The sequence below is a fragment of the uncultured Jatrophihabitans sp. genome (assembly GCF_964244045.1).
Taxonomy (GTDB): Bacteria; Actinomycetota; Actinomycetes; order Mycobacteriales; family Jatrophihabitantaceae; genus Jatrophihabitans.
The window spans coordinates 1-52,370 of the sequence record NZ_CAXTHK010000027.1; the positions used below are offsets into that span (position 1 = coordinate 1).

General features: G+C 68.8%; 53 protein-coding genes and 4 pseudogenes. 21 read left to right on the top strand and 36 right to left on the bottom strand.

Annotated elements, in window-relative coordinates; translation table 11 throughout:
- From ACFFC4_RS17175 to ACFFC4_RS17195, 5 genes and pseudogenes are all read right to left on the bottom strand, one after another.
- A pseudogene (locus ACFFC4_RS17175) lies at positions 1-173 on the bottom strand (acetamidase); the annotation flags it as partial.
- 190 nt (positions 174-363) lie between these two features.
- Complete coding sequence (locus ACFFC4_RS17180; RefSeq protein WP_375503085.1) at positions 364-1,383, bottom strand: delta-60 repeat domain-containing protein; 1,020 nt, start codon at positions 1,381-1,383, stop codon at positions 364-366.
- Between the two features lie 440 nt (positions 1,384-1,823).
- A complete protein-coding gene (locus ACFFC4_RS17185) occupies positions 1,824-2,459 on the bottom strand; it encodes a LuxR C-terminal-related transcriptional regulator (RefSeq protein WP_375503087.1) in 636 nt (211 codons plus the stop codon).
- A 52-nt stretch (positions 2,460-2,511) separates the two neighbouring features.
- Positions 2,512-3,750, bottom strand: coding sequence for a hypothetical protein (locus ACFFC4_RS17190; RefSeq protein ID WP_375503089.1), 1,239 nt, complete (start codon positions 3,748-3,750; stop codon positions 2,512-2,514).
- 124 nt (positions 3,751-3,874) lie between these two features.
- The gene (locus ACFFC4_RS17195) at positions 3,875-4,567 is read right to left on the bottom strand and encodes a hypothetical protein (RefSeq protein WP_375503091.1); all 693 of its coding nucleotides are present in this window, start codon (positions 4,565-4,567) and stop codon (positions 3,875-3,877) included.
- Positions 4,568-5,200: 633 nt separating this feature from the next.
- Here ACFFC4_RS17195 and ACFFC4_RS17200 point away from each other — a divergent pair.
- Positions 5,201-5,835 (top strand): annotated as a pseudogene (locus ACFFC4_RS17200) (molybdopterin-dependent oxidoreductase).
- A gap of 10 nt (positions 5,836-5,845) precedes the next feature.
- Positions 5,846-6,460 (top strand): cytochrome b/b6 domain-containing protein, encoded by a 615-nt coding sequence (locus ACFFC4_RS17205; RefSeq protein WP_375503093.1) that lies wholly within the window; start codon positions 5,846-5,848, stop codon positions 6,458-6,460.
- On the opposite strand, the gene ACFFC4_RS17210 is transcribed toward ACFFC4_RS17205, so the two are convergent.
- Positions 6,457-7,677: a PucR family transcriptional regulator gene (locus ACFFC4_RS17210; RefSeq protein ID WP_375503095.1), complete on the bottom strand. Its 1,221-nt coding sequence runs from the start codon at positions 7,675-7,677 to the stop codon at positions 6,457-6,459. The genes ACFFC4_RS17205 and ACFFC4_RS17210 overlap by 4 nt on opposite strands.
- 221 nt (positions 7,678-7,898) lie before the next feature.
- Here ACFFC4_RS17210 and ACFFC4_RS17215 point away from each other — a divergent pair, with 221 nt between their 5' ends.
- Positions 7,899-10,004 (top strand): ArnT family glycosyltransferase, encoded by a 2,106-nt coding sequence (locus ACFFC4_RS17215; protein WP_375503097.1) that lies wholly within the window; start codon positions 7,899-7,901, stop codon positions 10,002-10,004.
- Positions 10,005-10,098: 94 nt separating this feature from the next.
- On the opposite strand, the gene ACFFC4_RS17220 is transcribed toward ACFFC4_RS17215, so the two are convergent.
- From ACFFC4_RS17220 to ACFFC4_RS17245, 6 genes are all read right to left on the bottom strand, one after another.
- The gene (locus ACFFC4_RS17220) at positions 10,099-10,743 is read right to left on the bottom strand and encodes a nitroreductase family protein (protein WP_375503099.1); all 645 of its coding nucleotides are present in this window, start codon (positions 10,741-10,743) and stop codon (positions 10,099-10,101) included.
- Between the two features lie 22 nt (positions 10,744-10,765).
- Positions 10,766-11,794 carry a TIGR03842 family LLM class F420-dependent oxidoreductase gene (locus tag ACFFC4_RS17225; RefSeq protein WP_375503101.1) on the bottom strand — a complete coding sequence of 343 codons (1,029 nt, stop codon included), beginning with the start codon at positions 11,792-11,794 and terminating at the stop codon, positions 10,766-10,768.
- The gene (gene hydA, locus ACFFC4_RS17230) at positions 11,794-13,221 is read right to left on the bottom strand and encodes a dihydropyrimidinase (protein WP_375503103.1); all 1,428 of its coding nucleotides are present in this window, start codon (positions 13,219-13,221) and stop codon (positions 11,794-11,796) included. Before hydA ends, ACFFC4_RS17225 begins: the two co-directional genes overlap by 1 nt.
- Complete coding sequence (locus ACFFC4_RS17235) at positions 13,221-14,069, bottom strand: nitrilase-related carbon-nitrogen hydrolase (protein ID WP_375503105.1); 849 nt, start codon at positions 14,067-14,069, stop codon at positions 13,221-13,223. The genes hydA and ACFFC4_RS17235 overlap by 1 nt, the downstream gene beginning before the upstream one ends.
- 71 nt (positions 14,070-14,140) lie before the next feature.
- Positions 14,141-14,845 carry an MOSC domain-containing protein gene (locus tag ACFFC4_RS17240; RefSeq protein ID WP_375503107.1) on the bottom strand — a complete coding sequence of 235 codons (705 nt, stop codon included), beginning with the start codon at positions 14,843-14,845 and terminating at the stop codon, positions 14,141-14,143.
- Positions 14,845-16,386 (bottom strand): PucR family transcriptional regulator, encoded by a 1,542-nt coding sequence (locus tag ACFFC4_RS17245; protein ID WP_375503109.1) that lies wholly within the window; start codon positions 16,384-16,386, stop codon positions 14,845-14,847. The genes ACFFC4_RS17240 and ACFFC4_RS17245 overlap by 1 nt, the downstream gene beginning before the upstream one ends.
- A gap of 41 nt (positions 16,387-16,427) precedes the next feature.
- Here ACFFC4_RS17245 and ACFFC4_RS17250 point away from each other — a divergent pair, with 41 nt between their 5' ends.
- A complete protein-coding gene (locus tag ACFFC4_RS17250) occupies positions 16,428-17,453 on the top strand; it encodes an isopenicillin N synthase family dioxygenase (RefSeq protein ID WP_375503111.1) in 1,026 nt (341 codons plus the stop codon).
- Between the two features lie 16 nt (positions 17,454-17,469).
- On the opposite strand, the gene ACFFC4_RS17255 is transcribed toward ACFFC4_RS17250, so the two are convergent.
- The 6 genes from ACFFC4_RS17255 to ACFFC4_RS17280 all read right to left on the bottom strand — a co-directional run bounded on the left by ACFFC4_RS17255 (position 17,470) and on the right by ACFFC4_RS17280 (position 23,082).
- A complete protein-coding gene (locus ACFFC4_RS17255; RefSeq protein WP_375503113.1) occupies positions 17,470-17,886 on the bottom strand; it encodes a VOC family protein in 417 nt (138 codons plus the stop codon).
- Between the two features lie 11 nt (positions 17,887-17,897).
- A complete protein-coding gene (locus ACFFC4_RS17260) occupies positions 17,898-18,998 on the bottom strand; it encodes a sugar ABC transporter substrate-binding protein (RefSeq protein ID WP_375503115.1) in 1,101 nt (366 codons plus the stop codon).
- 86 nt (positions 18,999-19,084) lie between these two features.
- Positions 19,085-20,209, bottom strand: a complete 1,125-nt coding sequence (locus ACFFC4_RS17265; RefSeq protein ID WP_375503117.1) for an ABC transporter permease — start codon at positions 20,207-20,209, stop codon at positions 19,085-19,087.
- A complete protein-coding gene (locus ACFFC4_RS17270; RefSeq protein ID WP_375503119.1) occupies positions 20,206-21,720 on the bottom strand; it encodes a sugar ABC transporter ATP-binding protein in 1,515 nt (504 codons plus the stop codon). Before ACFFC4_RS17270 ends, ACFFC4_RS17265 begins: the two co-directional genes overlap by 4 nt.
- Entirely contained in the window at positions 21,717-22,007 is a 291-nt protein-coding gene (locus tag ACFFC4_RS17275) for a 2Fe-2S iron-sulfur cluster-binding protein (RefSeq protein WP_375503121.1), read from the bottom strand. The genes ACFFC4_RS17270 and ACFFC4_RS17275 overlap by 4 nt, the downstream gene beginning before the upstream one ends.
- Positions 22,000-23,082: an isopenicillin N synthase family dioxygenase gene (locus ACFFC4_RS17280; protein ID WP_375503123.1), complete on the bottom strand. Its 1,083-nt coding sequence runs from the start codon at positions 23,080-23,082 to the stop codon at positions 22,000-22,002. Before ACFFC4_RS17280 ends, ACFFC4_RS17275 begins: the two co-directional genes overlap by 8 nt.
- Before the next feature lie 169 nt (positions 23,083-23,251).
- Between ACFFC4_RS17280 and ACFFC4_RS17285 the strand changes: the two genes are divergently transcribed.
- Both ACFFC4_RS17285 and ACFFC4_RS17290 read left to right on the top strand, forming a co-directional pair.
- Positions 23,252-23,863, top strand: coding sequence for a hypothetical protein (locus tag ACFFC4_RS17285; protein ID WP_375503125.1), 612 nt, complete (start codon positions 23,252-23,254; stop codon positions 23,861-23,863).
- Complete coding sequence (locus tag ACFFC4_RS17290) at positions 23,860-25,446, top strand: long-chain-fatty-acid--CoA ligase (protein ID WP_375503127.1); 1,587 nt, start codon at positions 23,860-23,862, stop codon at positions 25,444-25,446. The genes ACFFC4_RS17285 and ACFFC4_RS17290 overlap by 4 nt, the downstream gene beginning before the upstream one ends.
- On the opposite strand, the gene ACFFC4_RS17295 is transcribed toward ACFFC4_RS17290, so the two are convergent.
- From ACFFC4_RS17295 to ACFFC4_RS17335, 9 genes are all read right to left on the bottom strand, one after another.
- Positions 25,433-26,641, bottom strand: a complete 1,209-nt coding sequence (locus ACFFC4_RS17295; protein ID WP_375503129.1) for a C40 family peptidase — start codon at positions 26,639-26,641, stop codon at positions 25,433-25,435. The two genes, ACFFC4_RS17290 and ACFFC4_RS17295, sit on opposite strands and share 14 nt — an antisense overlap.
- Positions 26,642-26,877: 236 nt before the next feature.
- Positions 26,878-27,945, bottom strand: coding sequence for a quinone-dependent dihydroorotate dehydrogenase (locus ACFFC4_RS17300; protein WP_375503131.1), 1,068 nt, complete (start codon positions 27,943-27,945; stop codon positions 26,878-26,880).
- Between the two features lie 36 nt (positions 27,946-27,981).
- Positions 27,982-28,149: a hypothetical protein gene (locus ACFFC4_RS17305; RefSeq protein WP_375503133.1), complete on the bottom strand. Its 168-nt coding sequence runs from the start codon at positions 28,147-28,149 to the stop codon at positions 27,982-27,984.
- An 86-nt stretch (positions 28,150-28,235) separates the two neighbouring features.
- The gene (gene ppk2 / locus ACFFC4_RS17310; RefSeq protein ID WP_375503135.1) at positions 28,236-29,126 is read right to left on the bottom strand and encodes a polyphosphate kinase 2; all 891 of its coding nucleotides are present in this window, start codon (positions 29,124-29,126) and stop codon (positions 28,236-28,238) included.
- Positions 29,126-29,425, bottom strand: a complete 300-nt coding sequence (locus ACFFC4_RS17315) for a DUF3349 domain-containing protein (RefSeq protein ID WP_375503137.1) — start codon at positions 29,423-29,425, stop codon at positions 29,126-29,128. Before ACFFC4_RS17315 ends, ppk2 begins: the two co-directional genes overlap by 1 nt.
- A 14-nt stretch (positions 29,426-29,439) precedes the next feature.
- Positions 29,440-29,688 (bottom strand): hypothetical protein, encoded by a 249-nt coding sequence (locus ACFFC4_RS17320; RefSeq protein ID WP_375503139.1) that lies wholly within the window; start codon positions 29,686-29,688, stop codon positions 29,440-29,442.
- Between the two features lie 100 nt (positions 29,689-29,788).
- Positions 29,789-30,955 (bottom strand): anion permease, encoded by a 1,167-nt coding sequence (locus tag ACFFC4_RS17325; RefSeq protein WP_375503141.1) that lies wholly within the window; start codon positions 30,953-30,955, stop codon positions 29,789-29,791.
- Between the two features lie 66 nt (positions 30,956-31,021).
- Positions 31,022-31,384 carry a fluoride efflux transporter FluC gene (locus ACFFC4_RS17330; RefSeq protein ID WP_375503143.1) on the bottom strand — a complete coding sequence of 121 codons (363 nt, stop codon included), beginning with the start codon at positions 31,382-31,384 and terminating at the stop codon, positions 31,022-31,024.
- Positions 31,381-31,833, bottom strand: a complete 453-nt coding sequence (locus ACFFC4_RS17335) for a fluoride efflux transporter FluC (protein WP_375503145.1) — start codon at positions 31,831-31,833, stop codon at positions 31,381-31,383. Before ACFFC4_RS17335 ends, ACFFC4_RS17330 begins: the two co-directional genes overlap by 4 nt.
- Before the next feature lie 342 nt (positions 31,834-32,175).
- Here ACFFC4_RS17335 and ACFFC4_RS17340 point away from each other — a divergent pair, with 342 nt between their 5' ends.
- Genes ACFFC4_RS17340 through ACFFC4_RS17355 form a run of 4 tightly spaced genes read left to right on the top strand, consistent with a single transcriptional unit; the run spans position 32,176 to position 35,687 of the window.
- Positions 32,176-32,847 (top strand): HAD-IA family hydrolase, encoded by a 672-nt coding sequence (locus ACFFC4_RS17340; protein WP_375503147.1) that lies wholly within the window; start codon positions 32,176-32,178, stop codon positions 32,845-32,847.
- Positions 32,844-34,088, top strand: a complete 1,245-nt coding sequence (locus ACFFC4_RS17345; protein WP_375503149.1) for a sedoheptulose 7-phosphate cyclase — start codon at positions 32,844-32,846, stop codon at positions 34,086-34,088. The genes ACFFC4_RS17340 and ACFFC4_RS17345 overlap by 4 nt, the downstream gene beginning before the upstream one ends.
- The gene (locus ACFFC4_RS17350; protein ID WP_375503151.1) at positions 34,078-34,884 is read left to right on the top strand and encodes an O-methyltransferase; all 807 of its coding nucleotides are present in this window, start codon (positions 34,078-34,080) and stop codon (positions 34,882-34,884) included. The genes ACFFC4_RS17345 and ACFFC4_RS17350 overlap by 11 nt, the downstream gene beginning before the upstream one ends.
- A gap of 20 nt (positions 34,885-34,904) precedes the next feature.
- On the top strand, positions 34,905-35,687 hold the full coding sequence (locus tag ACFFC4_RS17355) for a TauD/TfdA dioxygenase family protein (protein ID WP_375503153.1): 783 nt from the start codon (positions 34,905-34,907) through the stop codon (positions 35,685-35,687).
- Here the strand turns inward: ACFFC4_RS17355 and ACFFC4_RS17360 are convergent.
- The gene (locus ACFFC4_RS17360; RefSeq protein ID WP_375503155.1) at positions 35,666-36,706 is read right to left on the bottom strand and encodes a D-alanine--D-alanine ligase; all 1,041 of its coding nucleotides are present in this window, start codon (positions 36,704-36,706) and stop codon (positions 35,666-35,668) included. The genes ACFFC4_RS17355 and ACFFC4_RS17360 overlap by 22 nt on opposite strands.
- Positions 36,707-36,709: 3 nt before the next feature.
- Entirely contained in the window at positions 36,710-38,041 is a 1,332-nt protein-coding gene (locus ACFFC4_RS17365) for an ATP-grasp enzyme (RefSeq protein WP_375503157.1), read from the bottom strand.
- Between the two features lie 142 nt (positions 38,042-38,183).
- Here ACFFC4_RS17365 and ACFFC4_RS17370 point away from each other — a divergent pair, with 142 nt between their 5' ends.
- Positions 38,184-39,299: a spore photoproduct lyase family protein gene (locus ACFFC4_RS17370; protein ID WP_375503159.1), complete on the top strand. Its 1,116-nt coding sequence runs from the start codon at positions 38,184-38,186 to the stop codon at positions 39,297-39,299.
- Here the strand turns inward: ACFFC4_RS17370 and ACFFC4_RS17375 are convergent.
- The gene (locus tag ACFFC4_RS17375) at positions 39,287-40,432 is read right to left on the bottom strand and encodes a glycerate kinase (protein ID WP_375503161.1); all 1,146 of its coding nucleotides are present in this window, start codon (positions 40,430-40,432) and stop codon (positions 39,287-39,289) included. The genes ACFFC4_RS17370 and ACFFC4_RS17375 overlap by 13 nt on opposite strands.
- Positions 40,433-40,478: 46 nt before the next feature.
- On the opposite strand from ACFFC4_RS17375, the gene ACFFC4_RS17380 reads away from it, so the two are divergent.
- Positions 40,479-41,252: a CoA transferase subunit A gene (locus tag ACFFC4_RS17380; protein ID WP_375503163.1), complete on the top strand. Its 774-nt coding sequence runs from the start codon at positions 40,479-40,481 to the stop codon at positions 41,250-41,252.
- Positions 41,249-41,881, top strand: coding sequence for a CoA transferase subunit B (locus tag ACFFC4_RS17385; protein WP_375503165.1), 633 nt, complete (start codon positions 41,249-41,251; stop codon positions 41,879-41,881). Before ACFFC4_RS17380 ends, ACFFC4_RS17385 begins: the two co-directional genes overlap by 4 nt.
- A gap of 21 nt (positions 41,882-41,902) precedes the next feature.
- Here ACFFC4_RS17385 and ACFFC4_RS17390 read toward each other — a convergent pair whose 3' ends face one another.
- Positions 41,903-42,790, bottom strand: a complete 888-nt coding sequence (locus ACFFC4_RS17390; RefSeq protein ID WP_375503167.1) for a LysR substrate-binding domain-containing protein — start codon at positions 42,788-42,790, stop codon at positions 41,903-41,905.
- A gap of 64 nt (positions 42,791-42,854) precedes the next feature.
- Here ACFFC4_RS17390 and ACFFC4_RS17395 point away from each other — a divergent pair, with 64 nt between their 5' ends.
- The 3 genes and pseudogenes from ACFFC4_RS17395 to ACFFC4_RS17405 form a co-directional block, all read left to right on the top strand.
- Entirely contained in the window at positions 42,855-43,700 is an 846-nt protein-coding gene (locus ACFFC4_RS17395) for an EamA family transporter (protein WP_375503169.1), read from the top strand.
- Positions 43,701-43,720: 20 nt separating this feature from the next.
- Positions 43,721-43,947: pseudogene (locus ACFFC4_RS17400) on the top strand (flavodoxin); the annotation flags it as partial.
- Positions 43,928-44,128 (top strand): annotated as a pseudogene (locus ACFFC4_RS17405) (GMC oxidoreductase); the annotation flags it as partial. The pseudogenes ACFFC4_RS17400 and ACFFC4_RS17405, both read left to right, overlap by 20 nt.
- A gap of 289 nt (positions 44,129-44,417) precedes the next feature.
- On the opposite strand, the gene ACFFC4_RS17410 reads toward ACFFC4_RS17405, so the two are convergent.
- The 5 genes from ACFFC4_RS17410 to ACFFC4_RS17430 form a co-directional block, all read right to left on the bottom strand.
- Positions 44,418-44,594, bottom strand: coding sequence for a methyltransferase domain-containing protein (locus ACFFC4_RS17410; protein WP_375503189.1), 177 nt, complete (start codon positions 44,592-44,594; stop codon positions 44,418-44,420).
- A 154-nt stretch (positions 44,595-44,748) separates the two neighbouring features.
- Positions 44,749-45,981, bottom strand: coding sequence for a PQQ-binding-like beta-propeller repeat protein (locus tag ACFFC4_RS17415; protein ID WP_375503171.1), 1,233 nt, complete (start codon positions 45,979-45,981; stop codon positions 44,749-44,751).
- 4 nt (positions 45,982-45,985) lie between these two features.
- On the bottom strand, positions 45,986-46,747 hold the full coding sequence (locus ACFFC4_RS17420) for a hypothetical protein (RefSeq protein ID WP_375503173.1): 762 nt from the start codon (positions 46,745-46,747) through the stop codon (positions 45,986-45,988).
- 16 nt (positions 46,748-46,763) lie between these two features.
- Positions 46,764-47,255, bottom strand: coding sequence for a redoxin domain-containing protein (locus ACFFC4_RS17425; protein ID WP_375503175.1), 492 nt, complete (start codon positions 47,253-47,255; stop codon positions 46,764-46,766).
- Positions 47,256-47,311: 56 nt separating this feature from the next.
- Positions 47,312-47,926 carry a methyltransferase domain-containing protein gene (locus ACFFC4_RS17430; protein ID WP_375503177.1) on the bottom strand — a complete coding sequence of 205 codons (615 nt, stop codon included), beginning with the start codon at positions 47,924-47,926 and terminating at the stop codon, positions 47,312-47,314.
- 214 nt (positions 47,927-48,140) lie between these two features.
- Between ACFFC4_RS17430 and ACFFC4_RS17435 the strand changes: the two genes are divergently transcribed.
- From ACFFC4_RS17435 to ACFFC4_RS17455, 5 genes are all read left to right on the top strand, one after another.
- Entirely contained in the window at positions 48,141-49,040 is a 900-nt protein-coding gene (locus ACFFC4_RS17435; protein ID WP_375503179.1) for an RNA polymerase sigma factor, read from the top strand.
- A 30-nt stretch (positions 49,041-49,070) separates the two neighbouring features.
- Positions 49,071-50,273 (top strand): molybdopterin-dependent oxidoreductase, encoded by a 1,203-nt coding sequence (locus ACFFC4_RS17440; RefSeq protein ID WP_375503181.1) that lies wholly within the window; start codon positions 49,071-49,073, stop codon positions 50,271-50,273.
- A complete protein-coding gene (locus ACFFC4_RS17445; protein ID WP_375503183.1) occupies positions 50,273-50,743 on the top strand; it encodes a hypothetical protein in 471 nt (156 codons plus the stop codon). The genes ACFFC4_RS17440 and ACFFC4_RS17445 overlap by 1 nt, the downstream gene beginning before the upstream one ends.
- Positions 50,730-52,079: a hypothetical protein gene (locus ACFFC4_RS17450; RefSeq protein ID WP_375503185.1), complete on the top strand. Its 1,350-nt coding sequence runs from the start codon at positions 50,730-50,732 to the stop codon at positions 52,077-52,079. Before ACFFC4_RS17445 ends, ACFFC4_RS17450 begins: the two co-directional genes overlap by 14 nt.
- A 65-nt stretch (positions 52,080-52,144) precedes the next feature.
- A partial coding sequence (locus ACFFC4_RS17455; protein ID WP_375503187.1) for a hypothetical protein occupies positions 52,145-52,370 on the top strand: 226 nt, incomplete at its 3' end.

Below are 52,370 nucleotides of genomic sequence, written 5' to 3' on the forward strand. Positions count from 1 at the left end.
AACTCACACACCTCGCTGACCAGGTCGCTGGTTGAGCGCACCCGTCCGGCGAAGCAGTCCTCGGTATAGACCTGCAGAATCGTGCCCGGTTTGATTCGCGCCACCGGCGCAGCACCGCCGAACGTCCAGGCGTAGTCGCCCTCGCCGGGGGTGTATGTCAGCACATCGGTCATGCCACAGTCTCTCGCGACTTGTCTTCCGTGTGCAGTTGCTTGCCGACGATCTCAGCGGCCCGTCGGCTCGTTCCCTTCTGGCGCGGATGTCTCGCTCGCTCCTGAGCAGAGGCCACCGTGGGTATCGCGGCGACCCTGCTCGCTCTGGGTGGATTCTGTCTCGAGCTGGGCGCTTGTCGCAGGGGAGCGCCTATTTACTCCGACATGCGATGACGAAGCCTCGGCCGGCGAAGGTCTGACCGCTCACGTAGATCGTGCCAGCGCCGACGGCGGAGAGGGATACAAGGCCACGTCCCCAGTTCTGCTCTCCGACAGCCAGCGAATTTGACCGGAAGCTATGGTCGACCGACCCGTCTGCGTGAAGGCGGGCAAGTCCAAATTGCGAGGCTTTGCCTCGCGAGAAGTTGCCGAGGACAACGATCCTATTATGCGCCGTAAGCGCGATCTGTGTCGCAAACCCAGGCGCGTGGCGACCACCCGCAAACATGAAACGTTGGGCTGTTCCATGGGAGCCGAAGGTGGTGTCGACCGAGCCGTTGAGGTGCAGCTTTGTCACCGCCGCGGTGGTACAGGCGAACGATTTGGGATGAGTCGGCGCGCTCCCGGCTAGGAACAGCGCATTCTTGGTGACTAGGCTCAACTGGGCATTGCCAAGGCTGATTGATCCGTGCTTGCCGAACGACCGGTCAAAGGCAAGGTTCGTGGTGTATCGGAAGAGTCGCTGGGTGCCGCCGCCGTTATCAGCGGTCACGTACCACGCGCCGCCGTTGGGGCTTGCCATCAACCCGTAGACGTTGAGATATGCCGCGCCGGCGAGGGTTACGGACGCCGCGGGGTGCCCGGAGGGTGAGTATTCGGTGATCCTCGAGGCCGTCAGGCTGGTGCCCGGCGAGCCGTTATCAAGTTGGGCAATCGCCCCGTTGCCCGCCACCGCGACACTCGTACCATTTGGGCCCTGCGTGATCTGGACGGATCCGCGCTTGCCGTAGCTTGCGTCGAGTCTGCCGGCGGCGCTGAAACGGGTCACCTGCAGTGAGGTCTCTGACGTTGAGGCGACGGTAACGAACTTTCCGCTAGCGAGTCGTACGAAATCCTCCAGATCGTCCGACGGAAGACGAATGCTGCCGCGGTAACCGAACCGCTTGTCAACTGCGCCGGCCGCGGTCAGCCTGTTGATAGTGACGGTTGTCGTGGTTCGGGCAACTAACACGTGAGAGCCATCGGCCAGTGCGGTGTAAGCGCCGTAACCGTGCGGCTGTACGTACCTGCCGTGATTGGCGAAACCCTTGACGAGACCCCCGGCCGGGCCCGAGCCATTCTTCGGCCCGCCGGTCGCACACGTTGCCGATAGCGGCTCATGTGATGCGGGTGGCGTGGCTGTGGCAGTAGAAGGCGCCGCGCACACAAGCAGCCCGCACGCTGCAGCGAGAGCCAGGCTTCGACGAACGGCGGGGACCCAAGAGCTTGCCTGGTGACTCGGTGTGGTTGCACTGCAGGTCATGGCGCATTCCCCGTATCTTTGTAGTGAAAAGTCCGCTTCGAAATAGCGGCGGATCTGCGGGTCAAACGAGACTTCAACACCCCGGTGAATGATTGCGGTACGCCACGTCGGGCAAAACTGTGGTTTCTACGGTGTTTGCCAGCCTAGGTCTAGTCGAGCAGATCGCCAGGACCGATCCCAAGGCGACGTTCGAGGTCAGCAGGCGAATGGGTGCGCAAGTACTCTGCGAAGCGGGAGGTGGCTTTGGCCATGTGGTCCTCTGCGGTGCGTTTGGAGATGTAGAGGCGTTCGGCGATGGCTGCGAACGATTCACCTCGCGCTCGGGCAGAGAGCACCTCGCGTTGCCGGGGGGTAAGGGCTTCGGTAGCACCGCGGCGGTCAAGGAGCTCAATGAGGCCGGTCAAGGAGTGGGGAATGACCAAGCCACCGGCGGCGACCTTGTCGATCGCGTCCGCAAGCGCCTGGATCGAGTCGGTCTTGTGGGTGATGCCGTGGGCGCCGGCGGCGATGCAACCAGCGAGGACTTCGCGACGGCGCTCGTTCGTGTAGAGCAGGACACGGTGGCCTGCTGCCGCAACTCGCGCAACCGCTCTGGCGCCTTGCGCACGGTCGTCCTCATCCGACGACAGGTGCAGGTCGAGAAGAACAACATCTACGTTAGGTGACACGATGAGGAACTTTTCGGTTGACTGGTAGGTACCGAGGACCTCTATGTGGGGCAGCAACAGCGGTAGGGCAAGTCGTATGACGGTGTCGTCGTCGATGCTTGCGATCCGGATACTCAATTGAACAGCTCCACAGTTCGGTGGGACCGATCTGCGCTCCCTGCTGTCGCCGTCAACCACGCCGGGCCGCCTCCTTAACGACGGGGCCGCGGAGTGTGAGGCAGGTTCCCTGGCCGTTCGCAGTCTCAAGTTCGGTGGAGATGTTGACGTCATCAAGGGCCTGTTTCACTTGAACGGCGAGACCAAAACCCGTCAAGGTGTGCGCAGCGTCGAAACCCGTCCCATCATCGCGGATTGTCATGACCCAGTGGCCGACATCGTCGGCGTCCCGTTTCCCACATGCTTGGTCCACGTGGATAGTGACGTTCTGCGCATCGGCGTGCACCCGGATGTTGTGCAGGATGGCGGTGATCGCTCCCTCCAGCGCTTCGGCGGCAGGCTCGTCAAGGCAGGTGTCGCCTGCGAGGTCAAGCGCTAAGTCAATCGGAAGGTCGTCGAAGCCGTAGACAGAGGCATGAACAACATCGCGGATGTGTCGGGCATCGTTCCCGGTTCGGGGTTCAGCACCGGGTGGGCGTTCCAAAAAGGTGCGGATCTTGGTTGCGCCCGCGCCGGCCTGGTGACGCAGAAGTACTTCGAGTTCGGGGTTCGTGCTGGGTTGAGCGAGGAGGGCAAGCACGGTGGCCTGATCGTGCAGGAGCCTGCGGTGCCGGTTGTATTCGTAGTAGCGGGCTGCCACCACAGCGTCGTCGCGCGCTTGATCGGCATCGCGGCCCAAGCGTCGAAGGTAAGTTGCTAGAGCGCGGGTAAAGAGTGCAAAGCCAAAATACGCCACGGTGTTGGACAGAACGGTGGACCTAGCGCCGCTGCTGGCGCCCGGCAAGCTGACTGCGACGTAGCCGACGGCAAGCGCGGCCGATGCAGTCATTGTTTGCCAGCGTTCCGGGAATCCAATACCCGCACCCAGCGCGGCCGCCACGCTGATCGCAAAACCCCAGGCAACCCAAGTCCCGACGCGGTCGTGAGTCGTGGTGAAGAACGGCTCACATAGCAATACGAGTAGGCCCGTAGCGGTGTCCAGGGCTGCCCATGTCGCGCTGCGGTACTGCCTGGCTCGGATGACAGCTGTCGAGATTGCGATGGTCTCGAGGACATAAAGGGCGATGAGCGCAAAGAACAGCCACCTGTTGGTGGTCTGTTCGGTGCTTCCGGGCAGCGCGAAGAGGAGTTGAACGGCGTCTGTTGCCCGTAGCCCCAGGAACGCAATGAGGGCACAGAGCTCTGTGCCGGCTGCGGTCGTCGGAAGGGACGGGCGGCCGAGGCTCCATTGAGTGATGATTCGCAGCAGCAAGAATTGGCTCCGTCCCTCCTGAGCCCTCAGCAGTGCACGGTGCTTACCCAGGCCGGCGGCGAAAACGGCAATGTTGTCAGTACCCGGACCTCAGAGTATCTGACGAAATGACCCTTTGGCCTGCTCAGGCTCGTCGCAGGAAGGTGGTGACTTGGACGATCCCGGCGGGTTGCGCGTCCACGATCTTGGCGACGCGCCGCGTCATGGTCGGCAGCGTCAGCACGGTGCACATCTGCCCGTCCGGCGCGAAGTCGTAACCGAAACCAACGGCTTCAACCTGGGTCAGGGGTGCGTGCACGGGCTGTTCCTCGATGAGCGGCAGCAGACGTGACGCGGTTCGGTTGATCTCGGACCGGGTGTAGCGGGATCTCACGACGCACAGTGCCCGCGGATAGGACGGCGCAAGCGCAGCACGCACAGCACGCACGTTCGCGGTGGTGACGATGACCGCGACGGCCTGGGTCTTCGACGCCGCGAGACTGGCGATGCGCAGCGTGCTGGCGGTGTGCGCGTGCTTGTACCGGCCCATGGCCGCGAGGTTCACCCACGGCGTGACGATTCCGGGCGGCGAAGGCTTGGCTTTGGCCCAACCGCCTGCGGGTGCGCTGCAGGGAACGCGTGGCCCGCCGACCTGGCCCAACGATGCCGGCCCTTGCGCCTTGACCCGCAGGCGGCCCTTGTCGAATACGCCGATCAGCTCGGCTTGCCCGTAGGTGATGTGGTTCTGGGTGAAGCGGTGGCTGAGCCGCGAGACGTCGACACCGTACGCGTCGACACCGATACACGACGGTGCATGCTTCGTGTCCGTGGCGTACACCTGATTAGGGTCGCAGAAACGCGTGGGCCGTCCCGGCACGACCTGAACCTCGCCGACGCCCGCGACGCGGTCGCCATTGTGGAAAACGAGGTTTCTGGTTCGTCCCGACGGAGTCGGTGCTGACAGGGCCTGCGCCGTTGGCGTCAGTCGCGTCAAGGGGGCTGAGTTGGCGGCGAGCAGCTCGGCTGGTCCGGACGCACTCAGGCCCATCGCGACCGCCGACGCGATCATGACTATGGCGACCGCGCGCCACCGACGTGTGAACGGCAGACCCAACAAGCGACCCCGTGAGCAGTTCACTACATCCGTCATGGCGCTCTCCCCGCACGTCCCGCCGCAACCATAAGACAAGACGCTGCGCCGGCCTGCCGATCCGGCAGACGGCGCGGTGGCCGAGCCCGATACCAAGCGCGCGCTTCTGCGCGCGCGGCGGCACACTGGTGGCAGGCCCACCCGCAGCGGACGGCCCCGACCTGAACACCCGGGAGTGCCCCTCATGCAGAGCCCCGACTTCGGCGTCAGGCGACGAGCGCGCTGAACGTTCACCTACGCCGGCGCGGGACTCCGTCAGATGCGGCAACAGACGTGGCGACCGAGGACGGTGCGCCCGTCGGCCGGCGCGTCGTGCTCGGCCTGCTCGGGCTCGGGGCGTTGGGCACGGTATTCGGCCATCGGATCCAGGACGAAATGGCCAGCACGCTGGGCCCGATCGCGCAACGCGATCCGACAGGCTTGCTCCAGCTCATTCCGCTGGGCGACACCTTCCGCTACTACTCGGTCACCGGGTCGGTCCCGACGCGCACCGCTGCCACCTACCGGCTGCGCGTGTCAGGGCTCGTCGCCCATCCCGTGACCTACTCGCTGCCCCAACTGCATGCGCTGCCACGCAGCAGCCTGGTCCAGGGCTTCCAGTGCGTCACCGGATGGCACGTGCCCGACGTCCACTGGGCGGGTGTGCGGCTGTCGCACCTGCTCGTCTCGCCGAGCCGACCGCGAAGGCACGCGCCGTGCTGTTCCGGTCCTTCGACGGCACGTACACCGAGTCACTGACGATCGCTGAAGCGCGTCGCGCGGACGTGCTCGTGGCGACGGAGATGCTCGGCGGCCCGGTGACCCACGACCACGGCGGGCCGGTGCGGATCTACGCCGGTGGGATGTACGGCTACAAGAGCATCAAGTGGCTGTCGGGCATTCAGCTCACCGACACCGAAATTCCCGGCTACTGGGAGACGCGAGGCTATGACATCGACGGACGCATCCGGAGCTGAGGAATTAGTGGTGTCGACCGCAGTGTCTCGGTTCAGCCGGGCCGAGCGACTGGTGCACCGCACGACCGCGGTGCTGATGACGGTCTGCATCGTCACCGCGGCCGTGCTCTACAACGGTTCGATCTCGGTGCACGTCGGCTACCGCCACGTCGTCGAGCTGGTCCATGTCTACTGCGGCTTCGCACTGCCGGTGCCGATGGTGCTCGGTCTGGCCTCGCGCGCCTACCGTGCCGACCTGCGGCGGCTGAGCCGCGTCACGCCCGGCGACCGTCGCTGGCTGCGCTCGAAGACCCGACGCGATGGCCGCATCCGGGTCGGCAAGTTCAACGGCGGTCAGAAGCTGAACGCATCATTGGCCTGCGGGTCGATCCTCGTCCTGCTGGGGACGGGTGTACTCATGTACTTCGTCGGGCTCGCACCGCTGGCGATTCGGACGGGCGCAACCTTCGTGCATGACTGGTTCGCGCTCGCCGTCGGCCTGCTGGTTGTCGGACACGTCTACTTCGCAATGAAGGACGCGGAGGCGCGGCGCGGAATGCGCACCGGCCGGGTGTCGCGAGAGTGGGCCGCTCAGGAGCACGCGGACTGGCTGGCCGAGGTCGACGACTTGGGGACCACCCGCTAGTCAGGCCAGGAAAGCAGCTGGGCACCGAGGGCGGCAAGCTGCAGCGGGAAGCGATCGGCCGGCAACGCGGGGTCGAGGCCGGTGAGGTCGCGGATCCTGTCGAGGCGGTAAGTGACCGCCCGTACCGACAGGTGCAGGGCCCGCGCGGTAGCGGTGTTGTTGCCGCCTGCTGCTGTGTGCGCGGCCAACGTCTCGACCAGTGGTTGCGGACCGCCGCGGGCGGCGCGCAACGGGCCGAAGGTGGACTCCACCAGATCGCGTAGCGCGCCCCGGTCCCGCAGCAGCACGCTGTAGGCCAGCACGTCGCGAGCATCGACGACCCGGCCGGGCAACCCGAGCCGGCCTCCGAGCTCCAACGCATCGAGTGCTTCGCGGTAGGACGAGACCACGCCGTCCGCGCCCGGTCCCGAACGCCCGATGCCGAGCCGCCACCCGCCGACCGACGCCCGGCCGTCACGCTGTCGGTCGAGCACCTCGCCGATGCGTTCGACGACATAGTTGACGGCCGCGCGGTCGGGCGCGGCGAAGACGACTGCGAGGCGGCCCTCCTTGCTGGCGAGCAGGGTTTGCGTGTCGCCCTTCACGCCGGAGATCGACCGCTCCAGGGTGCCGATCAGCGGCAATCCGTCGTCGAAGGCCCGCTCGGCCTCGACGGTGACAACGGCGTGCGGGCCCGACAGATCGAGACCGAACCCGTCCGCGCGGTGCAGTAGCCCGACGACGTCGGCCGTGCCGCCGAGCAGGTCGTCGATGAACTCGCGGCGGGCGGATTCCTGCGTGCGCACCAGGGCTCGACGCGCGAGCTGGTAGCCCTCGGTCAGTGCCGCGACCACGTCGTCGGCGGCATGCAGCATGACCTCGCCGGCCATGACCACACCCTGCGGACGCTCGGGTGCGTGACGGACGGGTGGCAGGTGCGTCCACAACCGCCAGGCGGCCGACAAATAAAGATCGAGGACGGCGCGCAGGGCCACGCCTTGCCGGGCGGCGCGGTCGCCCAGGCTTCGGTAGCCGCGGACGTCCGCCGGGGCGAGCGGGTGGCCGGCGACCACGGCGGCGACGACAACGGACAGGAAATCCCCGAGCAGGTCGGCGGGGACTCCCCCGGCATCCGCGGCGGCCGCGCTCGCGAGCTCGGCGAGTACGTCGGCGGGCACATCGCCGGCCACACCGCTCGCCACACCGCCGGCCACGTCATGGTCCCCGGGCTCGGTCACCGGCTCATCATGCCGCCCCCTCCGTGATCAACAGCGCCGAAACGTCGGCTGCCGACGTTTCGGCGCTGTTGATCACGAGTGGGTCACGAGTGGGGGGTCCACAGGATGTTGACATCCGCTCCTGGGCTGCTCTTGACGTTGCCGTGAGGCGGCCATGAGGCCCACTCGCGCAGGCTCGTACGTACTGATCGTGCTCCGCCCCTGCCACCGAGGATGCCGCCGTGACAACAACTCTCGACCGTCCGGATGCGCAACTGCGCGTCGTCGATCCACCCAGCCCCACACCGCCGCGCAAGGGACGGGTGCGTCGCCTCGTGCGCGGGCCGGCCGACGAGCCGGGCTGGGCGCGTCCGGCACTGCTGGTGCTGCTGGGCCTGACTGCGGTGCTCTACCTCTGGAACCTCTCGGCCTCCGGTAACGCCAACAGCTTCTACGCCGCAGCGGTCGAGCAGGGCACGCACAGCTGGAAGGCGTGGTTCTTCGGCTCGCTGGACTCCGGCAACTCGATCACCGTCGACAAGCCGCCGGCCGCACTGTGGGTGATGGGCCTGTCCACGAGGATCTTTGGCTTCAATTCGTGGAGCCTGCTCGTGCCGCAGGCCCTCGAAGGCGTGGCCGCCGTCGGGCTGCTCTACGGCGCAGTACGTCGGGTGGCGGGTGTCCCGGCCGGGCTGTTCGCCGGCGCCGCGCTGGCCCTCACTCCGGCCGCCGTGCTGATGTTCCGCTTCGACAACCCCGACGCTCTGCTCACCCTGCTGCTGGTCGCCGGCGCGTACGCCGTGACCCGCGCGCTCGAGTCCGCGTCCTGGCGTTGGCTGGCCTTGGCCGGCTCGGCGCTCGGTTTCGCGTTCCTGACCAAGATGCTGCAGGGCCTGCTCGTACTGCCCGCGTTCGCGCTCGTCTACCTGGTGTGTGCACCGACGTCCCTGCGCAAGCGGATCGGGCACACCCTGCTCGCCGGTCTGTCACTACTGGCCTCGGCGGGTTGGTACGTGCTGGTCGTCGGCCTGTGGCCGGCGTCGGCACGCCCCTACATCGGCGGCTCGACCGACAACTCGATCCTCGACCTGGTCTTCGGCTACAACGGCCTGGGCCGGCTGTTCGGCTCCGAGGGCAACGGCGGGGGTGGCGGTGGCGGCACGACCGGCTCCTCCTTCGGAGGCGCTACCGGCCTGACCCGGCTGTTCGGCTCCGAGATGGGTAACGAGATCTCCTGGTTGCTACCCGCTGCGCTGGTCGCGTTCGTCGCCGGTCTGGTCGTCACGACCCGGGCGGCCCGCACTGACCGGACGCGCGCCGCGCTGATCCTCTGGGGCGGCTGGGCCCTGGTGACCGCGCTGGTCTTCAGCTACATGCAAGGCACCATCCACCCGTACTACACGGTGGCGCTGGCCCCGGCGCTGGCTGCGCTGGTCGCGGTGGGCGGCGCGGCGCTGTGGCGGGTGCGCTCGACGGTGCTCACCCGCGCTGGGCTGGGCGCGATCGTGGTCGCGGCCGGCGGGTGGTCGTCCGTGCTGCTCGGCCGCACGTCGTCGTGGCATCCCGAGTTGCGCTGGGTCGTGCTCGCTGCGACGGTGCTGGCGGTGCTGGCCCTGGCCGTCCCCGGCCGCCTGGCCGCACGAGGCGTGGTTGTCGTCGGACTGGTCGCCGCGTTGCTCGGTACCGGCGCCTTCGGCGTCGCCACCGCCGCCAGTCCGCACACCGGTTCCATCCCCAGCGTCGGCCCGGCCGCGGCGCAGACCAGCGGCATGGGCGGTGGCGGCGCGAGCGGCGGCCGCATGCGCTCGGGCACGGCGCCGACCGGCACGCGGCCGTCCGGTGCGGCGTCGACCGGCACCCGCCCGAGCGGCACGGGCTCGAGCGCCACGGGCTCGAGCGGCACGGGCTCGAGCGGCACGGGCTCGGGTGGCACGGGCTCGAGCGGCACGGGCTCGGGTGGCGCACCGTCCGGCTCTTCGTCGGCCGCCGCGATCGGTGGCGGGTCGAGCACCAGTTCCGCACTCGTGGCCAAGCTCAAGGCGACGACGTCCACCTGGGCGGCAGCCGTCGTCGGTGACCAGACCGCGGCCGAGCTCGAGCTGGCCAGCGGCAAGGCCGTGATCGCGATCGGCGGGTGGAGCGGCACGGACAACTCGCCGACGCCGGCCCAGTTCGAGGCCTACGTCAAGGCCGGCAAGATCCGGTACTTCATCGGCAGCGCGAGCTCCGGCGGCCAGGGTGGCAGCAGCGGCGTCGGCAGCCAGATCGCGGCGTGGGTGGCAAAGCATTACACCGCCACCACCGTCGGCGGCCAGACCGTCTACGACCTAAGCGCTGCCGCCTCCTGACCCTGCCGGGGGCGCGCTTGTCCGTCAGGGTGGTCGTGATTTCCGCCCAAATCACGACCATCTCGGCGGACAAGCGCCCAGATACGTGCGGCGCTTACCAGCGGTCGAGGTGCAGGACGTCGTCGACGGGTTGGCGCGCGGCCGGCTTGAACGTCTCGCCGGTGTAGTACGCGGTCGGCAGCAGGACTCCGTGCCGCACGTTGTCCGGCAGACCGAGGATCTCGGCCAGTTGCGGCTCGCGGGCCAGGGTGAACGACGTCCAGGCGGTGCCCAGCCCGCGGGCCCGGGCAGCCAGGCAGTAGCTCCAGGCGGCCGGCAGCAGCGAGCCCCACAGCCCGGCCTGATTACCCGCAGGCAGGCTCGCGGCCTCGATGCACGGGATCACCAGCACCGGCACCTCGGCGATGTGCTCGGCGAGCCAGCGCGCGCTGTCCCCGACCCGCTGCTGCACCTTCGCCCGCGCGGGGTCGTCGGTGAACTGGCCGGCAGCCGAACCTCCGGAGGCGAAATAGAGCTCCCCGACCTCCTGGTAGAGATGCCCGATCGCCGCCCGCTGGGCGGGATCGGTGACGATCAGCCAGTGCCAGCCCTGCTTGTTCGAGCCCGACGGCGCCTGCAACGCGACCTCGATCGACTCGCGCACCAGATCGATCGGCACCGGACGCGTCAGATCGAGGCGTTTGCGGACGGTGCGGGTCGTGGTGAGCAGTTCGTCGGGCGAGAGCGGAAGTGTCGTCATACCCCGATCATGCCGCTCCCCGTCAGGACTTCGCGTCGACCCTGGTGTTCACCGCCGGCATGACCTTCTCGCCGTACGCGGCGAGCGTGGCGTCCTTCGCGTCGTGCTGCAGGTAGAGCGCGAATTGGTCGACGCCGAGCTCTCGCAGTTCCTCGAGCCGCTCGACCTGCGCCTCGGGTGGCCCGATGAGGCAGAACCGGTCGATCACCTCGTCGGGGACGAAGTCGGTGTGCTCGTTGCCGGCCTTGCCGTGCGAGTTGTAGTCGTAGCCCTGCCGCCCAGCGATGTAGTCGCTCAACGCTTTGGGCACGGCGGCGTCTGTCCCGTAGCGCGCGACGATGTCGGCGACGTGGTTGCCCACCATGCCACCGAACCAACGGCACTGGTCACGGCCGCGCGCCAGCCCGGCGTCGGTGCCGTCGGTGACATAGGCCGGCGCAGCGACGCAGATGGTGATCGATGCCGGGTCGCGGCCCGCGTCAGCGGCGGCCCTGCGGACGGCGGCGATCGACCACTCGGTGATGGCCGGATCCGCCAGCTGCAGGATGAAACCGTCGGCGACCTCGCCGGTGAGGGCGAGCGCCTTCGGCCCGTACGCCGCCACCCACACCGGCAGCTTCGACCCGCGCGACCACGGGAAGCGCAGCTGGTTGCCCTTGTAGTCGACGGCCTCGCCGTTGGCCAGACCACGGATCACCGCGATGGATTCACGTAGCGTCTTCAACGTCACCGGCGCGCCATTGATGACGCGCACCGCCGAGTCGCCGCGGCCGATGCCGCATACGGTCCGGTTGCCGAACATGTCGTTCAGCGTCGCGAACAGCGACGCGGTGACAGTCCAGTCACGAGTGGCCGGATTGGTCACCATCGGACCGACCGTCATGCGGTGCGTCGCCGACAGGATCTGGCTGTAGACGACGTAGGGCTCCTGCCAGAGCAGGTGCGAGTCGAACGTCCAGGCGTGCGTAAAGCCGTACGACTCGGCCTTGACGGCAAGGTCAACGACCCGCCACGCCGGCGGGTCGTTCTGCAGTACTACTCCGAAATCCATCAGATCAAATTCTGCGACAGGGAGCGCTTCACGAACTGACCGTGCGATTTCGACCCGACATACCCAGAGGTATTTTTGATCACGGAGCCACGGGACAGCACGACGTCAACATGCCCGTCGATCTCGTAACCCTCCCAGGCCGAATAGTCCATGTTCATGTGGTGCGTCTTTCCCACGCCGATCGACGTGTGGCCGTTCGGGTCGTAGATGACGATGTCGGCGTCCGCGCCAGGAGCCAGCACGCCCTTGCGGCCGTACAGCCCGAACATCCGCGCCGGCGTCGTGCAGCAAACGTCGACCCACTTCTCGAGGCTGATCCGCCCGTCGACCACACCCTGGAACAGCAGGTCCATGCGGTGCTCGACCGAGCCAATGCCGTTCGGGATCTTGGCGAAGTTGCCGATGCCCATGTCCTTCTGGTCCTTCATGCAGAACGGGCAATGGTCGGTGGACACCGTGGTGACGTCGCCCGTCCGGATGTAGCGCCACAGCTCGTCCTGGTGACCCTCCTCGCGTGAGCGCAGTGGCGTCGAGCAGACCCACTTCGCGCCCTCGAACGCACCCCACTCGTCGCCCCGCGCGCCGAGGTTGTCCTCGAGTGAGAGGTACAGGTACTGCGGGCAGGTCTCGGCGAACGCGTTCTGCCCTGCGTTGCGCGCCTCGGCGATTCGGGCCAGTGCCTGCTTGGCCGACACGTGCACGACGTACAGCGGCGCGCCCGTCATGTCGGCCAGCATCACCGCCCGGTGCGTCGCCTCCTGCTCGGTCTGCCAGGGGCGGGTGACGCCGTGGAAGTACGGGTCGGTGTCGCCGCGCGCGATGGCCTGCTGCACCAGCACGTCGATGGCCGACCCGTTCTCGGCGTGCATCATGATCAACCCGCCGTTGCCGGCCGCGGTCTGCATGGCTCGCACGATCTGGCCGTCGGAGGACAGGAATACCCCGGGGTATGCCATGAACAGCTTGAAGCTGGTGATGCCCTCGTCGATGAGCTCGTCCATCGCCTTGAGCGACTCGTCGGTGACCTCGCCGATGATCTGGTGGAAGGCGTAGTCGACGGCGCAGTTGCCGGCCGCCTTCTCGTGCCACAGCGCCACCTGGTCCTGCACGCGTTGCCCGTGCGCCTGCACCACGAAGTCGACAATCGTGGTGGTTCCGCCCCATGCTGCGGCCCGCGACCCGGTCTCGAACGTGTCGGATGCCTGGGTGCCGCCGAACGGCATCTCCATGTGCGTATGCGCGTCAATACCCCCAGGTATGACGTACTTGCCGGTGGCATCGACGATCGTGTCGGCCGTGATCGAACCGAGCACCGCCGAGCCCGGTTCCAGCATCGCCACGATCCGCTCACCGTCGACGAGCACGTCCTGCAGGGACGAACCGGTGGACGAGACGACGGTGCCGCCCTTGACCAGCGTGGTCGCCACTACGGCATCACGGTCCGGGTGTAGGACTCGGGCCGCCGGTCGCGGTAGAACTGCCAGTCGTTGCGCACGGTGGTGATGAGGTCGAGGTCGAGGTCACGGGTGACGATCTCTTCTTTGTCCTGCGAGCCGACCTCGCCGACGTAGTTGCCGCGCGGGTCGACGAAGTAGGACCTGCCGTAGAAGTGCGGGGCGTCGTCGCCGAACTCGCCGATCTCCTGACCGATGCGGTTGTTGGCCGCGACGAAGTACTGGTTGGCCGCGGCGGCCGCGGGCTGCTCGAGCTCCCAGAGCCGGTTCGACAGACCGGGCTTGGTCGCCGAGGGGTTGAAGACCAGTTGCGCGTTGTTCAGCCCCAACTCGCGCCAGCCCTCGGGGAAGTGCCGGTCGTAGCAGATGTAGACGCCGACCCGGCCGACCGCGGTTTGGAACACCGGGTAGCCGAGGTTGCCGGGACGGAAGTAGAACTTCTCCCAGAAGTTCGGCAGGTGCGGGATGTGGTGCTTGCGGTACTTGCCGAGCAGGGTGCCGTCCGCGTCGATCACCGCGGCAGTGTTGTAGTACTCGCCGTCGTTCTCGACCTCGTAGATCGGCAGCACGATGACGAGGTTCAGCTCCTTGGCCAGCGCCTGGAACCGCTCGGTGGTCGGGCCGGGAATCGGTTCGACGTACTGGTAGTACTTCTGGTCCTGCACGGCACCGAAATAGGGGCCGTAGAACAGCTCCTGGTAGCCGATGATCTGCACGCCGTCGGCCGCGGCCTCACGCGTGAGTTCCTCGTGCCTGGCGATCATCGACTCCTTGTCGCCGGTCCAGGCGACCTGCGTGACAGCGGCTCTGATCGTGCTCATGGTGTGTCTCCCTGCATTGATGGTGACTGTTGATGATCCTGCTACGACGACGTTTCGACCAGATCTCGCACTCACCCGGGCGGATCGTCGCCGTACATGCGGGCGTGGTCGGCGGGTTCGCCGTGCCGCTCGATCCGCTTGCGCAACCCGGGGACCAAGGACTCGGGCAGCTCGACGGAGTCGAGGAGTCGCAGCGCTCCGGCGACGTCGTGCTTGTCGTGGTTGAGGATGCGGTTGGCCTCGCTCACGCTGATTCCGTGGCTCGCGCGTGACACCAGGCGCAACAGGTCGCCGGCCCGGACAAAGCCATGTTGCAAGACACGCAGGTGGAACCCCGTCATGCCCTGCTGCTGCACGTAGAGCGCCATCTTCGGCAGCCCGTACCGGGCAGCGATCTTGTAGCAGGGCGCCCGCGGCTGGGTCACCTGGACGTGGGCCTCCCCGACCTCGAACTCGTCGCCCAGTTGCACCTCGCTCTCGAGCAACCCGGTGACGGTGAAGTTCTCGCCGAACGCAGCCTGGGGCGGCAGGTCGAGGTCCAGGCGCTGCGTCCAGTACTCGTAGTGTTCGAACGGGTACACGCAGACCGCCTTGTCCGGGCCGCCGTGGTGTTCGTACACATGCTCGTCGCCCGGCAAGCCGTCGATCGACAGCAGCATCGGCCCGTCGACCGGTTGCTTGTGGTACGCCGAGACGATGCGGCGCTCGCCCTGCACGATGGCCGACACGGTGCCGATGTTGAGGGCCCGCAGCGTCCCGCACAACTGCGCCGGCATCAGGTGGGCTCCTCGTCCAGGCGGTGCAGTTCGACGGCGACGAACACGGCCAGGCGCAGGTCCGGATCGTCGAGGAACGGCCCGAGGACCGACTGCAACCGAACCACCCGCTGCCGCACGGTGTTGCGATGGACGAACAGCAGCCGCGCGGTCTCGGCCAGGTTGCCGTGCGTGGCGCGCAGCGCGTGCAGGAAATGGCGCAGGTCGGCCGCCTCGTCGTCGGGCCCGGCGACCGGCCCCAGCACCTCCTCGACGTAGGCGCGCCGCTCGTGTTCCGGCAATTGATACAGCAGGCGCCGAACGCCCAGCTCGGCGTACGCCGTCATCTGGTTGGCGACGCCCAGGCGCCGGGCGATCGTCGCTGCCCGCGCCGCTTCGCGGTGCGATCCCGGCAGGCTGCGGACGTCGTCGACCGTGCGACCTACACCGACCGCAAGCGGGATGGACGTGACCCGCCGGAAGCTGCGCACCAGCACGTCGAGGTCGCTGCGGGCATCGATCAGCAACACCAGACCGCCCTCGTGCACGATCATGGTCCCGCGCGGGTCGGCGGCCCGCAGCGCATGGTCCAGCTGGTCGGCGAGCCGGCCGAGACCGGCGTGGCTGAGCGGCTGGGCGAACGGCTCGACGACCACCACGGTCATCCGCAACGCGGTGAACAGGCGCTGCCGTCGGGCGCGACGGAAGGCGGCCTCGCGTGCCTGCAGGTCATGGCCGAGCATGAGGGTCAGGAGGTTCTGGGCCGGACCCGATCGCGTCTGGTCCGCGCTGTGCACGAGGACGGCCAGGGCGAGCAGGCCGGACGAGGCGTCGAGCAGCCGGCGCTCGACCGCGTCGAGCGGCGCGGCGCGGTGGACGGCGAGCGAGCCCACGAGCCCGCCGGTGCGGCGCAGCTCGGCCAGCCCCACCTCGTCGTCGAGGGCGTCCAGCGCATCGAAACCGGCGTCCTCGTCCTCGCCACCGCTGGGCCCCGGTCGGCCCTGCGCGACGACGCGTCGGTCGACGTCGCGCACCACCAGAGCGGCGTCGAGCAGCTGCGCGAGCCGGTCGACGAGCGGGTGCAGGCTGACGTCGCCGTGCAGCAACCGGGCCAGCGGCTCGTCACCGGCCGGGATGCTGTCCGGGGTGTCGCCGCCGTCGCTGCGGGTGAGGCCACGCACCAGGGCCACCACCCCGCGAGCCGTGCCGTCGACGCCCCACAGCAGGCCCTCGCGGGCCTCGGCCGCCGCCGCGACCACGGAACGTCCCGGCCGGCCGGCGGCCGCGGCGGCGACCACTGCGACGGAGCCTGGCCGGTAGAGATGACGCAGCCGGCCCAGCACCAGTTCGAGCGGCTGGGCGAGGACGGCTCCGTCGTCCGCGCCCCACTCCAGGACCGCGAGGTCGGAGGAGCGCACGTCCTCGTCAGCCTCGCCGTCCGGCCGCCGGCCGGTGGGCTCGACGAGGTAGGCCCCGGTGATCTGCGGGTCCGCCGGCTCGGCGAGCAGCAACAGCCCGGTGTGTTCGGCCACCTGTGTCACGTCGGCACTCACCTCGCGCACTCGGTGGCCGTACGCGTGCCGCTCACGATCGCCACCGCACAATGGGCAGTGTGCAGAACCTGCCGGTGATCGATCTGGCCGCGACCGCGACCGACGAGGGCGTTGTCGGCGCCGGCGCGGAGCTCGACGCTGCGTGCCGCCGGCTCGGGTTGTTCGAGGTGGTCGGGCACGGCGTGCCCCCCGCGCTGTTCACCGAGCTGTTCGCAGTCACCCGGCAATTCTTCGCCCTGCCGGACAGCGTCAAGTCGCGGGTCGCCCAACCTGCGCCCGATCAGGTCCGCGGCTGGTCGGCGGTGGGCAGCGAGGGCGTCGCCTACTCCCTGGACGAGGAGTCGCCCGCCGACCTGCGCGAGAAGCTCGACATCGGCCCGCCCGTCCGCGCCTCCGACGCGGACACCCGCGACGGCTACTACTTCGACCCGGCCCGTGCCGGGCCGCACCTCGCACCCAACCTGTGGCCGCGCGAACCGGCCGGTCTGCGAGCGGTGTGGGAGACCTACTACGCGCACCTGGATCGGGTGTGCGCCACCTTGATGCGGCTGTGCGCGACACGTTGGGGTCTGCCGGTGCACTGGTTCGACAGCCAGATCGACCGCTCCGTGAGCATGTTGCGGGCGCTGTACTACCCGGCCCAGATCGAACCGCCGCTCAGCGGCCAGCTGCGCACCGGCGTGCATACCGATTACGGCGCATTCACCGTGCTGACGGGTGAAGACGCACCTGGCGGCCTGGAGGTGCTCGACCGCGTCGGCCAGTGGACGCCGGTGACCACGACACCTGGTCGGCTGCTGGTGGCGGTCGGTGACCTGCTCGCCGAATGGACGGCGGACGAATGGCCGGCCACCTTGCACCGGGTGGCCAACCCGCCCGCGGGCGGGGCGCGCAACAGCACGCGGCTGGCCTTCGCGTTCTACCAGGAGCCGAACTACGACATGCACGTCGACATCCTGCCGCCCTTTCGCCGTCCGGACTGGATCGCGCAGTCCCCGGTGCTCACCGCCGGTGAACACCTGCGGCAGAAATACCTGCGGCAGACGACGTTCGGACGGCGCCCACCGCAGCGTTGAGATGTGCGGTGAGACGTCACCCGTGCATCTCGGGCAGGTGGTTGATCCGGAACGCGTTGCCTTCGGGATCGAGGACCACGGCCTGCCAGGCGCCGTAGTAGGTGCGGTGCGGCGCCTGGACCTGGGTGCCGCCACCCGCGAGGGCGCGCTCGAGGCGCACCTGGACCAACGGCTCCTCGGATACCTCGAAGGTGACGAACGAGCGAACGCCGGAATCTGCACCGAGCGGACGGGGCAGTTCGAGCAGCTCGTACGCGGTCGCGGCCGCGCTGAAGCCGAGCACCGTGTCCCCAAGGTACAGCCCGCGGAAATGCGGCGAGCGCAGTGATTCCACCTCGGCCAGGTCGAACACGGCCTGGTAGTAGTCGGCGAGCTCGAGGCGGTCGGCGAAGACGCTGACGAACGACAGCGTCACCGCGGCGGACTCGTGCACTGCATGCGTGCTCAGAACTTCACCTTGCCGGCGAACTCCTTGTAGCGGTAAGGGTTCTTGGTGATCTCGGCCTGTGCCGTGCTCTTGACGATCATGGCCTGCGAGATGGGGTTGTCGAAGATCGGTGAGCCACCCTCGAGCTTGGCCCGCACCGCCTTGGCCACGACCAGGCCGGTCTGGGCGTCGGAGTAGAACCGGTCGGCGGCAAGGTAGGGCGTCCCCAGCCAGGTGAACATCTCGTCGTCACCGTCGCTCGAGACGTGCGTGATGTTGGTGATCTTCTTCGACTTCAGGTAGGAGGCAATGCCGTCACTCATCGACGCCGAATAGGCGACGATGGCCGTGGTGTCGGAGTGGGCCTGCAGCCCCGACTCGACGATGGTGGTCGCCTTGCTGCGGTCGAAGAAGCCCTGTTGGCGCACGGCGACGGTGAAGCCGCTGCCCGACAACGAGGCGTTCAGGCCTTGGTCGATCTTCTCGGAGAAACCCTGGCCGAGGATGCCCTGCACCACGATGACCTTGCCCGGCTTGGCGTTCTTCTTCAGGTACTCGCCGATCAGGCGGCCACCCTCCACCGAGTCGAGGTTGGCGACACCGGTGTAGTACTTGTCGGCTGAGGACTTGCCCGGCCAGAGTGCGTTGCCGACCGCGACGTTCTGCTGGCTGCACAGCTGCGCTGCCTTGCCGATCGCGTTGGCGTCGGCCGGCAGGACGATGAGTCCCTTGATGCCCTGCGTCAGCAGGTTCTGCACGTTGCTGAGCTCGTTCTTGCTGTCGAAGTTGTTCTGCACACCGACGACCTTGTAGGAGGTGCCCTCGAGCGCCTTGAGGACGCCCTCGGCAACGTAACCGGAGTAGGCGTTGATGCCGTTCAGCGAGATGCCGACGGTCTTGCCGGAACCGATGGACGCACTGCTGCTGCCGCCGGAGCCTGCGGCCGTCTTCGAGCTGCCGCTGCTGCTGCTACTGCTGCTGCAGGCCGCGACGACGCCGCCGGCGGCGAAGAGGCCGGCCAGCGAGAGCGTGCCGCGCAGGAAGTCACGCCGGGCGAGGTCGGGAAGGGGAACGGGGCCGGTCGGGATGGCGGAACCGTACGGGGTGGGACGCGACATCTGTACTCCTGTGATGGTGTTGGAATAGCCGGAGCACGGACCGCGTCGATGGGGTCCGCTGGAGAGCTGGCGGGTGCAGGCGAAGGTCAGGGGCCGCTGCCGCCTGGTGGGGCGGGTTGCGCCTCGGCGGGCGGCCGGCGGGAGACGAACCTGGAAACCTGCGAGCGCAGGGCCGCTGCGAAGCCCGCCCGGGTGCGCACCTGGGCCGAGCGCAGGTCGGCAGCAGCCGTCGCGACCACGGCAAAGATCAGGATGCCGCCGGAGACGAGACTCTGGTAAGCGCCGGCAACCTGCAGGAAGGTCAGCGACGCGTTGACCGTGCCGAACACCATCGCCCCGAGGAACGTGCCGATCATGGTGCCGCGACCGCCGGCCAGCGCCGCGCCGCCGAGCACGGTGACGGCGATGGTCGACAGCTCGAGGCCCTGCCCGGAGTTCGGGTCACCGGAGGCGAGCCGAGCCATCATGACCAGTCCGGCCAGCCCGGTCAGCAGGCCGTTCAGCGCGAACAGCTCCACCGTCAACCGTTTCGTCGGCAGCCCGGCCAGGAACGAGGCCTGGGGTGACGAGCCGAGCGCGTAGACGTTGCGGCCGAACCGGGTGAAGTGCAGCAGCAGACCCATGACGATCAGCACGACGATGAGGGTGACCGCCGGCGCACGAAGGCCGAGGAACTGTCCGAAGCCCAGCGTCTCGAGCCCGCTCGCCACGCTGACCGGGCTGTTGTTCGACAGCACGAGCGCGAGCGACGCGAACACGCTCAGACCGCCGAGGGTGAGGATGAACGGCGGCACCCGCAGGAATGCGACGATCACGCCGAACACCAGGCCGACCCCGGTACCGAGACCCAGGCAGATCACCACCACCTCGGGGGTGCTCCACGAGGCGCCGAACAGCTTGGCCGCAACGACGGCGACGAACGAGACCATGCTGCCGACGGACAGGTCGAGCTGCCCGCCGATGATCAGGAACGTCTGGCCGGCCGCCAGGATTCCGAGCACCGCGATCTGCGACAGGATGTTGTCGAAGTTGGTCGTGGTGAGGAATGCCGAGTTGCGCGAGTTCGAGTACAGGGTCAGCGCGACGATGGCGAGGACCAGCGGGATCGCGGTGCGGAAGAACGTCGTGGTGGGCGACTGTCGGCGCGCGGTCGGGCGCGGGGCGCGTTCCGGCGGGGTCTCGGTCTGCTTCTTGGTCAACTCCATGCTCATGCGGGTACCTCGTCGCCCATCTCGAGTTGGTAGAGCCGCTCGGGGGTCGCCGCGTCCCCGTCGAGTTCGGCGACCACCACGCCGTCCCGCATAACGATCACGCGATCGGCGAGGCAGGAGATCTCCTCGTAGTCGCTGGACACCATGGCGACGGCCAGCCCCTCGGCGGTGAGATCGAGCAGCTGTTGATAGATCTCGAACTTGGCGGCGATGTCGACTCCCGCGGTCGGTTGATCGAGGACGAGGACGGTGCTTTCGGCGAGCAACCACCGCGCGAAGATGACGCGCTGCTGGTTCCCGCCGCTCAGCGTCGAGACGGCCCGCCGCGGATCACCGGCCTTCACCTGGCCCCGAACCAATGCTCGCCGGGCCAGCGCGACGGCCGCGCTCGGCCAGTACAACCAGCCACGCCAGCCCCGGCGTGAAATCAACAGGTTTTCCACGATGGGACGCTCGAGCAGCAGACCCGCAGCCTTGCGATCGGCGGGCACGAAACCGATGCCCCGGGCCGCGGCCCGTGTACGTCCGGAGAGCTTCCCGCCGCTCATCGAGACCACCCCCGTCGGCGAGGAGCTGGCCCCGGACAGCACCTCGGCCAGCTCCGACGTCCCGGAACCGGCCGCGCCGCAGAGGACCAGGATCTCGCCGGCCCGGACATCGACGTCAACGGGCAGCAGCACGGGTGGGCTGCTGACCCCCCGGCCGGCGAGCGCGACCGTGCTTCTGTCACGTTCGGCCCGCGGCAGCCGCACGTGCGACACATCGCGGTCGAACATCGCACCGACCAGCTCACCGGTGGTGGTGTCGGCCACCTGGAAATCGGCGACCTTCTCGCCGTTACGCAGCACGGTGGCGACGTCGGCGACCTCGAACACCTCGTTCAGGTGATGCGAGATGTAGAGCACCGCAGTCCCCGAGCGGCGCAGACCGCGGACGACGCCGAAGAGCACCTCGACCTCGCTGCGCCGCAGCGAGGCCGTCGGCTCGTCCATGACGACCAGCGCCGCCTGCCGGTGCACGGCCCGGGCCAGTTCGACCAGCTGCTGCTGGGCCGCGGTGAGGTCACCTGCAATGGTCCGGGCGTCGAGGTCGAGCCCGAGTTCGTCCAGCTCGCGCTGGGCCCGCCGGGCGACGTTGCGCGCGGTCACGAGCCCGAGGCGACCGGCGGAGACGTCGTCCAGAAGCACGTTGTGCGCGACCGACAGGTCGGGCGCGATCTGCCGTTCCTGGTGCACCACGCGCACCCCGAGCTTCTGCGCCGCGCGAGGTGTGTACGGCCGAAGCTCGCGGCCGGCGACGCGCACCGTGCCCTGGTGCGGCTTCTGGGCCCCGGTGACCACCTTGATGAGGGTGGATTTGCCAGCACCGTTCTCACCGAGCAGGGCGTGCACCTCGCCCGCCCGCACGGTCAGGCTCACGTCGTGCAACGCGCGCACGCCGGGGAACGCCACACCCAGGTGCTCGACCTGCAGCGCCGCTACGTCCCTGCGGCTAGCTGTCCCCTCGCTCACAGGTCGAGCGCCAGAACGGCGGTCTGCGATCGGCTCACGCAGATCGCGATCCGTCGATTGGCCTGTCGGGCCCGATCGCTGAGGACCGTGTCGAGGTGAAGGGGCAGACCCTCGAGGACGTGCGACACGCAGGTACCGCACTCGCCCTTGCGACAGAAGAAGTCGACATCCACGATCTCGCGCACGGCGTCGAGGATGCTCTGGTCTGCCCGCACGTCGACGCTGCGACCGCTTCGGCGCAACTCAACGGTGAAGCTGGACGGGGGGCCCGAGGAGGGGCTAGCCACCGGCGACCACCGAGGCCAGCCCGGTCGTTGCCCCGCTGTGGGTCTTGGCGAACTTGCTGACGAGGTGGTCGCCCGAGGTCACCGGGGCGTAGCGCGGTTGCTCACCCGGGGCCAGGCAGGTGGGGATGCACTCGATGAGTGCGTCGTAGTTGGGCTGGTGGAAGAAGACCAGCGACATGCGACGGTTGTCACCGGTGCCGGCCGGCGGGTTCGCCACCCGGTGCCGGGTGGACGTCCAGGCGTCGTTCGTCCACTGCGCCATCAGGTCACCGAGATTCACGACCAGGGCGCCTGGGACGACCGGGACGCGGACCCAGTCGCCGTCCTTGGTGAACACCTGCAGACCGCCGGGCGCCTCCTCCTGGCGCACGATGGTCAGGCTGCCGTAGTCGCTGTGCGCGCCGGCGCGCATCTGACCGGGCAACGGCGGCACGTCGCTGTGCGGGTAGTTGATCGCCCGCAGCATGCTGATGTCCTTGTCGATCTTGTCGGCGAAGAAGTCGGCCGGCAGGGACAACGCCGTGGCAAACGCCGACATCAGCCGCTGGCAGAGGTCATTCATCGCATGAAAATAGGCCGTCCAGATCTCGGCCATGTCCGGCGGCGTTGCCGGCCATTGATTGGGCAGGAAGTGCGCCCCGGCCTGCTCGGGGGCGTAGTACGGGTCGTCCGTCGGGAAGTCCACCGGGCCCACGTCGAACTTCTCGTGCAGGTCGGGCGGGGTGGCGAGGTCATCGCTGTAGGCGAAGGACTGCTCACCGACTGCGCAGTACCCGCGGATCGTTTCGGGATTCGGTTGGGCGACCGCCCGTTTGGCCGGCATGTCCTGGTCGAAGAACGCGCGCGAGACCGAGTACATCGCGTCGATGAGCTGCGGGTCGATGCCGTGCCCGGTGATCTGGAAGAACCCGATCTCGCGGCACGACGCCCCGATCGCGTCGGCGACCGCAGCCCGCTTGTCCGGGTCGTCGGAGCTCAGACCGCCGATGTCGATGACCGGTACAACGTCGTTTACAGCGTCGTTTACAACATCGTTTACAGCGTCGTTTACAGCATCGCCCACAGCGTCGTCCATACGTGCTCCCCCTTGCCGAGAGGTAGAGCCTGCCGTCGCGCTTGATCGTCGGGCAATGTGGTGAGTGCACCGGATCGACGGTGTCGACGGGACGTCGTGCACATCGGAAACAACGCGGACACACGGCAACCGGCGGTGGAACGAAAGTGAAACGGGCAGCATCTTTCTCGTGCTGCGTTTCGACGGGTCGATCGCCGGGGTGGGTACGTCCTCGGGCGTCCGGTTGGTGATCGGCATGTGGCCGCTCAGCCCGTTCGGACCGATCGCCGACGTCATGATCGAGCGGCCGGACGGCCGGCGCATCCTGCTCGCCCCCACCCGCGACGCCGGCGAGTTCATCGCCGCGACGTATCACTTCGACGAGGTGCGTATCCAAGCCGTCGGCTGCTACGTCGACGGCGGCGCCCGCATCATCGACTCGGAGTCCCTGACGCTGCGCTTCCTGGTCGGCGGCCGCACCGGGGTCGGGCGGCTGCTCTCGACCGTGCCCCGCCGGCTCGCTCGGGCACGCTGGTGGGCGCAGGCCGTCGACCCGTTCGCGCGGTTCGCCCGGCGCGGCGTTCGCACCGCCGGCACCACCGGTCAGGGGCGGCGCGAGTGGTACTGCGCGCTCGACGAGCACCACATCACGCAGGTTCAGGCCACCCTCGACGGCGTCGATCTCGGCGACGTGCGCCGCGTCGAACCCAGCGTGCGCTTCGGGTTCGCGTCCACTCCCCCGGCGCCGGCGATCGTGCGCCTCACGACCTGGATAGACACGGGCGGTAGGAACGTCGGATGAGCGCACCGACGGAATTGGCGGCCCTGGCAGCACTGACGGCACTACGGCGCAACCACTGGAACAACCACCTGGCCCGGCACGCCCACGAGAAGCCGGACGCGGTGCTGCTGCGCTACCGGGGCGAGAGCACGACGTGGGCCCAGCAGCGGCAGCGCGCGCAGGCGCTCGCGGCCGGGCTGGCCGCGCAGGGCATCGGCTTCGGTGATCGGGTGGCGGTACTGATGGCCAACCGGCCGGAGTTCGTGGACCTGCTGTTCGCCGCCACCAGCCTGGGCGCCATCGTGGTGCCGGTGAACTTCCGGCTGACGCCGGACGAGATCGGCTTCATCCTCGCCGATTCTGGTGCCACGCTGCTCGCGGTCGACGAGGTCGGCGGCCCGGCCGCGGTCCGCGCGCTGGCTGCGCTCGATCAACCGCCGCTGCTCTACGCCGTCGGGGAGGTTGTCGGCGCCCGGCCGCTCATCGAGCTGGCGACCACCGGAGCCGAGCCGCCGCTCGTCGATGTGCCCGAGGACAGCCCGGCGTTGATCATGTACACCTCCGGCACAACCGGCACCCCGAAGGGTGCGGTGCTCTCACACCAGAACCTGCAGTGCCAGGCTCTGACGTTGATCCGCAACTGGCGGCTGTTCGACGACGACGAGGTGACCCTGTGCGCGTCGCCGCTGTTCCACATCGCCTCCATCGGCGGGCTGGCGCCGATGACGCTGATCGGCGGCACCACGGTGCTGATGCCCAGCGGGAACTTCAACGCCGCTGACACCCTGGATGTGCTCGAGCAGGAGCGGGTCACGAGTGCGTTCCTCGTCCCTGCCCAGTGGCAGGTGATCTGCGCCGAACCCACGCTGCCCCAGCGCGATCTGTCCGCCCTCAAGACCACCTGCTGGGGCGCCGCGCCGGCGACGACCAGCCTGCTGCAACGCATGGCCGAGGTCTTTCCGCACGTCACGAACGTGGCCGTCTTCGGGCAGACGGAGATGTCGCCGGTGACCTGCGCCCTGGACGGCAAGGACGCGCTACGCAAGATCGGCTCGGTGGGCAAGCCGGTCAGCACGGTGTCGGTGCGCATCGTCGACGACGACATGGTCGACGTACCGCCCGGCGAGGTCGGCGAGATCGTCTACCGCGGGCCGGGCACGATGGCCGGTTACTGGAACCGGCCGGAGGCGACCGCTGAGGCGATGACAGGCGGTTGGTTCCACTCCGGCGACCTGGTCCGTGCCGACGACGAAGGCTTTCTGTATGTCGTCGACCGGAAGAAGGACATGATCATCACCGGTGGCGAGAACGTGTACTGCGCGGAGGTCGAGAACGCCCTCGCAGCGCATCCGGACATCGTCGAACTCTGCGTCGTCGGCGCCCCCGACGAGCGCTGGGGTGAAACGGTGGTGGCGGTGGCCGTACTGCGCGACGGCGCCACACTGAGCGTCGGCGAGCTGCGCACGTGGGCCACCGACCGGTTGGCCCGCTACAAGTTGCCGACCGTTCTGCACGTGGTCGACGCGCTGCCGCGCAACGCCAGCGGCAAGGTCACCAAGCCGGCGCTGCGCGCGCAGTTCGCAACCTCAGTCAGAGATGGGTGAACGAGCCGTACGTGACGGTGGTCGGGTCCCAGATGCGTTGGTAGTTCACACCCGAGGACTCGTCGATCGCTGCGACGGTCAGCCCGGGACTGACGTAGATGGCCACGTGGTAGACGTCGCCCTGGGTGTCGTGGAAGAACACCAGGTCCCCGGGCTGGGCGTGCGACGCGGGGATGAGCCGGGCCGCCTGCGATTGGTCCTCCGAGATGCGCGGCGTCACGAAGCCGGCCTTCATGTAGCTGTACATGACCAGGCCGGAGCAGTCGAAGGTCTTGGGCCCGGTGGCGCCCCACACGTAGCGCTGGCCGATGTGCTTCCTGGCCTCGGCAAGCACCAGGGGCAGCACGCTGACCGCGGGCGCCCCTGCTGCGACCGCCTGGCCGGCCCGCGTGTCGAGGGCCGTGCAACCCAGGAAGGCATTGCTGCCCCAGCCGACGTTGACGGCCCAGACGCACGCCTGGTGGGTGCCCGTCGACACCGGGGTGCTGGCGACGTAGTTGGCGTTGCTGCCGCTCCCTGCCGGAGCGCCGCTGGTCGTGCGTGTCGTCGTGACCGTGACCGCCGGCCGGCCGTCGACGTACAGGACGACGGACAGGTGCTTGCTGCGGAAGTCCTGGTCGGTGGCGAAGCCCGTGACCTGCAGGGACGTTGCGGTGGTCGTTGCCCGGCTCACGACACCGGTCGGGCTGTGGGCGGCGACCTCGGACGTACTCGCCCGTCGACCCAGCGGGGTGGCCAGGCAGGTGAAGACCACGTTGCTGCCGAGCCCGGAGTTCTGCACGCCGACGCAGACGGTGTGGTTGCCGGCCGGGACGGGCACGGCCATGACGAAGCCCGGGGTAGGACCGGCGCTGTACGTCTTGGTGATCCGGGTGAACGGGACCGAGGTTGCCTGTACGGCGCGGGTGACGCCGTCGACCAGCGCGAACGCCGTAGCGTTGTTGGTCGGGTTGTCGGGGTCCACGGCCCAGCCGCGCAATGTCAGCCCGGTGGCGGTGGCGACCTTGGCGCTGAGCCCGCCCGACGGGTTGTGTGCGGTGACGGGGGCCGTCGTGACGGCTCCGGCGCTCGGGGCGGCGAACACCGCCAGTCCGGCCGTGAGGGCGATGACCGCAACGAGTGAGCCGCTGCGACGTCGCAGGGCGGCGGGGCTGAGCAGGTGCACAGTCTCTGACAGGCGCACAGTCTTCGACAAGCGCACAGTCCTTGACGAGCGCACAGTGGCGGCCAGGAGGTGGGTCATGTGGAGGTCCTCTGGTGGGCGATCGCTGGCGTGTCCCCCGCTGCGTGTCGTTTCCCCGGAGCCGACGGTAGTCGAAAGTAAAGCTGTTGTGAAGCCTTGGGGCCCGAGTGACCACGTCACACTAGCGACACTCCTGGGGCGTGTCGCCGCAGTAACCGACTCGTCGTGTGCAACGCTGACGGGTTGCCTCAGACGCGGCGGGTCAGCGTGCGGGTGACCCGCGCCGGCCAGGCCGGCCCGCCCCAGACGAAGCCCGTGTAGGACTGCACGAGGTCGGCGCCGGCGTCGAGCCGGGCGCGGGCCGCGGCCGGGGTGTCGATCCCGCCCACGCCGATCAGCACGAGCCGGTCGCCGACGCGCGCACGCAAGAGGCGCAGCACGGCCTCCGCCCGCTCGGCGAGCACCGGGCCGGACAGCCCTCCGCCGCCCGCCGCCTCGACCTGCGTCGCCGGTGACACCAACCCGGCACGCCCGACTGTGGTGTTGGTGGCAATCATGCCGTCGACGCCCAGCTCGAGCGCCAGGTCGGCGACCGCCAGCAGATCGGCGTCGGCGGCATCCGGGCTCACCTTCACCAGGAGCGGCACCCGACCGCGCCCAGGCACGTCGTCGCAGATGGCGCGCAGGGCGGCGAGCAGCGGCCGCAGTACGTCGACGGCGTGCAGGTCGCGCAACCCCGGTGTGTTCGGCGAGCTGATGTTGACAGCGAGGTAGTCGGCGTGTGGCACGAGGGCGCGGGCGCTGTGGCTGTAGTCGGCAACGACTTCATCGGGCGTGGCAAGCTTCGAGCGGCCGATGTTCACCCCGATCACAGCGCGGCGGCCGGTCGCGGTGCGGCGCAACGCCGCCAACCGAGCCGCGACCACGTCGGCGCCGTCGTTGTTGAATCCCATACGGTTGACGATCGCCCGGTCGGCGGGCAGCCGGGACAGTCGTGGCTTCGGGTTGCCGGGTTGCGCCCGTGCGGTCACCGTGCCGATCTCGACGAAGCCGAAGCCGAGCACGGTGAGGGCCAGGACGCCGCGGGCGTTCTTGTCGAAACCGGCAGCGACACCGAGCGGTCCGGGGAGACGCAGGCCGAGCACCTTGACCTCAGCATCAGGCGGTGGTGCGCAGCGCCAGCTGACCATTGCTCGCAGTGGTGGGGCGGCGAGGGCGAGGCGAAGGAGCAGGAAACCGAGGTGGTGGGCGAGTTCGGCGTCGAGCCAGCGGCTGACGGACCGGCGGCTGACGATCCGCATGAGCGCCGCGTACACGCCACTCACCCTAATCGGCGGTCGAACGACGCTCGGTCAGTCCTTGGGACGCTTCGCCAGGGCCTCGCTGAGTGCTTGATCGATCTTGACCTGGCGAGCGAGGTCGGCGTCGCGCTCCTCGCGTTCCAGGCGTTGCGACTCGGCGATCGCGGCGTCCAGTTTGGCTGCTCGCTCGCCCTCGTCCGGCACGGGGTTGTCTGGCATGCAGCGGACAGTACGAGACGAAGGTGAACAGATCGGCCCCCGCACGTCCGCACAGGTGTGACGATCACGACGGCGTCGGTACGCCTCTAGTCGCCGACGGCGACGATCCCGCGTTGGACCAGCAGTGCGTCGGGCGGGACAACGATCTCGTGATTCTTGCCCTCGTACTCGAACTGGGCGAGGAAGTAGCGCATGGCGTTCAGGCGGGCCCGCTTCTTGTCGTTGGACTTGATCGTCGTCCACGGCGCAAGGTCGGTGTCGGTGCGGCGGAACATCTGCTCCTTGGCCGCGGTGTAGGCGTCCCACTTGTCCAACGACTCCAGGTCGATGGGCGACAGCTTCCACTGCCGCACCGGGTCGACCTGACGGATGATGAACCGGGTGCGCTGTTCGGATTTGGTGACCGAGAACCAGAACTTGGTGAGGTGGATCCCGCTCTCGACCAGCATCTGCTCGAACAGCGGGGCCTGCCGCACGAACTGCTCGTACTCGGCGTCGGTGGCGAAGCCCATGACGCGTTCCACGCCGGCGCGGTTGTACCAGCTGCGATCGAACAGGACCGTCTCGCCGGCGGTCGGCAGGTGCTGCACGTAGCGCTGGAAGTACCACTGGCGCGCCTCGCGGTCAGTGGGCTTGTTCAGCGCCACCACCCGCGCATAGCGGGGATTCAGATGCTCCATGAACCGCTTGATGGTGCCGCCCTTGCCGGCGGCGTCACGGCCCTCGAACAGCACGACGTGCCGCCCGCCCGTCTCGGTGGCCCAGTTCTGGAACTTCAACAGCTCGACCTGCAGCAGGTACTTCTGGTCGTCGTAGGTTTCTCGGTCCAGGCGCTCGTCGTAGGGGTAGTTCTCCCGCCAGGTGTCGACCGGGACGCCGTCTGCGTCGAGCAGCTCCGGGTCGTCGTCGTGGTCGGCGCCCAGGCGGTGACCGTCGATCTGCAGGTCGGCTACGTGTGCGCGCACTTCCTCCCGCATCAGCCCGCGCTCGGGTGGGCGAGCGGCCAACCACCGGCAGCGAGATGGGCCCGGACGCGGGCGACGTCGGCATCACTCGGCTCGGCGTGCGTGGTCATCTCGATCGCGTCGCGGATGGCGTGCTGCGAGGCCGGGTCGGTGCCGTTCACCAGTTCCTCGGCGATCTCCTTGACCTCGATGTCGGTGAGCTGACTGGCCAGCAGCGCGAACAGCGGCAGGTAGTCGTGCTGGGGAACCCCTTCGGGGTACCCGGCACGCAGCCAGCTGACGATCGAGGTCAACAACGGCGGAAGCGGCATGTAGTACTCCTGACTCAGGTGCCGTCGACGATGAGGTAGATGCCCCAACCGATGGCGACGAGCACGACGGCGAAGCACACCGCGGCAAGCGCAATGCCGACCGGATTCCGGGTAGCGGTCGCCGTGCCGCCGGAGTCCCCGTCGTGCTGGCCCAGGTCGAGCGCCTTCAGCCCGAACGCGAAGACCGCGGGCAGGCCGGCGCCGCAGATCAACCCGACAACCACGATCTTCCACAACGCGTGCAGGTCGATCCAGCTGTTCATCGAAGCTCCTCTGGGCCACTCGCTGCGCTCGGGCCCGTCCTCACTCCGATACTCGCCTGACGGCTCGTGCGATGACTCTCGTTCGCTGCGCAAGCGTCGCTCATGCCGACACCTCCTCCCGGTCCGCAGCCGCGGGCTTGGACCCCGTCCACTCGTCGTTGACGTTGTCGTGGCTGACCTTGTTGGTGCGCGAGCGGAAGAAGATCAGCCCGGCCACAGCGACGAGCAGGGCGAAGACCACGAGGACTCCGGCATCGCCGCCGATGCCGTTGGCGAGCCAGTAGCTCAGGGCGCCCACGACGCCGGCCGCGGGGAGCGTGACCAGCCACGCCGTGGCCATCCGGCCGGCGACGGACCAGCGGACCTCGGCACCCTTCTTGCCGATCCCGGTGCCCAGGATCGAACCGGTGGAGACGTGCGTCGTGGACAGCGAGTAACCGAAGTGGCTGGAGAGCAGGATGACCGCGGCCGACGAGGACTCGGCGGCCATGCCCTGCGGGGCCTCGATCTCGACCAGCCCCTTGCCCAGCGTGCGGATGACTCGCCAACCGCCGCTGTAGGTCCCGATGCTGATGGCCAGCGCGCACGACAGGATCACCCAGAACGGCGCCTCAGCGCCGGACTTGAGCGTGCCGTGGGCGATCAGGGCCAGCGTGATGATGCCCATCGTCTTCTGCGCATCGTTGGTGCCGTGCGCCAAGGAGACCATCGACGCCGACCCGATCTGCCCGATGCGGAAACCCTTGGTGCGAGTGCCCTCCGGTACGCCGCGGGTGATGCGATAGATGAGGTAGGTACCGACGGTGGCCACGAACACGGCGATGATCGGGGACAACCCGGCCGGGATGATCACCTTCTCGAACACGTCGTGCCACTGCACCGCCTTGGACCCTGCGGCGGCCAGCGCCGACCCGAGCACACCGCCGATCAGTGCGTGCGACGAACTGGACGGAATGCCGAGGAACCAGGTCAACAGGTTCCAGATGATGCCCCCGCACAGTCCGGCGAAGACCACGAGTTCCAGGTGTGCGGCGAGTTCCTTGCCTGTGACGTCGACCAGCCCGCTGGCAATGGTGGCTGCGACACTCAGCGAAAGGAACGCGCCGACCAGGTTGAGAACGCCGGACAGCGCCACCGCGATGCGCGGCTTGAGTGCGCCGGTGGCGATGGACGTGGCCATCGCATTGGCGGTGTCGTGAAAACCGTTCGTGAAGTCGAACGCAAGCGCAACGACCACGACGAGGACCAGAACGAAGTCGCTTCCCACGGGGTCGAGTGTTGGCAGGGCACACGGCCGCGGGGCAACCCCTCGATGAACGCTCGGTGAACAGGCTCAGCGGGTTACCAGCAGGCCCGCGGCCGCGGCGCCGGCCGCGAGCACGAGCGAGCCGAGTGCGTAACCGGCGGCCACCACGACCGCGCCGCGCTGCGCCAACCGGACTGTCTCGACGCTGGCGGTGCCGAACGTGGTGTAACCGCCGCAGAGTCCTGTCCCCAGAACGAGGCGCAGGGTGTTCGGGTCGTTGCGGAAGATCACCAAGCCGGTGAGGACGCCCAGCGCGAACGACCCGCTCACGTTGATCAGCACGGTGGACCAGGGGAAACCCGACGGCCAGCGGCTGCGCACCGCACCGTCGACGACGAAGCGGGCGAGAGCACCCGCGCCGCCTGCGAGCGCGACCCACAGGTCGATCACGTCGGGGGCCTCGACCGGACGCGAGCGGCCACGGCGATCCCGGCGACGGCCAGCGCTACGCCCGTGAGGACAGTAGCGGCGACGTAGGCCAGGGCCAGCACCGCGTGGTGGCCACGCACGAGCAGGTCGGCCTCGACCACGAGCGTGCTGTAGGTGGTGAAGCCGCCGCAGAAACCCGTCCCGACCAGCAGCCTGGTCCGCTGACGCCAGTCGGTATCGGGTCCCGCCCGCAGCAGCGCCTCGAGCAGAAAACCGAGCACGAACGAGCCGAGCAGATTGGCCACGAACGTGCCGGTGGGCCACCGCCCGCTCTCGGTCGGCAGGGCCTGGGCCAGCCCGTACCGCGCGGCCGTTCCGACAATCCCGCCAGCCGCCACGCGGACGAGCGCGAAAGCCTGCCGATGCAGTGGGCGGGAGCGGCGACCGCCGGCTGGTGGATCGGCGTCCATGACCGTCCGAACCTAGCAGCGAGGCAGCGGCGAATAGGTGGAATTTACCCCGGGCGAGCCGCCCGGCACGTCGCCGTGGCGCGATCTCACGGCGTTGTATCGTTCGCCCACACCTCGACCGTCCGCTGCTACGCCTGAGAGTCCTATGCCCGGATCACCGGCGAACGCCAAGACCCTCCGAATTGCGCGGAAACACGCACGAATGCGCAGAACTGCGCACGGAATGGTGTTTTCGCACCGTTGGACGGGTAGAGCAATCGCCGGAGGGCTTCTGTCGCGACGGGTCGCACAAAGTCCTACCAGCGGCCCGCCAGCGCTCTGTCCCCGACCGGAAGTAGCCCCATGTCTGCCTTGTTCTTCGGTTCGATCAGCACGATCGCCGACACCTCTGAACTCCAGCGACAGGCCTTCAACGAGGCCTTCACCTCGCACGGTCTCGATTGGTCCTGGGACCGCGACGACTATCGCGAGCAGCTGACGAACAACGGCGGCGCCAAGCGCATCGCCGAGTTCGCCGCCGCCCGCGGCGAGGACGTCGACGCCGCAGCCGTGCACCGTACGAAGTCGGAGACCTTCCAGAAGCTGCTCGGGTCGTCGACGGTCACCCCGCGTCCGGGCGTAGCCGAGACCATCCGCATCGCCAAGGGCAGCGGGCACCAGGTCGCGCTCGTCACGACGACCACGCCCGAGAACGTCGCTGCACTGCTCGAGGCGCTCAAGGGTCAGATTTCGCGGGACGACTTCGACCTGGTGGTCGATCTGACCTCGGTCGACGAGCCCAAGCCCGACCGTGCCGCGTACTCGTATGCAATGCGCACGCTCGACGTCCAGGCCGAGGACTGCGTCGCTGTCGAGGACAATGTCGGCGGGGTGGCCTCGGCCGTCGCCGCGGGCGTGGTGTGTGTCGCCTTCCCGAACGAGAACACCGCGGGCCACGACTTTGCCAAGGCCGCGGCCGTCGTGGACCACATCGACTTCGAGGAATTGCGCACCTTCATCAAGGGCGAGCAGTGAATGCTCCGCAGCCGGTGGTGACGGAGTCCGACACCGAGTTCCGCGTCGAGGCCTACGAGAAGATCGACTACACGTTGACGTACGTCGACGGTGTCTTCGACCCGGCCAACCCCCAGCTGGCTGACAACTACCTGTCCTTGGGCCGGTGCCTCGCGGTCGTCGACGCCACCGTTGATCGCCTGTACGGCGCGCGGATGCGGGCCTACTTCGACCACCATGGCATCGCACTGACCGTCTTCCCCGTGACAATCAAAGAAGTCGACAAGTCGCTCGACAAGCTCGAACGCATCGTCGACGCCTTCGGTGAGTTCGGCCTCGTGCGCAAGGAGCCGGTGCTCGTCGTCGGTGGCGGGTTGATCACGGACGTCGCCGGATTCGCCTGCGCCAGCTACCGCCGCTCGACGAACTACATCCGCATCCCGACCACCCTGATCGGCCTCATCGACGCCAGCGTGTCGATCAAGGTTGCGGTGAACCACGGGAAGAACAAGAACCGGCTCGGTGCCTACCACAACTCCTCGCAGGTGATCCTGGACTTCTCCTTCCTCGAGACCCTGCCGACCGACCAGGTACGCAACGGCATGGCCGAGCTGATCAAGATTGCGGTGGTCTCCAACGCCGGCATCTTCGAACTGCTCGAGAAGTATGGCGAGGACCTGCTGGCCACCCGCTTCGGCCACCTCGACGGCACCCCGGAGCTGCGCGAGATTGCGCACCGTGTCACGTACGACGCGATCTCGACGATGCTGCACCTCGAGGTGCCGAACCTGCACGAATTGGACCTCGACCGGGTCATCGCGTTCGGCCACACCTGGAGCCCGACGCTCGAGCTCGCGCCGGAGCTGCCGTTCTTCCACGGTCACGCCATCGCCATCGACATGGCGTACTCGACGACGATCGCAGAGCAGCGCGGCTACATCACGGTCGCCGACCGCGACCGGATCTTCTGGTTGATGAGCCGCATCGGGTTGTCCATCGACAGCCCGTACTTCACGGCCGAGCTCCTGGCGAAGGCCACCGAGTCGATCCTGCAGACCCGTGATGGGCAGTTGCGTGCAGCAGTGCCCAATCCGGTCGGTACGTGTTTCTTCGTCAACGACCTGACGGTCGACGAGCTGGCGCGCCTGCTCGAGGTGCACAAGCGCACCTGCAGCACCGTGTACCCCCGCACGGGGCTCGGCGAGGACATGTTCATGTCACTCGCCTCGATGTCCATTGAAGACCGAGCAGATGGCTCATGACCCGAGGCCGGTAACCCCCCTCGGTATCTTGACTGCCTTGCTCGCCGACCTGGTCGGGCGCGTCGACGCCGCCGCGCCCGATCAGGATCTCGGCTCGGACCTGCGCCATGCCCACGCCTTGGCGCAGGGCATCGACAGCTACGTCGAGCAGTGCACGACCCCTCAGTCGACGGCGCTGCACAAGCTGGCCTGTCGGACGCAGGAGGAGGACTGGGCGCAGCATAAGGGAGACGGACCGGAGCTCGAGCAGGAGATGCTCTCCGGCCACGTCGAGGGCCAGATCCTAAAGATGCTGGTGCACGCGACCCGCGCCCGGCGGGTGCTCGAGATCGGTATGTTCACCGGTTACTCGGCGCTGGCCATGGCCGAAGCCCTGCCCCCCGACGGCGAGGTGGTCGCGTGCGAGCTCGACCCGTACGCGGCCGACCTCGCCCGTCGCTGCTTCGACGAATCGCCGGACGGCAATAAGATTGACGTCCGGGTCGGGCCGGCGCTGGACACGCTCTCCGAATTGGCTGCTGCGAGCGACCGCTTCGACCTGGTGTTCATCGACGCCGACAAGGCCGGCTACCGCGGCTATCTCGATGCGCTGTTGAGCAGCGACCTGCTCGCCCCCCACGCGCTGGTCTGCGTCGACAACACGCTGATGCAGGGCCAGCCGTGGGGCGTCGGGACGGTGACCGACAACGGTGCGGCCATCGTGGACTTCAACCGCGCCGTGGCCGACGACCCCCGCGTCGAGCAGGTGCTCGTACCGGTGCGCGACGGGCTCACGCTCGTCCGACGCGTCGACTGAACCGTACCTGGAGGTACGTCATGCAGACTGTCACCCACGAACCTCTCGGGGTCACGGTCACCGGGGTCTCGATCACCGGCGTCGACGACGCAACGATCACCGAGCTCAGGGCTCTGCTGGGGCAGCACGGCGTCCTGGTGTTCCCCGGTCAGCAGGCCGACGACGCCGAGTTCCTAACCTTTCTGCAACGCTTCGGCGAGCTGACGTTCACGACCGGCGAGACGCCCGTCGACGGCTTCCCTGACCTCAATGTCATCAGCAACGTCGGGCGCGCCACTGCCCCGCGCAGCAGCTTCCACACCGACTCGAGCTATCTGAGCCGGCCGCCGACCTACACGGCACTGCGAGCGGTGACCGTGCCGCGCCACGGCGGCGGCACCGTGTTCACCAATCAGTACCGCGCCTACGAGACGCTGCCGCCGGACGTCCGCGCCAGCCTTCAGGACCGCACGATCACCCACGTCGTCACCGGCCTCGACCTCGGCGACGACGACGAGACGGCGGCCGTCCATCCGATCTGCCGGACCCATCCGCTGTCCGGGCGCACCGCGCTGTACCTGTCGACACCGCAGCGATGCGCGGCGATCAGCGGGATGCCCGACGACGAGGCAGCAGATCTGGTGCAGTTCCTGCTCGCACACTCGACCCGCGCGGACAACGTCTTCGAGCACGCGTGGTCGCCGGGCGACGTCGTGATGTGGGACAACGGCTGCGTGCTGCACCGCGCCGACCACTCCGACGTCGAGGGCGACCGCGTCATGCACCGCGGCATGGTGATCGGTTACGAGCCCGTCAGCGCCTGATCGACGGCGGCGCCGAACAGCTCGGGCAGGTCGATGCCGGCCGCGGCGGCCATCATCGACACCACGCTCTGCTTCGCGAACGAGCAGTACAGCCCGGCCTCGAGGAACCACGGTTCGCCATCGGGATCGATCCGGAAGTCGAACAGGCTGTAGTGCCGGCAGCCGAGGGCGACGTGCGCGAGCTTCGCGGCCGCCCACACCCGCTCGGTGATCGGGTCGTCGACGTCCACCATCCAGGCGTGCGCGGCGTCCTTGGCTACCAGGTTCAGCTCGCCGTCGCCGCTGCGGTCGATCTTGTCGGCGTGGTCGCGGATGGGCTTGCGGTCAGTGTCGACGTCGTACTCCTCGAGCGGTAACGCCACCAGCTCGCCGCCGCGTTCGACCACCCCGCAGCGCACCTCGCGGCCCAGCTCGACGTAGCGCTCGACGAGCACGGCGTCAGCGTGGGTGAATGCGTCCTTGATCGCCCGCTCGTAGTCCGTCGCTTGGCGCACCAGCGCCAGGCCCAGCGAGTTGTCGGTGTCGACCGGCTTGATCACGGTCGGGGGCACGAGGGTAGGGACGTCCCCGCGCCGCAACACCTCCCCTTCGGGCACCCGCACACCCGCCGCGGCCACGATCGCGCGCGCCCGGGCCTTGTCGGCGGCGATGGCCATCACGTCCGGCCGGTTGCCCACGTACGGGATGCCGAGCACGTCGAAGAGCGCGCGGTAGTGCGTCATGCCGGGCAGGCAGAACATCTGCGGCACCATGACGTCGATGCGCAGGGCGTCGATCCGTGCGATCGCGCCGGCGACGTCCAGCGGCTCGGCCGCGGCGATCGAGTCCGGATCGAGGTTCGCCGGGCTCACGGCTTCGAAGAAACGCCAGCGGCGGTCGGGTGACACGTAGGCAACCAGCGGCTCGTAGCGCTGTGGGTCGGCGGTCGCGGTCAGGCAGTCGCTGGCGTAGAGCCGCGAGAGGTCGGCGTAGAACTCGCTGACAGCGGAGCCGACGAGGTGCAGGACGCGCAAGGGCACGGCTCAGTCCCCTGCCGGCTCGACGAGCTTGCCGATGTTGACGTCGACGCGGATCCAGTCCTTACGGTGGCGCAGGTTGTGCAGCAGCAGCGACGGGATCTGCAGGTGGTGCACGAGCAGGAACGGCAGCGGGTCGGTCCAGTCGAAGATCGCCTCCTTGCCGTGCACGATGATCGAGACCCGCTCACGCACCGTGCTCGGGTGCCGCACGAGTCGCCATAGCTCCTGGTACAGCCAGTAGGTCGGTCGGCTGGACGGCAGCGGGCGGATCGACGGTCCGTCTGCATCGAGGTAGGCGGCCGCGAGGTCGGGGTGGTTGTAGAACATGGTGATCGCCGAGTGGGTACGCGGGTTGCATTCAATGGCGCGGATCTGCCCGTCGGGCGCCTCGATGAAGTCGAACGAGACCTGGCCGGTCAGTTTGAGCTCGCGCGCGAACGTGCGCACCCACTGTTCGATCTCAGGCTTGTCGACCATGGCGTAGTTCAGCTGGAAGGCGGATGACTCGCAGCAGCAGTAGACGGTGAGCTCACCGTCGCGCACGGTGCCGTGCGTGCAGTACTCCTGGCCGGCGACGAACTCCTGAAGGATCCATGGGTTGTCGGGCGAGATCGGCTTCGAGCGGGCGAAGCGTTTCGTCTCCGCCGAGCTGCCGGCTGGCAGCGGCGTGAGATCCAGGCGGTGGACGGGGTCGTACGGGATGCTCTTCAGGATGTACGGACCGGGGTGCTCGCCGTCGAACTCGAACGCCGCCACCTCGTCGGAGTCTGTAACGCGATGTGTGTCGGGCACCGGCAGGCCGAGCGAGGCCGCCGTCGTCGCGAAGCGGTACTTGTCGTCGAGCAGGTCGATGGTGTCGGGGTCGCAGTGCAGTACCTCGCAGTACGGTTCGAGCAGCGGCTTGGCCAGTGCGTCGTAGTAGCTGGCTGCCGGGCTGCACACCGGCACGTACACGTCGACGTTCTCGCGGCGGACGATGTCGAGCAGCGCTTGCGCGTAGGCCGGATCCTGCGGCTTCGGCACGGTGTAGAAGCGGTCGACGGCGTTGGAGAACCGGTGCCCCGTGAGTTGGTACTTCGCTGCTTCGACGAGCACGACCCGGTGCCCGGCGCGGTGGAACGAGCGGGCCAGCTGCAGCGCCTTGCTCATCTTGCCGCCGCTGATCAGGATCGTCCGGGGCACGGTCGCGACCTGGCGCCGAGCGGGAGCGATCGTCGAGCGCACCAGGGCCACGCCCGTCAGCGCGAGATTGACCGGCAGCACGGACAGCAGCAGCGCCTGCATCCCGAGCGTCTTCGGGACCATCGCGAGCGGGTGCCGGTCGGCGTAGGGCATCACCTCACGGTACGGCTCGGGCGAGGCCCGCTGGGTCACAAGCGCGGTTCAGCAGGGCCAATACCTGATCCGGTGACCGAGCCCGCACCGCGGCGACGCTACGGGGCCGGAAGATCACCATCCGCCACGGTGTTCCACCTGTGTGCTCGAAACCCTCCCGGCCGACGACGCCGACCTCGCCACGCTCGTCCGACCCGCCCGTCGCTGGGTGCCGAAGCACGTGCTGGTGACCCGCTCGGCCGCCGAGCTGGAGCACGGCCAGCAGATCATTGCCCGCTGCACGGCCGCGGGGGTCCAAGACATCCGACTACTCGACGGCGACCGGCTGACCGGCCTGCGCGGCGGCACCGAGCGCGAGGTCTACGCGCGGGCCAAGCAGACGCTGGCCGTCGTCGTGGCGCCGCCAAGCGCGCTTCGCCCGCAGCCCATCCCACCCAGCGCCGACTGGCGGCTTGACCTCGCCAAGGGTTGCCCGGCGCACTGCCAGTACTGCTACCTGGCGGGTTCGCTGCAAGGCCCGCCGATCACCCGCGTGTACGCCAACCTCGACGACGTCCTGGCACCGATCCCGTCGCTCGCCGGGCAGGGCACGGTGACCACCGGCGACGCGCTGCGCGGCGGTGAGGGCACCACCTTCGAGCTGTCCTGCTACACCGACCCGCTCGGCATCGAGTCGGTGACGGGCTCGCTGTCGAGCGCCATCGCTCGTGTGGGCCGCGGCGAGTACGGCGACGGGGTCAGCCTGCGTTTCACGACCAAGTTCGACGACGTCGCGCCGTTGCTCGACCTGCCGCACGACGGACGCACCCGGGTACGCCTGTCGGTAAATTCCGCCGCCGTCTCGCGCCGCTTCGAGGGCGGCACCGCCTCGGTGTCTGCGCGGATCACCGCCCTGCGCGATCTGGCACGCGCCGGCTACCCGGTCGGGCTCACCGTCGCCCCCGTCATGCCATTGCCCGGTTGGCAGGACGATTACGCCGCCCTGCTGCGCGAGGTCGCCGCTGCGTTGCCGGCGGATGTAGACCTGACCGTAGAGCTCATCACCCACCGCTTCACCGAGGCCAGCCGAGCGGTGCTGCTGTCGTGGTACCCGCGAACCTTGCTCGATCTCGACGACGCCGGTCGCTCGGCGAAGCGCTCGAAGTTCGGCGGGACGAAGTACGTCTACCCCGCGCCCCTGATGCGCGAGATGCGTACGTGGTTCGAACGGGAGGTCGACGCCACGCTGCCGCAGGCGCGCGTTCTCTACTGGACGTAGATCCACTCGCGCGCAACGCGCTCTGCGAGCGTGGACAGCAGCGGTCCCGCTTCTCGGATGCAGACGTCGAGGCGCGGCTCGAGGTCGGTGAGGGCGTACACGGCCGACAACCCGGCTGATTGCCACTGGTCCTCGGTGAGCAGATTGCGCCCGGCGATCGCGATCACCGGGACGCCGTGCGCCCGCGCCGCGATCCCGACCGGGCCCTTCCCGCGCAGGCTCTGGGTGTCCAGCGAGCCCTCGCCGACGATCACCAGGTCGGCGTCGGCCAGCTCGGCGTCCAGTCCGGTCAGCTCGGCAAGGACGTCCACCCCGCGGGCCAGCCGGGCGCCGAGCAGGGCGAGCGCGGCGAACGCCGTACCGCCGGCCGCGCCTGCACCGGCGACGTGCCGGTGATCTGCGCCGCTCGTCGCGGCGACGAGGTCGGCCCAGTGGGCCAGCGCTTCGTCCAGCCGATGCACGGCGTCGGCGTCGGCGCCCTTCTGCGGCGCGTACACCGCGGCGGCCCCGGTGGGTCCGGTGAGCGGGTTGTCGACGTCGGCCGCCACGACGAGGTCGGCCCTCCGAACACGCGGGTCCAGCCCGGACGGGTCGAGCATCGCGGCAGCGGCGAGTCCGGCGCCCCCACCGGCAATCTCCGTGCCGTGGACGTCGAGCACCCTTACGCCGAGCGCCCGCACAAGCCCCGCTCCCCCGTCGGTGCTGGCGCTGCCGCCGACGCCGAGCACGATGCGGCGGGCACCGTGGTCGAGCGCGGCGTCGATGAGCTCGCCCACGCCATGGGTGCTGGATTCGAGCGCCGTCCGGACGTTGGGCGGCACGAGGAGCTGCGCCAGCCCGGCCGCCGCGGACAACTCGAGGACGGCGACTTCGCCGCGCACGGCGTAGGTCGCTCCGGTGCGCGTGCCCAGCGGTCCGCCGACCTCGACGTGGACGGGTGCGAACCCCGCAGCCAGCGCGACCCCGACGGTGCCCTCGCCACCGTCAGCGATGGGGTGCCGGACCAGCGTGGCGCCAGGTGACACGACGTGCACGGCGTCGATCACGAGGTCTGCGACCTGGTCGGCCGACAGCGAACCCTTGAACTTGTCGGGTGCCACGACCACCCGCCGCACAGTCGTGTCCCGGCCCATCGAGTCACCGTAAGCTGTCGTCGCGTCGATCGCGCGAAGGAGTGTCATGGACAAGGTTGTCGGTTCGGCTGCAGAGGCGGTGCGTGACGTGCCCAGCGGCGCAACGCTCGCCGTCGGCGGGTTCGGCCTCTGCGGTATCCCCACCGTGCTCATCGACGCGCTGCTGGAGCAGGGCGCTGACGAGCTCGAGGTCATCTCCAACAACTGCGGCACCGACGCGCACGGGCTGGGGCGGCTGCTGAACGGCGGCCGGATCCGCCGCATCGTCGCGTCCTATGTCGGGGAGAACAAAGAGTTCGCCCGTCAGTACCTCGGCGGTGAGGTCGAGGTCGAGCTGACGCCGCAGGGCACGTTGGCCGAGCGCATGCGAGCAGGCGGGTCGGGCATCGCCGCATTCTTCACTGCCACCGGTGTTGGCACCCAGATCGCCGATGGCGGCCTGCCTTGGCGCTACGACGTCGACGGCAAAATCGCGCTCGCCTCCCCGCCGAAGGAAGTACGCACCTTCGACACCGTGCGCGGTCCCCGGGAGTTCGTGCTCGAGGAAGGCGTCGTCGCCGACTTCGCGCTCGTGCGCGCACACACCGGCGACCGACACGGGAACCTGGTGTTCCGCAAGTCCGCGCGCAACTTCAACCCGCTCGCCGCGATGTGCGGTCGGTTGACGATCGCCGAGGTCGAGCACCTCGTCGAGCCGGGCGAGATCGACCCCGATGACGTGCACACGCCTGGCATCCACGTGCAGCGGGTGGTCGCATTGACGCCCGAGCAGGCTGGCGACAAGCAGATCGAGAAGCGCACCGTTCGGACAGCGGCATGACGTGGACGCGGGAGGAGATGGCGGCCCGTGCAGCGTCCGAGCTCGAGGACGGTTCGTACGTCAACCTCGGCATCGGTCTGCCGACACTCGTCCCGAACTATGTCGATGACGACGTCGAGCTGGTGCTGCAGAGCGAGAACGGAATCCTGGGCGTGGGTGCCTACCCCACCGATGACGCGGTCGACCCCGATCTGATCAACGCGGGCAAGGAGACGGTGACGGTGCGCCGCGGCGCCTCGTACTTCGACTCGGCAACGTCGTTCGGGATGATCCGCGGCGGCAAGGTCGACATCGCGATCCTGGGCGCGATGCAGGTCAGCGCCACCGGCGACATCGCCAACTGGATGATCCCCGGCAAGATGGTCAAGGGCATGGGCGGCGCGATGGACCTCGTCCACGGCGCCGACCGGGTCATCGTCCTGATGGAGCACACCGCGCGGGGTGGCGACTACAAGATCGTCGACGAGTGCTCGCTCCCGCTCACCGGCCGCGGTGTCGTGCAGCGGATCATCACCGACCTGTGCGTGCTCGACGTGACGCCCGACGGGCTGCGTCTCATCGAGCTAGCGCCGGACGTCACCCTCGAGGACGTTCAGAAGGCGACCGAGCCGCCCGTCCGATTGACGTAGTGGTGACGTAGCGCCCTCGAACTAGGGCTTCGCGGGCTTTCGTCGGGCAGGCGCCGCGGCGGCGTACACCGCGCTGATCAGCCGGGTCTGGCGTCGGCCCGCCAGGCACACGAGGGATTCCGTCAGCTCCATGCGGGCACCCACGATCGGGAGCGCGACCAGCCGGGCGTCTCGCGACAGTTCGGATTCGGCGCCCACCCCGATGCCCAATCGCATGGCGACCGCGGTCTGCGCGCTCTCGCGGCTGTCGACCTCGATCGTCTCGCCCAGGGTCAGGCCTGCTCCGGCGAGAGTATGGTCGACGATGCGCCGGGTCTGCGATCCGAGCTCGCGAAGGATCAGACGGTGCGTGACGAGGTCCTGCAGACGCAGCCGCCGGCGGGCTGCGAGCGGGTCGGAGCGGTGGACGAAGGCCACCAGGCGGTCCTCGACAAGTGGAAGCGCGAACAGGCGCGTGTCGGCCGGTGCGTTGGACAGCAGCGCTGCGTCGACACGGTGTTCGAGCACGTCGGAGAGCACCTGCTCCGCGTTGCCGGAAACGAGCGACAGCCCGACGTCCGGGTGCCGACGGGCGAGCGTGGCGAGCAGCGGCATCGCGTGGATGGGTGCGTCGGTGCCGAGGCGCAACCGCCCGCTGGTGAGGTCACGGGCGGAGCTCAGACACTGCTCCGCCTCCCGCTCCAACTCGGTCATCCGTCGGGTGACGTCGAGCAGGTTGTCGCCCAACGGAGTCAAGGCGACGCTGCGTCCGCGCCGAGAGAAGAGACTGGCGCCATAGGTGCGCTCAAGAGCCTTTACCTGCTCGGACAGCGTCGGCTGACTGACGTGCATGCGTTGGGCGGCCACGGTGAAGCTGCCGGCGGACGCGACCTCATGAAAGGCACGCAGGTAGGTGTAGTTCATAGGCATAGTCGATGATTCTAGCTAAAAAATCGATTGGACCTATGGCTGATGTGCGCGAAGGATGGGTCCAGTGCCCGCCCAGCTCACCGAACTGACCACCGCCGTCATCCTGGTGGCCGCGGTCGCACACGCCACCTGGAACGCGCTCGGGAAGCTCATCCCCGACCGCCTCGTCTCGGCGAGCTGGATCGGACTCGTCTACCTGACGGCCGGCGCAGCCGTCGTGCCCTTCCTGCCCCTGCCGCACGCTGCCGCCTGGCCGTATCTCGCCGTCTCGTCGATCGCGCAGGCGACGTACCTGCTCATGCTGATGGCCGCGTATCGCAAGGGCGAGTTCGGACAGATCTATCCCGTCACCAGAGGAATGGCACCGCTGCTCGTCAGCGTCGTCTCGTTCTGCTTCCTCGACGAGCGGGTCTCGCTGCAGCAGCTGGGCGGCATCGCTGCCGTCTGTGCCGGTCTGACCGGCCTAGTGTTCGTCCGCGGTACACCGCGCCGGGGCAGTGGCTACGGAATGGCCGCGCTGACTGGCACCATGATCGCCGTCTATACCCTCGTCGACGGAGTCGGAGTACGGCATTCCGGGCACCCGATCTCCTACGCAGCCTGGCTGTTCGCGCTGCAGGGCCCACTCGTTCCGCTCGGGGTGTTCGTAGTGAGAGGCCGCGGGTTCGTCAAGGACCTTGCGCCGCAGTGGCGGCTGGGCGTCGTGGGTGGCCTGCTCTCGCTGCTGTCCTACGGGATGATCGTCTGGGCCCAGAGCCGCGCGCCGATCGCCGCTGTTGCGACCCTGCGCGAGGTCAGCGTGGTGCTCGCCGCGTTCCTGGGGCGCCTGATGTTCCGCGAGAAGCTCGGACCCATCACCGTCGGGGCCGCCGTTCTCGTCGCTGGCGGCGTCATCGCCGTCGCGGTCTGACGCTCGGCAGGCTACAGCCCAGCAGCGTGTGCGTTCGCGCGTTGGAAGGACTCGATGCAGAACTGTCCGAAACCGACGATCAAGACCGTCCGCTGACGTTCGGGAAGGTCGCCGTCGCAGCTGTTGTCGGGAATGAGGACGGCGCACACCACATCGGCGCGATCCTTTCCAATGCCTCAACGACGTCGGGTTCACCATCCCCGCCCGGGGCGTCACCTTCTGGAAAGGCGAAGCAGGCAGGCACGGTCCGCTTCGGCACCGACCCTGCATCATCCGCGCTCGACGTCCACTGCAAGGCCCACGACCTGGACAACCTCTACGTCGTCGACGGCTCCTTCATGCCCTCCATCGGCGCGGTGAATCCCACCCTGACCATCATCGCCAACGCCATCCGCGTCGCCGAACATGTAGCCGCGCGCCTCGCGTAGTCCGGCCATCTCGTCGGGAGCCGGTCGGCGCCAGGCCACCGACCGGGCACGACGAAGCTGCGGTAACAACGAACGCGAGTGCAGCCAGGGGCGCGAAGACCCGCCATGGACCCGTCGGGTACGACATGTCGGACGACGACGATCTGCCCGCCCTCGCGCAGCAGGGAGAACGCGGTGTGCCAGTCGCGGATGATCGACAGCGCGTAGGTGATGGTCACCGCGTCGAACGGTGCGGTCACCCCGTCCAGGACGCCCGGTCGACCGGCGTCCGCGCGGCGCAGGTCGACGTTCACCAAGCCGGACCGCCGCACCGCGAACGGGCCACCGCCGGCATCGGCCGGCTGGCATCGACTCCGACGACCGACCCCTGGGGCCCGACACGGCGCTGCACGGGAGCCAGGTTGAGGCCGGTACCGCACCCGAGATCCAAAGCACGCTCGCCCAGCGAGAGCTCTGCTCTTTCGATGCCCCGTACCCGTCCCGGACGCTAGACCGGCCGCTCCCCCGAGATCGCGTCGTAGGCGCGAGCGCCGAGCGAGTATCGCCGGAACCGGAGCAGCCGCATCACCCCAGCATGCCCTGCCGGGCGCTCGGACCTCGGGCTCACGGGCTCGTCGTCATCACGGCCCGACGGCGCAGACCGAGCCGTTGGTGGTGCCGAGGTAGAGGGTGCCGTCGCCGCCGACCGCGGGATAGGAGTTCACGCCCCCGTCGACGTCGAGGTGGAACAGCTGCTTCGCGTTCCGGTCGTAGCCGTAGACGTGCCCGGCAGTCGTCGCCCAGTAGAAGTCTCCGCGCACGTCGATCACCGCCGATGACCAGATCTTCTCCTTGTCCTTGCCGAGCGGTGCTACGACCTGTTTCACCTCGCCGCTGCGCACGTCGACCACCCGCAGTCGTCCAGTGTTGTCACCGAAGTAGGCGAGCCCGCCGTTCGTCGCGACGGAGGACGAGTAGGTGTAGTCGTTGATGTCACGCGACCACGCGACGTGACCGCTCGGCGCGACGCCGAACTCGTGGTCGTTGTTGGTGCCCAGCACGACGACACCGTTCGGGCCGACCGCGTTGCTGACCTCAACGAGCTTTCGGGTGTGCAGTGTCCAGAGCACCGCACCGCGGCTGCCGAGGTCGCGCACGGCCACGAGGTCGTGGTCGGCGGCGGTGTACACCGTGCCGTTCTGCCCGACCGACGGGCTCGCGTAGTCCGGGCCGCCGACGTCGAGCTGCCAGGCGATCCGGGGTGCCGGGCCCGACACGTCCAGCGCCACCACCCGACCGGACAGGTCGGCGACGTACACGCGATCGTGCCCGGCGATCGCCGGCGAGAGCACCTGTGCCCCGAAGCTGTGCTTCCAGAACAGATGCCCGCCGGCGTCGAGCGCGAACAGCGTGTCGGCCGCCCCGGGCCACAGGATCGTGCCGTTGCCGAGGACCGCTGGGCTCGTCGACAGGTCGACCCCGTAGGCGCCGCCGCCGTCGAAGCTCCACCGCGTGGCACCGGTCGCACTGTCCAGGTCGTACAGACGTCCGGTCTGCGTGGCGGCCAGGACACTCCCGTCGGCCGCGAGCACCGGGCCCGGCGTGGCGTTGCCGTCCAGGTGCGCGCGCCAGCGCACATGACCGGTCTGCGGTCCGATCGCGGTCGTGGCGGAGGAGAAGCGCGCGTCGTACCCGGCCTCGGGCCACGCGCTGGCCGCAGCAGGCAGGTCGCCGACGCCGTCGAGTCCCCGACCGACCGTATGGGTGGTGAGCCGGGGCGAGGCGTCCCCACCCGAACACGCGGCGAGGCACAGCACCGCAGTCGCGAGCAGCGCCGCGACACCTCGCGACCGAGCCGTGCGTCCGCGCGGCATGCGGTTACTTCTTCTGCCGTCTGCTGCCGCCGTGCCAGTCCTCCTGCAGGCCGACGTCCTCGGCGTCCACGCCGAAGCTGCGGAGCTGGGGCCGCTCCCGCAGGCTGCGTTTGAGCTCGGCGAAACCGGGGAACGAGGCCAGCCCGACGACGTTGTCCCACAACGGACCGGCTTGCTCCTCGGTGGGCAGCCTGCTGATGACCGGTCCGAAGAACGCTACGCCGGCCGGCGGGTGGAACTGGATGATCGGCGTCCCCACGTCCTTACCGGTCAGCGCCAGGCCCTCGTCGGTCTCGCGACGCAACTCGGCGTCCCACGAGTCGTCGTCGAGCGCGTCGGCCAGCTCGGCAGGCAGCCCGGCTTCGGCGAGCGCGGGCTCGACGAACTCCCGCGTGCCTCGATAACCTCCGTCGGCGTGTGCCGGGTTGGACTCGGCGGCGGTGTCGAAGACCCGCGCGCCGAGGGCGGCGTACAGCGGGCCGACCGCAGCGCGGCCGTGCTCGGCCCGGGTGCGGGCGGCGACCCGCAGCAATCTCAGGCCGGCGGTGTGTCCTGCCTCGTAGCCGGCCGGGAAGTGACTGTCGTAGTCGGTCGAGGCGTTGATCAGCCGGAGCGAGATGAACCGCCAGTCGACGCTGTAGTCGCGTTGCGCCTGGACGAGTCGGACCCATTTGCTCGTCATCCAGGCGAACGGGCAGACGGGGTCGAAGTAGAAGTCGATGTCCGCGGGACTGCTCGCCTCACCGGCGCCGGTGTTATCGCTCATGGTCTGAGGCCGCCTCTCACGTCGACGCGTTCGCAGTCTGCGAACGCACATAACGAATCATGCCGAGGACGTCCTCGGGGACGAGCCGGCCGATCGCGCCGCTGGAGTACACGCTGACGAGGACGGCGCCCGTAGGGTCGAGCACGAATCCGGTGGACTGCAGGAACACCGGGTCGGCGCTGACGAAGGCCCCGGTCGCGGCTGCGATCGCCGCGGCGTCGGCGCTGTGCCCGACCGGGAAGCTGAGGCCGTGTTTGGCGACGGTCGCCTCCGTTGTCACCTCGTCGTCGACCGACAACGCGACGACCTTCGCGACGACCTCGGCCAACTCGCCCGCGGCCCGCTGGAAGGCCCGTAGCTGGGCGTTGCAGTACGGGCACCAGGCGCCGCGGTAGAACAGCACGACGCCGAAGCTGCCGGCGAGAGCGTCGGGGATCGTCAGCGTGTCCCCGCCGGCCAGCAGCACGCTGACGGTCGGGAACGAATCACCGGGACTGAGCAGAGGCATTCGGGGCTCCATGAAGGTTGCGCTGTGATCGGTCGGCATGGACGTCTCGGTCGTGCTCAGGACAACGGGTCTCCCGCAGGTGCGCGCAGGGCCATGAAGGCCCGGCGCTGACTCGTCCAGGCGGCCTCGATCCGGTAGCCGAGGGTGGTGGCGATCCGCTCGAGGGCGTGCCGGCCGACCAACGCCCAGGGGAACGTCGGCCCGACCGTCTGCCCGGCGCGGACGAAGCGCGCCGGCGAGCGCAGATACATGCCGGGCTCCTCGTGCGCCTCGACGAGGACGATGCCGGACGGGGCGAGCAGCTGCAGGGCACGGGTGAGCAGCGCTGCGGGGTCACCACCGATCCCGATGTTGCCGTCCAGCAGCAGAACGGTCTGCCACGTCCCCGCCGCAGGTACGCGACCGAACACGTCGTAGCGGCGCGCGTTCGCGCCCCGGGCACGCGCCAACGTGACGGCGGTGCCTGCGATGTCGATACCCAGGGCGCGGATTCCCCGTAGCTGCAGGGCCTCGACGATCCGTCCGGGCCCGCACCCCACGTCGAGCGCCGGGGCGACCACCGAGAGCAGCGCGTGCCGGTCGGCGTCGTCCGCGGGACGGACCCAGCGGTCCAGGTCGAGGGTCGTAACCGTGCGGTCCCCGTGCCGCAGCAGCAGGGTCTCGCCGTTCACCAGACACTGTTCATAGGGCAGTAGCGCGCCGGCCTCCATCGTCAGCCCGTCGCTCTGCTGGGCCGCGTCGGGACGAGCTCGGGAAATCCGTCAGCCGGTGTGTGCACGCCTTCTCCTGTCACAGGGGTCACTGCGTTGGTGACAAAGATGGCGGTTGTCTTACGTCCGACCGGAACAGCACCTCCCTCGGGCGGACCGTCCATACGATCGGGGTGTGCCGTCCCCTGCGCTCGCTGCTGTTCCCGACGACGCATCGACCGACTGGCGCGCCGAGCTCGCTGCGGTCGGCCCGGCCCGCGACCTCGCGATCGCTCGCCTGCACGCTTTTCTGATGCGGGCCGCCCACGCCGAGGCCCGACGTCGAGCGGTGAGCCTGGGTGTCGTCGGCCCGGAGCTGGACGACATCGCCGCCCAGGCCGCCGCCGATGCCGTGGTCTCGATCCTCCGACGACTGGACACCTTCCGCGGCGAGGCGCGTTTCACCACCTGGGCCTACAAATTCGTGGTCTTCGAGGTCGCTGGGAAGGTCAACCGACATCACTGGCAGCGGCGCACCGTTGTGCTGGACGACGACCGGTGGGCCCAGCTCCCGTCGCGACTCGGGATGGCGCCCGAGGAGAGCGCCGAGTGGCGCGAGCTCGTTCTCTCGCTGCGGCGCGCAGTCACCGAGGAACTCAGCGACCGCCAGCGGTCCGTGTTCACCGCCCTCGTGCTCGAAGGCAGGCCGCTGGACGAGCTGGTGGCCGACACCGGGTCATCCCGCGGGGCCGTCTACAAGACGATGTTCGACGCCCGACGTAAGCTTCGCGCCGCCCTCGTCACTGATGGTCATATCAGGGACAACACGTCCACGCACCAGAGCACACGCCGATCGCGACCAAGAGGTGAGCAGATGACCGGGTGGCACGCACTCGACCAGCTGCTGGCCACGGATCCGATCGACGGCGGCTGCGACACGGGCAGGGAACTGCTGGACATGTACGCCGAACGGCTTCGCGACGATGGCGACGCCGCCCGGCTACGGTTCCCGCAGGTTGCGGCGCACATCCGCGCGTGCGGCCCGTGCGCCGAAGACCTCGAAGGTTTGCTGCACGCTCTGGCCGCGCACGACTGAGTCCGAGGAGTTCTCGGAAAGGGCGTCACCGTGCCCGTACTGCACCTACCGCCCCATCCCCCGGCCCTGTGGCCCCGGTTCACCAGCCCGCTGCGCTCACTCGCGCTGACCGCCCGGCTCGGTCGCGTCCTCGGCATCTGCTTCGCGATCTGCTTCGTCACGGGCCTGCTCAGTCACTACCAGTACCAGGCGTGGTCCTGGCTGCCCGAGCCAGCGAGCCCGGTATGGCTGTATCGCGTGACCCAGGGCCTGCACGTGACGACAGGCGTGGCCACGATCCCGCTGCTGCTGGTCAAGCTCTGGTCGGTGTACCCGCGACTGTTCACCTGGCCGCCGGTCCGCACCCTCATCGAGGTGGTCGAGCGGTTGTCGGTGTTCGTGCTCGTCTCCTCCGCCCTCGTCGAGCTCCTGACCGGCTTCGTCAACACCCTCGACTGGTACCCGTGGCCATGGAGCTTCGTTCCCGTCCATCGATTCCTGGGCTACGTGCTGATCGGTTCGCTCGTGCTCCACATCGCGGTGAAGCTGCCCGACATCTCGCGTGGTCTGGCGACCCCGCTCGCCCACGACGGCACCGGATCCGAGGACGACACCAGCTCAGACGATGGCACGGTCTCCGAGGACGACACGGGCTCCGACCGCCCCGGGGTGTTGTCACGACGCGGCCTGCTGGTCGCGACCGGCTCAACCATGGGGCTCGTCATCGCCACGTCAGTCGGCTCGACTATCACCCCCTTGCAACACATCGGGCTCCTGAACGTCCGCCAATCGGCGGGAGCGCCCCAGGGTGTGCCGGTCAACAAGACCGCCGCGCAGGCGCGGATCGCGGGCCACGCGCAGTCCGCGACGTGGCGACTGCAGGTCATGGGTCCAATCGGCTTCACGCTCGGGCTCGAGGAGGTCGAGCGCCTGGCCCAGCACGCGGCCGACCTCCCGATCGCCTGCGTCGAGGGATGGAGCGTGGGCGCTCACTGGCGCGGCCTGCGCTTGATCGACCTCGTCCGGCGAGCCGGTGGGAACAGCGACTCGCAGATTCGGGTCGTCTCGCTGGAACAGCACGGCAGCTACCGGACCAGCATCGTCGACGGGCCCCAGGTCGGTCAGGCTCTGCTCGCCACCCACCTCAACAACGAGCGCCTCGACCTCGACCACGGGTACCCGCTCCGCCTGATCGCGCCGAACCGGGCCGGCGTGCACAACACCAAATGGCTCAGCCGGATCGAGGTCCTCTGATGCGCAAGATCCGGCTCACCCTCGGCGCGCTGGGGGTCGCGCTGGCCCTGTTCGGCGCGTTCCGCCTCGTCACCCAGATCCCGGTGGCCGATCTCGTCGTCCTGGCCGTGTGGTTGATCCTGGCCGTGGCGATCCACGACGGACTGCTCTCGCCGGCCGTCATCGCCGTGGGGTGGCTCGTCGCCCGCGTGACGCCTGCGCGGGCGGGCCGCTACGTCCAGAGCGCGCTGGTCGGCGGCGGGCTGATCTCGGTGATCGCGATACCCCTGATATATCGGGAAGGATCGCAGCCTGCCGACAAGGCCATCCTGCAGCAGAACTACGGCGGGAATCTCTCCGTCCTGCTCGCCATCGTCGCTGCGGCGAGTGTGCTCGCCTACGCCGGTCGGGTGGTGCACGATCACCGAACGCCCGCCACCGCCCCCGGCATCGAGTCCGACGGACGCGAGGGTGCCGATGACAGCCGCTGAGAGGTCGGTCCCCACCGTTCGACGCACGGCCGCGCCGGCGACCGGTGTCGCGGCGGCGCTGATCCTCATCGGCGTCGCTTTCGCGGTGCCGCCGTTGTTCGGCTGGCACGTGAACGCGTTGGGCCGCGCTCCGCTGAGCGCTCGATGGGATCCGAGAGTCGGACGCGGGACCGTCCCCGCGGTGGCCCTCGCACTGGCTGGTGCGCGCTGGGCACCGATGCTCGCGGCGTCGCTGCGTTGGTCGGGGCTGCTCCTGGGGGCTTTCTTGGCGTCATTGCTCTGGGCCGCTTCCTTGGCGATGGTCGACGGCAACCGCGGAATCGGCGGCATCCTCGGCAACAGCGGTGAGTATCTCGCGACGGCCCGCCGGGTCCATGGCGTGCCGACGCTGCTCCACCGGTTCGTCAGCCGCATTCCGCTGACCAGCCACGACAACTGGCCAACCCACGTGGCCGGGCACCCGCCAGGGGCGCTGCTGTTCTTCGTCCTGCTCGTCCATCTCGGCCTTGGCAGCGGGATCGCCGCCGGCTGGACAGTCGTGGTGATCGCGTCCACGACCGGGCCGGCCGTCCTCATCACGCTGCGCCGGCTTGGGGCCGAGCAGCAGGCCCGACGGGCGGCGCCTTTCCTGGTGTTCGGACCCTCGGCGATCTGGCTGGCCGTCTCGGCGGACGCCTTGTTCGCTGCGGTCGCCGCCTGGGGGCTCTGCTACCTGGCCCTGGCCGCCACGTCCGCTGTCCCGGCCCAGCGCCTCGTCTGGAGCCTGCTCAGCGGTGCGGTACTCGGGTACTGCTGCTTCCTGTCCTACGGCCTTCCGCTGCTCGCCGTGCTCGCGGCGGCGATCGTCGTGCTCGCCCGCCAACCCCGCGTCCTGCTCGCAGCGGGCGTCGGGGCGCTCGCCGTCGTCGCCGCGTTCGCGCTCGGCGGCTTCACCTGGTGGCACGCCTACCCAGTGCTCCGCAGCCGCTACTACGCCGGCATCGCTGACCGACGTCCCGCCTCGTACTGGCTGTGGGGCGATCTTGCTGCGCTGTGCGTCAGCGCCGGCCCGGTGCTCGGCGCATCGGTCGTCGCCGCGGGGCAGCGGCTGCGTACGCACCGCTTCGCAACGCCCTCCGATCCGGCGCCGGTGCTCACGCTCTGCGCAGCGGCGTGCATCGTGCTGGCCGACGTCTCCGAGATGAGCAAGGGCGAGGTCGAACGCATCTGGCTGCCCTTTGTTCCCTGGCTTCTCCTCGGCACGGCGTTGCTGACCAACACCTGGCGGCGACGAGGGCTGGCGTTGCAACTTCTCACCGCCGTCGTCGTGCAATCGCTCCTGTTCTCCCGTTGGTGACCGGCCAACGGACTTCGACGACGTACGCCCAGTGCCACGCTCCGCTGGATTGACGCGTCTGCCCGGTGACACCTGGGACGTTCGGGACGCGGTTCGACGACGTCACTCTCGCCGACGCTGTCCATCCCCGCACCGCGGCCGAGATCCTCACCAGCGCGCTCACCCGCGAGGACACCGCGACATCGGCCACCAGCGAACGGCACGCTGCGAAGGAGCCCGCGCTGCTGCTGGGCAAGCAGGTCGCCCAGTACCTCGACGCCCTCGACGTCGCCAGCCGGTCCCTGCTCGGGC

What these genes read in the sequence shown, in the direction of transcription:
- ACFFC4_RS17220 (WP_375503099.1), bottom strand. Translation starts at nt 10,743, where the DNA reads ATGACGACACTTCCGCTCTCGCCCGACGAACTGCTCACCACGACCCGC.
- ACFFC4_RS17225 (WP_375503101.1), bottom strand. Translation starts at nt 11,794, where the DNA reads ATGGATTTCGGAGTAGTACTGCAGAACGACCCGCCGGCGTGGCGGGTC.
- ACFFC4_RS17235 (WP_375503105.1), bottom strand. Translation starts at nt 14,069, where the DNA reads ATGAGCACGATCAGAGCCGCTGTCACGCAGGTCGCCTGGACCGGCGAC.
- ACFFC4_RS17240 (WP_375503107.1), bottom strand. Translation starts at nt 14,845, where the DNA reads ATGCCGGCGCAGTTGTGCGGGACGCTGCGGGCCCTCAACATCGGCACC.
- ACFFC4_RS17250 (WP_375503111.1), top strand. Translation starts at nt 16,428, where the DNA reads ATGGGCAGTGTGCAGAACCTGCCGGTGATCGATCTGGCCGCGACCGCG.
- ACFFC4_RS17260 (WP_375503115.1), bottom strand. Translation starts at nt 18,998, where the DNA reads ATGTCGCGTCCCACCCCGTACGGTTCCGCCATCCCGACCGGCCCCGTT.
- ACFFC4_RS17265 (WP_375503117.1), bottom strand. Translation starts at nt 20,209, where the DNA reads ATGAGCATGGAGTTGACCAAGAAGCAGACCGAGACCCCGCCGGAACGC.
- ACFFC4_RS17280 (WP_375503123.1), bottom strand. Translation starts at nt 23,082, where the DNA reads ATGGACGACGCTGTGGGCGATGCTGTAAACGACGCTGTAAACGATGTT.
- ACFFC4_RS17290 (WP_375503127.1), top strand. Translation starts at nt 23,860, where the DNA reads ATGAGCGCACCGACGGAATTGGCGGCCCTGGCAGCACTGACGGCACTA.
- ACFFC4_RS17305 (WP_375503133.1), bottom strand. Translation starts at nt 28,149, where the DNA reads ATGCCAGACAACCCCGTGCCGGACGAGGGCGAGCGAGCAGCCAAACTG.
- ppk2 (WP_375503135.1), bottom strand. Translation starts at nt 29,126, where the DNA reads ATGCGGGAGGAAGTGCGCGCACACGTAGCCGACCTGCAGATCGACGGT.
- ACFFC4_RS17315 (WP_375503137.1), bottom strand. Translation starts at nt 29,425, where the DNA reads ATGCCGCTTCCGCCGTTGTTGACCTCGATCGTCAGCTGGCTGCGTGCC.
- ACFFC4_RS17320 (WP_375503139.1), bottom strand. Translation starts at nt 29,688, where the DNA reads ATGAACAGCTGGATCGACCTGCACGCGTTGTGGAAGATCGTGGTTGTC.
- ACFFC4_RS17335 (WP_375503145.1), bottom strand. Translation starts at nt 31,833, where the DNA reads ATGGACGCCGATCCACCAGCCGGCGGTCGCCGCTCCCGCCCACTGCAT.
- ACFFC4_RS17340 (WP_375503147.1), top strand. Translation starts at nt 32,176, where the DNA reads ATGTCTGCCTTGTTCTTCGGTTCGATCAGCACGATCGCCGACACCTCT.
- ACFFC4_RS17350 (WP_375503151.1), top strand. Translation starts at nt 34,078, where the DNA reads ATGGCTCATGACCCGAGGCCGGTAACCCCCCTCGGTATCTTGACTGCC.
- ACFFC4_RS17355 (WP_375503153.1), top strand. Translation starts at nt 34,905, where the DNA reads ATGCAGACTGTCACCCACGAACCTCTCGGGGTCACGGTCACCGGGGTC.
- ACFFC4_RS17365 (WP_375503157.1), bottom strand. Translation starts at nt 38,041, where the DNA reads ATGCCCTACGCCGACCGGCACCCGCTCGCGATGGTCCCGAAGACGCTC.
- ACFFC4_RS17375 (WP_375503161.1), bottom strand. Translation starts at nt 40,432, where the DNA reads ATGGGCCGGGACACGACTGTGCGGCGGGTGGTCGTGGCACCCGACAAG.
- ACFFC4_RS17380 (WP_375503163.1), top strand. Translation starts at nt 40,479, where the DNA reads ATGGACAAGGTTGTCGGTTCGGCTGCAGAGGCGGTGCGTGACGTGCCC.
- ACFFC4_RS17385 (WP_375503165.1), top strand. Translation starts at nt 41,249, where the DNA reads ATGACGTGGACGCGGGAGGAGATGGCGGCCCGTGCAGCGTCCGAGCTC.
- ACFFC4_RS17390 (WP_375503167.1), bottom strand. Translation starts at nt 42,790, where the DNA reads ATGCCTATGAACTACACCTACCTGCGTGCCTTTCATGAGGTCGCGTCC.
- ACFFC4_RS17415 (WP_375503171.1), bottom strand. Translation starts at nt 45,981, where the DNA reads ATGCCGCGCGGACGCACGGCTCGGTCGCGAGGTGTCGCGGCGCTGCTC.
- ACFFC4_RS17420 (WP_375503173.1), bottom strand. Translation starts at nt 46,747, where the DNA reads ATGAGCGATAACACCGGCGCCGGTGAGGCGAGCAGTCCCGCGGACATC.
- ACFFC4_RS17425 (WP_375503175.1), bottom strand. Translation starts at nt 47,255, where the DNA reads ATGCCTCTGCTCAGTCCCGGTGATTCGTTCCCGACCGTCAGCGTGCTG.
- ACFFC4_RS17445 (WP_375503183.1), top strand. Translation starts at nt 50,273, where the DNA reads ATGCGCAAGATCCGGCTCACCCTCGGCGCGCTGGGGGTCGCGCTGGCC.
- ACFFC4_RS17450 (WP_375503185.1), top strand. Translation starts at nt 50,730, where the DNA reads ATGACAGCCGCTGAGAGGTCGGTCCCCACCGTTCGACGCACGGCCGCG.